Genomic DNA, 53,960 nt, shown 5'->3' on the forward strand with positions numbered 1-53,960 from the left:
GTCGTACCCTTGCCGACTTCGGAGTAGATGCGGACCTGCCCACCTGATTGATGTGCAAAGCCGTAGATCATCGACAGGCCGAGGCCTGTGCCTTCGCCGAGCGGCTTAGTGGTGAAGAACGGCTCAAAGGCTCGCGCGATCACCTCCGGCGTCATACCGACACCCGTATCGGTCACACACAGCGAGAGGTACTGTCCCTCGGGAATGGCCTGCTTAATGGCCGCTCGGTCATCGAGCCACTTATTGGCCGTCTCGATGGTAATACGTCCGCCGTTCGGCATGGCATCGCGAGCGTTGATGCAGAGGTTGAGAAGCGCGTTCTCAAGCTGCGAAGGATCGACGAGAGCGGGCCAGAGGCCGGATGCGCCAACGACCTCGATCGCGATGTTCGGGCCAACAGCGCGCTGGATCAGCTCCTGCATGCCGCTGGCGAGCCGATTCACGTTGGTTGGCTTCGGGTCGAGGGTCTGACGACGGGAGAAAGCGAGCAGGCGGTGCGTCAGCGCGGCAGCGCGCTTCGAGGCGCCCTGGGCTGCCGCCATGTAGCGCTCGACATCGGCGAACCGACCCTGCTGCATCCGGGATTGCATGAGTTCCAGCGAGCCGGAGATTCCAGCGAGCAGGTTGTTGAAGTCGTGGGCCAGGCCGCCGGTGAGTTGGCCTACCGCCTCCATCTTCTGTGATTGGCGCAGGGCCTCCTCGACGCGCTCCCTTTCGGCGCTTTCTGATCGCAGCTGATCGTTCGCGTCGGCAAGATCGCGCAGATGTGCGCGCTGTTCGCTCAGATCGGTTAAGATACCGCAGAGCAAGGGCGTGACGTCATCGCGGTGCAGGCGGCTGAGAGAGAGGTTGACCGGAAGGCTGCCGGAACTCGCGATCAACAGGACCAGTTCACCGCGGACGACGCCTTCAGCGGCCCCTTCAAGGAGGAGCCGAAACGCAGGGATATCTGCGCCTAGTAGGAAGCCTTGGAGTGGTTGCCCAATGACCCGTTCCTGCGAGATGCCGAGCATCTCGGCCAAACGCAGGTTGCAATAGAGGATCGTGCCGTCCGTGCTAAGCGTGAAGGCTCCCTCCTGGATCTGCTCGATCAGGACACGATAGGGACGGTCGGCGTTCTCCAGGGTGTAGATGAGCCGCTCGCCGGCCTCGTCCTCGACAACCACAGCGTCAAAGTCCCCGCGGCGGATGGCTGCGACAGTTTCCTCGGCCTCCTCCAAACGCGCTTCCACGACCTTGAGGCGGTCGCGCATCTCGGCGGCCGTCATCTCCGGTTGTTCAGCGTTCATCGGCGCTTTCACGGGCTGCCGACGAAAGGTCGAGGCCTGAGACTACCTTGGCTTCGTTGGAAAGGTCCCCGATCAGCCGCTTGACCGGCAATGGCTCCAGCTTCAGCAACGTCGGTGCTGCCACTACCTGATACGCCTCGGCAAGGTGCGGCTGCTGGAAGATGTCGATGGTCTCAAGGTCGACCTGCCCGGCAAGCCGCTCGTCGCAGATGCGACGCAAGTTCGCGATCGCCCGCTGCGACCGTGGGGTCATGCCTGCCACGAACAGGCGCAGCACGTAGCGTGGAAGAGAAGGGTGAGCCGTGCCCTCCTCGCTCAAGCGGTCCTGGCTTTCGGACGGAGATCAAGCCCGACCAGGACCTTCTCCGTGTTCGATAAATCGCCGATGATCCGCTTCAGGGGCTCGGGCAGGCGGCGCACCAGGGTGGGAATGGCGAGGATCTGGTCGCCTGCGGCAAGCTGGGGGTTTTTCATCAGGTCGATGACCTCGATGTCGTAGCGGCCCGGCAGGTGCTCCTCGCAAATGCGTTTTAGGTTGGCCAGGGCCGCCATCGATTTCGGGGTCTGCCCTGCCACGTAGAGGCGCATGTGATAGGGGCCGGGATCGATCTCCTCGCCGGTGGTCGGATCCTCGGTCATTCGGCGGCACTCCGTCGTGCCGCGATGGTACGGCGTCCCACACCCAGCAGCGTTTCGCGGGTAGTATCTTCGTCGCGGAGAACACCCTCTTCCTCCTCGGCCACCTCCAAGCTGGCGCGTAGTTCCGCGATTTGGCGCTCGATTGTCTGCCGCTGCCGAACAACTTCACGCTTTCGCCGCTCCGCCTCCTGTTGCCGCCGAAGCATGGCCGCCTGCTCTTCTGCCTCCTGAACGACGCGCGCGGTCCCCGTCAGCACACCCGCAGATCCCACGTAGGCATCCACGAGCTTGACCCCGGCGGCCGACATCTGGAACTCGCGGACTTGGTTGGAGTGGCTCATCCCGCGCGCCTTAATGACGTAGAGGGTGCGCGTTCGCTCGCCATTGGCTTCGACATCGACGAGCTTGATCCACGCGTCCATCAACGAGGAGAGACCGAGATCTCCGACTTGGTCGAAGGCACCATCCGTGCGCAGGCTGGTGAACACCGCCGTGATGCCGCGGCTCTTTAGCATGTCGACCATACGCAGGAGCGTCGCCTGGAGCTCGACGGCGGGTCCACGCAAGGCCGAGATTGGATCGATGACGACGATGCTTGGCCTGAACCGCTCGATGTCGCGGTGCATGCGCGCCAAATGCGTTTCTAACCCGAACAGCGTTGGTCTCGCAGCCTCGAACCGCAGCAGGCCGCTCTCGACATGTCGGTTTAGGTCAACACCAACGGAGAGAGCGTTCCGGCAAATCTGCGCGCCGCTTTCCTCGAAAACGAAGGACATGCAGCGTTCGCCGCGCGTACAGGCCGCATCGACGAAATGCGCGCTGATCGTGGTCTTTCCCGTTCCGGCTACCCCTGAGATGAGGATGCTGGAGCCGCTGAAGAAACCGCCCGACCCGAGCATCGCGTCGAGCCCGTCGATGCCGCTCGAAACGATATCATCAGAGACGCCATAGTCGAGTTCGGCTGAAGTGACGGGCAGGACGCTGATGCCATCCTGGTCGATCAGGAAAGGGTACTCGTTGGTTCCATGTGCCGAGCCCCGGTACTTCACCACCCGCAATCGGCGCGTCGTGACCTGATCTTCTACCCGGTTGTCGAGCAGGATGACGCAGTCGGAGACGTACTCTTCCAGGCCCTGGCGGGTGAGAGGGCCGTCGCCGCGCTCGCCCGTGATGACGGCAGTCAGACCACGGTCGCGCAGCCAACCGAATAGTCGGCGCAGTTCGGCGCGCAGGATGCTCGCGTCGGAGAGGCCAGCAAACAACGTCTCGATAGTGTCGAGCACGACGCGCTTGGCGCCAATGGTGTCGACGGCATAGCCGAGGCGGATGAACAGGCCTTCGAGGTCGTACTCGCCGGTCTCCTCGATCTCGCTACGCTCGACCCGAACATGGTCGATAGCGATCTTGCCGTCCGCCACCAGCGCATCGAGATCGTAGCCGAGGGAGGCGACGTTGGCGGCGAGATCCTCTGCGCGCTCTTCAAAGCTCATGAACACGCCGGGCTCATCGAACTGGGTTGCGCCGTTCACCAGGAAGGTAACGGCGAACAAGGTCTTGCCGCAGCCTGCCGCTCCACACACAAGCGACGGACGACCAACAGGCAGACCGCCAAAAGTGACGTCATCGAAGCCGGAAATTCCGGTTCGCGCCTTCGGTAAGCTATGGCCGGTGGGGAGGTCAGGCGTCACGCATGGTATCCTTGGCGCTCTGTCGAGATTGCAGGGGCCTGCTGGGGATCATCAGCGCGATGCGGTCACGCAGCGCCGTTTCGATAAAGTTTGTCAGGGAGCGGTTGTCGCGACGTGCGCACTCGCGAGCTGCATCTAGCAGTTCGGGTTCGATCCGAAGGGCGAGCGGTTTTTTCAAAATCGATCCTTCGGAGCGACACTCATCCGGCCGTGGTATCGCAAGCAACAATACGAAGATAGCAGCGGGCGAAGGTAATTTCCGGTGGGGGGATCACCGACCGTTTGATGTCCACTACGTTCATCAAGCTGCTTATCAATAGACCGACTGGAAGCTACCCATACGGGACATTCGTCCTAACCATACAGCTGTCGGACAACCGCTCGTATTCCCGACATTTAATGCCTTCCGCTTTCGACCCAACCCAGACGCTGGACCTCCGTCATCGCTTCTCCGAAGCGGACGTTCGTCGGCCGTCCGGCAACTTCAGCTTGGGGTGGAATGCGGACGTTCGTCGATGGCCCACCGAACGTCCGCATTACGACTGAAGCGGACGTGACGCGACGCAGCGTCCGAATGAATGTAAGATACCCGACCGTCAGACAGTGTTTAACATGAGGTAACGACTAGCGCTTGATGATACAATAATCTGTCATTCTGAATAAATGACAGTATTTTATCGAAAGCGGGGCTGATGAAGCTTTACTTCGACTTCGACGATGGTCGTACCCAATTCAGGGATGAGGAAGGCATCGACCTTCCCAACGTACAGGCTGCACGGACAGAGGTTCTTAAGACGCTTGCAGAGATCGCCAAAGACGCTCTGCCGAAAAGTGATCAACAAGCGATTACTGCTTCAGTCCGCAATGCCTCCGGGGACATCGTCTACAGCGCGAAAGTCAAGGTTTCAGGCGAATGGCATGAAGCCAGTCTTCCGTGATGCGGTAGGGCATGCTGTCGTGATTTCCAATTTGTTATCTCGTGAAAAATCACGCTTTGATATTCGGTACAACCTACTAGATTATCACTGCTTAGGTCGACATATTGCTAGGAGGGCCTGGCCCAGGAGGGCACATGCTCAATCCGTTCATCCAGAAGCTTGGACGCCGTTTCGTCCTCTCTGGGTCCGAAGAGAAGGCTCTCACAGATGCAAGTGCGCGCCTTCGCGGTATCTCATCCCGTACCGAACTCATCTCGGAAGGAGACGTGCCCGATCACGTCCACCTTATCCAAAAGGGCTTCGCCTGCCGCTACAAGGTTCTTCCAGGCGGTGGACGGTCGATTGTCGCCTTCCTCATCCCGGGAGACTTCTGCGACCTGAACGTGTCGATCCTCGGCGAGATGGATCACAGCATCGGAACGATCAGCTCCTGCGACGTGGTGCGTATCCCGCGTTCAGTGATGAATGACCTCAGCGGGAAACATCCGGGCCTGAACCGTGCCTTGCAGTGGGCTGGCCTCGTCGATGAAGCAATCTTGCGGGAATGGCTGGTGTGCATGGGCCGTCGTTCGGCCGACGAGCAGGTCGCACACCTGTTCTGCGAGTTCCTGATCCGCCTCCAGGTGGTCGGGCTTGCGACGGAGGACAGCTACCCCTTCCCCCTCACTCAAGCTGATCTCGGGGATGCAACAGGTATCTCGAACGTACACGTCAACCGCGTCCTCCAGGAGTTGCGACGTTTGAAGCTGGTGGTGTTCAAGGAGCGGCATGTCACCCTACCTGACGTTGCCGCGATCAAAGCCTATGCGGGTTTCAATCCGAACTACCTTCACCTTCATCCCAAGGCTCCGCCGTATCCCGCTATGTAAGGTATCAGACGTTCCCTCAGCGAGGTGGTGCTACTCCCATTTGTTAAGTTTATAGTTGAGAACAGCGCCTACGATAGAGCGCATCGCGGCCATACCCTCGGCCTTCCGCGCTTGGGAGACAGATTGTGCTCCCGCCTTCGATGCGTGGAGAGCCCTGTGCCTCGCTACTTCTTCGACATCCATGACGGCCAAATGCTTCGCGACGACGAGGGCATGGACCTCGCCGGTCCTGAAGAGGCTGCTCGTCAAGCAAAGTCGGTCCTGCCTCAGATCGCAGCGCACGAGGTGCCCAAGGACGGCGAACACCAAGCCTTCTCGGTTCTGGTGACGGACGAGGATGGCCATCCCATCTACTCGGCCGCTGTGACCTATACGGGCACGTGGCTGATCCGGTGATTGGGCCTCCATCTGCTGAGCCGGATGGGGCACCGTGCTACCGAGCCGTGATGCTCAACGCTGGCGGAGGCGGGGTTCTGAACACGCCGATTTCAGCCTCGGACGACAGCGAAGCTACGGACAAGGCACGAGCCCTTGTTGATCGGCATGCCGTCGACCTCTGGGATGGCATGCGGTTCATCGAGCGGTTCGAACCGCTTCATCCCCTTTCGTAACCTAAGGCAACCGAGGACGCGGCAGGATCACGATTTAAAGTCCGCTTTGCGTCAACTCCGGCCATTCCAGCTTGCCGGCCCGAAGGTCCGAGTAGGGTCGGGAGCAGACGGTACCAAACGTCACATTTGGACCACTTGCGTCAGGCGACCGGCGGCTTGCCGTTCTTCGTGAGCACGTCGTTGATGGCTTCTGTCATCACGTCCTGAAGGGTTCGCTCGCCATCCAGGGCGATGTGCTTGAGCGCCTTCCATGCTTCCGGACGGGCCCGTACGAGGATGCCGCGTCGGCCGTCCGGCTGCCGGTTGCGCTTGATGGCGTCGGTCGTCACGGCCTCGGCGGCGGATGCGTCTTCCATCTTCTCTAACGGTGCGGCTGCGGCCGGATCCTGGGCCTTCTGGGAGAGGCGGGATCCCAGGTTCGCGAAACTCGGCTTCTTGGTCACCGCTTCTTCCCTTCCTTGATGCCGAGGGCTCGGCGGGTTTCCTGCCATAACTCGCCAACCTCCGTGGCCGCCGCGCTACCGGGCTCGAACTCTCCGACCGCCTGACCGCTGGCCAAGGCATGGGCGAACGCGGCACGGGTGGTGATCTGCCCAGCCCACGGCGTCGCCTTCATTCCGAACAGGGCCTCGCGGGCCTCGTTCACGACATGCGCCGAGGCGGTACCACGTCGGGGAGGGGCCGAGTTGATGACGGGGAGAACCGGCTTGTTGATCGCCCGGGCCATTTCCAGGGTGGCGGCCACGGCCGCGATATCGAATACGGCGGGACGGAACGGGATCACGACCAGGTCGGCAACCCGCATGGCTGCAGCGATGTCGGCGGTGTTGTGCGGCGGCGTGTCGATCAGGACCCAGCCGACGCCATCGCGGCGGGCGGCCTCGACTGTATCGGCCAGTTCGCGGGCTTCGCACTTCACGAGAACGGGCGTTTCGGCCTGGCGCAGCTCGTGCCAGAGGGCGAGGCTTCCTTGCGGATCGCAGTCGATCAGGACGGCGGGCGCATTGGGCGCATCCGCGTAGACAGACAGGTGAGCCGCGAGCGTGCTCTTACCGCTGCCGCCCTTCCGGCTGGTGAAGGCGATCACTCTCACTTGGGCGCCACTTCCGAGCAGTTAGATTTTTTGGTGAATTCGACAGAGTAAATGTAACAATGTTGCATTGTTCCGGTCCAACCGTTCACCGCTATGACGACCCACCCACTGGATGACGGGAGAGTGGTGACGCTTTGCCTTCCTACGAAGGCGATGGCCAAAGCGATCACGGCGCCAGCGCCAACGATTGATAGCGCAATCTCACGCAACGTCCGTGCTCCTCTAGTCCGCTGCACTCCTAGCGCCTAACGGTGAAAGCGGCATTACCCGCTTGCGCGCTGTGATCCTAGTACGCTGCCGACATAGTGGTGCATGTCCCTTTCGGCCTTTCGCACTACGTTGCTAGCAGCCTATCACCGTACCGCGCTATTGCTTTGCCAAGCCAGTGCGCTTAACTTTCGATAAATATCCTTCTCGAAAGTTTCAGCAGTAAGAGAGAGCTATGGCGAACGGTGTTGACGATAGCGACGGCCTTCCCTTCCTCCCGCGTGAATGGCTGCGCCATGCAGATGCGATCGCCCGCCAGTCGTACAGCCTGGCATCCGTAGCGGACGTCCCGCCCGAGCGTCGTGGCTTGCTCCTAGAGCGTGTCCGCGAAATCATGGAAGGGCAGAACGTCGTTCCTCCTGAGAACTGGCAGGCCGCCCTCGCTCAGCAGTGCGGCTGGGACCAGGGCAATGCCTGAGTTGCCGCCGCCGGCTATCCGCTTGACGGACGGGACCGGAGGTCAGCGGCTTCCGGTCAAGCCGGCATTCGGCTCGCCCTGCAACGGCTGCGGCTATTGCTGCGCCGAGGAGCCCTGCGCCATCGCTCGGGAGCACATCCCTGACCACCCGGAGGAGGGGCCCTGCCTTGCCCTCGAACACGAAGGGGGCCGGTTCGTCTGCGGCATGATCCGGCGGCCCGGTCATTACATGCGGCTCCCGAACGACTGGGCGGACGGACATCTGGGCGGCCTGTTCGCGCAAGCCCTCGGGGCAGGCCGCGGCTGTGACGCTGGCGATCCCGGGCCCTGCCCATCCCTCCAGACCGACGCGTGAAGCCGACCATGCCCAAGGACATCAAGGATGCGATGCCCCCGTTCATGCGGACCGGCATCGAACAGTGGGTCCGCGATAACCCCGACCAGGCCCGCGCGCGCCTGCTCAAGGTCCGCATGGAAATGCTGGCGATGCTAGGAGCGGGCGTCCCCGCCTCGGCCATCAACACAGTCATGGACGCCGAGGCGGACAAATGGGGGGCCGTACGCCTCCCGCATCTGGATTGATCCCTGTGGCCGACATCATCTCCCGGCCGGAGGTCCTACCCTCCGAGTTTGCCCCGATCGTCCAAGCCTACCAGCGGGCGAGCAAGGCCGCCTCGACCGTGAAGGCCTACCGGAAGGACTGGGCGCTGTTCGGTGCCTGGTGCCAGCGGCACGGGTTCCGACCTCAGCCCGCCACACCCGAAGCCGTCGCGGCGTTCCTGGTCTCAGAAGCGGACGCGGGTCGGGCCGCCTCGACCATCGGCCGGCGCTGCGCCGCGATCCGGTACGCACACAAGCTCGCAGGCGAGCCGGACCCGACCAACAACGAGGGTGTGCACGCGACCATCAAAGGCATCCGACGCACCATCGGCACGGCCCCGAACCAGAAAGCGGCCGCAACCGCCGAGGTGCTGGCCGCGATGCTGATGCGGACCCCTGACACCCTGACGGGCAAGCGCGACCGAGCCTTGCTGGCGCTGGGCTTTGCGGGGGCCTTCCGGCGCTCCGAGCTTGTCGCCCTCGACGTGGCGGATCTGCGCGAGGATCGCGACGGGCTGCGCATCATGGTCCGACGCTCAAAGACCGATCAGGAGGGGAGGGGCTTCGAGAAGGCGATACCGCATGGCCGCTTCATCCGGCCGGTGGCCCTGGTCCGTGAATGGCTCGATGCCGCCGGGATCACGGAAGGCCCGGTGTTCCGGCCGGTGTCGCGCTCGGGGCGAGTTCGCGAAGCGGCGAAGTCCGCCCTTCCACCTCGCCTCACGACCCAGGCCGTTGCGGACATCATCAAGGGCTATGCGAAGGCCGCCGGCCTCGATGCCTCAACCTTCGGCGCTCACTCCCTCCGAGCCGGGTACATCACGACGGCCGCCGAGCGGGGCGCGGATCTCGCGCGCATCATGGACCAAAGTGGGCATCGGGACCCGAAGACGGTGGTCGGGTACATCCGCCGGGCGAACGCTTTCAAGGATCACTCGGGGAGCGGCTTTCTATAAGCGGCAGTCCAAACGAAAACGGCCGGGATTTCATCCGGCCGCTTCCTTCAAAATCCAATCTACGGTTACTCTAGGCTGCGCGCACAGTGTCGAGGAAGCGTGAGACCTCGGTGCTCAGATGTTCAGACTGTCGGGACAGCTCACCGGCGGCGCCAAGCACTTGGCTGGCCGCAGCGCCTGTGTCCTCAGCGGCCCGGGCGACCCCCGTGATGTTGCTGGTGACCTCGCCTGTACCAGTTGCGGCCTGCGCGACGTTGCGCACGATCTCTTGCGTTGCCGCCCCCTGTTCCTCGACCGCCGCAGCGATCGACGTTGCCACGCCGCTAATCTGCTGGATGCGCATCGTGATGCCACCGATGGCCTGGACCGCCTGCCCCGTCGCCCCCTGGATCTGGGTGATCTGCTGTCCGATCTCAGCGGTTGCTCTAGCCGTCTGATTGGCCAACTCCTTCACCTCAGCGGCTACCACGGCGAAGCCTCTGCCGGCCTCGCCGGCACGCGCCGCCTCAATGGTAGCGTTCAGCGCCAGCAGATTAGTCTGGCCGGCGATCGTCGAGATCATCGTCACCACGTCCCCGATCTTCGCGACAGCACCGCTCAGCTCCTGCACCAGGGAGGCGGTATGATCGGCCTCAGCCACGGCACTCTGCGCCAGAGTGGCGGAGCCGTTGACCTGACGACCGATCTCTTGAACGGACGAACCGAGCTCTTCGGCAGCGGCGGCAACGGTGTTGACGTTCAAGGAAGCCTCCTCGGCTGCAGCAGCGACGGTCGTAGACTGCGAGGCGGTCTCCGTCGCTGTTGCGGTCATGGTCTGGGCGGTGGCCTGCAACTCGGTGGCGGACGACGACACCATCCCGATAATGCCGCCAACCGCCGCCTCGAAGCTGTCAGCCATCTGGCGCATGCCGGTCTTGCGCTGTTCCTCAACAGCAAGCCGCGCCTGCGCCGTTTCCGCCTCGAGCTGACGCGTGCGGATGAGATTGTCTTTGAAGACCTGGACGGTACCGGCCATGGAGCCGATTTCGTCGTTGCGATCCACCCCAGGCACGATGATCGTCGCATCGCCCTCGGCGAGCCGCGCCATGGCATCCGTCATCGTCTGAATGGGACGGGACACACGCAGCCAGCTGAATGCCATGGCACCAAGAGCAGCCACTACAGCAAGAACAACGGCAATATAGGCAGCAAATGTTGCACTATCAGCATTGGCGCCAACGGCTTCGGCTTCTTGATGCGCAGCGCGTTCATTCAATGCCACATCCTGCGCAAGTAAGCTTCGGATATCGTTGTAAAGATTGACGTTTTCTGGTCGACTGATGAGGCTGAGGGCATCGGCCCGCTTGTCGGCAGCGGCCAGGCGTGCAGCTTCGCCTGAAACCATCTCAAAGCGGCTCCACTCGGCGCTAAAGCCCTCATAGAGTTTGCGCTCTTCCACCGTCGCGATCTTGGGCTCATAGGCCTTACGAGCCACAGCCACCTGCTCTTGCGCCGCTCGTAGCTGCGCCTCGTTCTCGGCCAGCTGAGCTGGGGTTGTCGACAAAGCCAAAAGCCGTAGTTGTTTGATCCGCACCTCTGAGGCGGCTGCCTTGATGTCATTGATCGCGACGACTGACGGCAGCCAGTTGGTAGTCACTTCCGTGATGCCATGGCGGACGGATGAAAGCTTGATGATGGACAGACCACCCTGTGCGGCGCTGATCAGCGCGAGGGCACCGAAAGCACTGGCAAGTGCGGTCTTGATCGAGAGGTTAGTGTGCATGGGGGCCTCGACGAAACGCCCTGACGTCGCCTCATGCCTGAGACAATAATTAGATCAGGAGCTTGAACGAGATTTGAGGGCGAATTTGTTTTTATCCGGTTACGCAGCGAAATAATCAGCAGCATATTTTTCGCGAATACGATTGAAACTTAACCTTTGATGTCCTTCAGGTATCGCGGCACACGGATATCGGACGGGCCGTGCGTTGAAATTGAAGGGTTCGGCAGTTGATTTCGTAGAACCGGAGCGAAGCACATGGGCGGGATGGGTAGCGGTCTGACGGGTGGGCGACCAACGGTCGAAAGCTGCCTGCGCTTGCCCCTGTCGAAGCTGATGAGCGTCAGGCAAGGAGCGTTTGGTTGGTCCGGTGACCTGGTGCATGGGGGCGCCTTCCCGCACGTCGCAAAGCGGGTCCGGTTCGACATCGACCTGCGCGAGGACGGGCTATCGGGTGACGTGGTGCTGACCCATGACGCCCCCGTACCTGAGGGAGTTGCAGAACACTCCTACCGCGTCGGTATCGAGGCCGTGGCGATGCCGCTAGGCGGCGTCCGGTGGTGGTGGTCCTGCCCGTGGTCGGGGGCGCTGTGCGCTGACCTATTCCTGCCGCAGGGTGGCGCCCGGTTCGCCTCACGGAAGGCGCATCGCCTCGCCTATGCCGTCCAGAGGATGACGCCACGCGATCGGCAGATTACCCGGCTGCGTCGACAGCGGGTGCGCCTCGGGGGCTCGGTCAACGTCCTAGCGCCCATGCCGGACAAGCCGAAGTGGATGCGCTGGCGGACCTATGACCGGAAGTTGGCCGCGATGGGGAGCGTTCGGGCTGCGGTGAGGCAGGCGGCCGATCGCGAGGCTGTAGCGGTCTTCGGACTGTAGGGTCTCGGGCCGCGCCTGTTGGTAAATGTTGGTATCAGGAGCCGGGGAGCCTGCTAACGAATGCTAACATCTAGGCGCCAGCTGGCTCGTTCAGCCAGAGGCCTGCGAACGACAGAGTGGCCGAGTAGACGGTCGCGCCGGTCTCGTCGCGCACGAATATCGCAAGGGCTTGAGTGTCGGCCTTCCGGGTCGGGATGGTATGCCGGGCGATCTCCGGCAATGTCCGCATCGCCTCCTGCCGGATGCCATTAGCGTCCGCGCACTCGCACCCCTCAGGGTCTCGAAAGAACTCGTCGCCGTTGTGGATGTCGAAGAAGTAGCGCGCCATTACGCCGTCCCGCTGCTTGCAACCAACCCCCATCCCGGAAATGTCACCGCTGAGCTGTGAGTTCTGTAGGGCACCCGACAGAGCAGCGAGGCTCGGGACATCCGGTCTCGGATATTCACGTGGCATTTTCTCCCTCAAGCGGGGCAATGGGTGGAGTTTTCGGAGGCCGTAAAAGAGGCCGCGCTCGCTGATAGAACAGCGCAGAAACAGCAGGCGGCCTTCTGATAATACAGAGCGGAAACAGTTAGCCGGGGCCTATTTCAAATGGCGGATAATGGGCGCTGACGGCGGGCTCGGCGTGGGTCTCTCTTGCGCGTTCAACCAGGCAAGAACCGCGGCGGTCTATGCGCTCCTCGGGCTGAGTTTCGGGAGCAATGCGCGCGGGCGCACGCGAGGCGCCTTGTTCAGATTTGTTCAGGTCGGGGGCCATTTCGCGAGCAGTACGCGCGAGCGCGCGAGGCTGGGCCTGTTGTGGATTGTTATAGTTGGGAGCCAACCCGGCCGGGGAGTTAGCCCGCGATCCGGTAGGCCAGGCAGGGGTTTGGCTCACGTTTTCTAACGAGTAGAAAACGTGTGGCGAGCGACCCTGCGGCTCCCCGTATCTACGGGGCGAATACGGGGCCGGCCAAAACTTTGCGATTAGATCGTTCAAAAATGCCGACGTGGGACCTCAAGCTAGGCCCTCGACAGGCTCGGCCGGGCTGCTGTCAGGAGGTAAGTCTTTTGCAACTTGGACGCGGGCAAAGTCCTCGGCAAGCACTCGGATTTGTTCAAGGGCCAGTCGTTTGATCTCATCACTTGAGCGACCATCGATGGGGACCACTACGGACCCTGTAAGCCGCCCAGCGCTCGTCAAGAACGTGAAGTTGAACCTGCCTGAGCGGCTGCGCTGAACGATGTAATGCGGGTTTTCCATATCCTGCCTTCGCCATGCGCCATGTCGGGGGGCTACGGCAGGGCAGTCGCTACGGTTTCAGTCTATCTACAAATTGTACGGTAACTTACATTCTATCTTCTGGAAGCGTGGCAACCCGTAAGTATAAATGGTGTAATCGCTTTTTCAGATGAGTAGGATGCTACTCGCCTCCGGCTTCGTCGCGCTGATCTCGTGATAGTGATCGTAGTAGCGGCGCCGATGCGTTGGTCCCCTTACACCGCCCCCTCTCTCTCGCCCCTCAACGGACTGCAGACCAAGGTACGCGAGGGACCTCCCAATCTGTCGGTCGACAAGCGTATTCTGCCGTTGGACGAGCCTCACGAGCAGCGCGTTAACACCTTGTTAACCATAGGGCCTCACGCGGGCTCTCTGGTGTGAGGAGCGCAATGATCGAATTAGCAGAAGATGGTCTTGGCGCTCTGGAGAGGATCATCGCGAAGGCGGAGGCGCGCAGGGTCGATACGATGATCCAGATCGCCTTCCTCGAAGCTGACGATCTAAATTCGACAGAAGCGCACGCCGATTTGGTTGCCATTGAGAAGCTGCTGAAATCGATGCGCAAGCAGCGCCGCCTTCTAGCTGCAAGCGTTCATCGCGATGAGGCCCTGCAAGATGCTGGCTGCCTCAAGGTTGCAGCTTAGATTGATCGCCGAAGCACTCAAAAGATCTCAGTGGCCGAATATGACAGCGGCGCAGGGCTGAGAGCCACCGCGCCGCCAGTTGTGGTCGCGAAGCGGGGGGCAAAACAACGACCGTCGCTACGATGCGTGCAGATACGCGATGTGGATGTGCGGTTCGGCACAGTTCAGTGGATAGGCTCGCCGCGTAGGCGGGCCGTCTCTGCTTCCCACTCCTCGATGGTCAACGGTGGAGATCGGATGACGACACAGCCCCACTGCAGCTTGGCTCGGCCGTCAGCGACCCACTGGCGCCAATTGAGCTTGGCATCGACGGCTTCCTCGTCCGTAAGGCTGCGAAAGGCGACCAGGCCCTTCGGTGCTCCAACATGCCGCTTCGCCTCAATGCGCTCAATGCGCTTCAGAAGGGCGGCCATGGTCGTTGTTGTCATGGGCGGCGGTTCCTCGGTTCAGGATCGACAATGCGCCAGGAGATCAGAGGCCAGCCGGGCTTGTAGGTGCCCTCGGCCTCAAGGGCGGTAAGCTGCTGGGCTTCGTCCTCGTCGTTCTCGGTGATGATGACCGTCGCGTGAGGGGTGGGCGCCTGGTGGCTCGTTGTGCGCTCCACCTTTCGCAGTCGGGCATCGAGGGATGCAAAGGTCGTCATCGGCTAGCCTGCTGTTCGATCCGCAATAGGCGCTCGTTGAGGTCGGTCGCCTGGATGGCTTGAATGTGGGTCGCGACCAGCTTGGACAGGTCGGCGGCCTCGCCCGGGGTGATCTCGCCATCCGCGACGGCCTGCAGAACGGCGTCGGTCGCGAGCGAGAGGTCGGCCGCGGTCTTGATGGGCGGCAAGGCGAAGGTGATGGGGCGATCCTTCCGGGGAGGGGCCAGCCGGTCCATGCACATGCGGATGGCTTGCGTGTCGCCGTCTAGGGCAAGCTCGATGACCTTGCGTGTGATCGCTTCGGCCTCGCCGTCGAGAATGGCGTCGAGAGCTTGCATCGCCTTGCTGCGGGCGCCCTTCGGCCGTCCTGCAGGATTGCCGCTCTGGCCGGGCTGAAAGCCGGGTTTCGTGTCCGTCATCGTCCGGCCCTATACCTCGCCCGCATCGAGCGGCGCGTTGTTTTGAACAGTGTGAAAACAATGGCTTTCCGATGAAGGTGTTGTAAGCATCAGCCCTCTGGCACTCTCCGCGAAGGCAGACAGAGCTTCGGCCGCGACCTTCTTGCGGAAGGTGCCAGCATCCTTCCCGGTCTCGATGGTCAGGGCGGTGATCTGGGCCGCGTTAATGGCTGCCTTGATGCCAGCGTTGTAGGCGCGGCGCTCAGCCAGGTTCATGTCTCGGATCATCGGGGCTTCTCCGTCTTTGCCCCGGTGTCCCTACGTTTGGCGAAGCGCTTCTCAATCATTTCGGCGCACAAGGCCTTGAAGCCGTCCAGTGTGTCGTTGCCGCCCTCGGGGCCGTGACATCTGCCGTTCGCGGCTGCAGCACGGTGAAGACGCTGCCATGTGCGCGGGCTGAGGGCTCGCCCTGTAGAGTGATGGGGCGCGGATCCTCGTCGTCGCCACAGATGCGAAAGGCGATAACTGGGTCCTCGTCGTAGAAAGCCTCTTCGTCATCGCTCGATGGGAAATAGCACCGCACCAGCGTAAACCCGGGCTGAGCGGGAATGATGACGCCGCACACGCTCTCGAAGGTCCCGGGGTCGACCCGCAGGGTTTGTTCTTTGCCGTCTGAGAACGTCACGGTTGATGTGCTTGGCCGGCCGGCTGGAGCATCGTGCGGCTGCACTCTGATGATGTGGTCCGTGTTGAGGATGCCGGCGATCGTGGTGAGGAGCATGGGGCAGCCTTTCAGGCGGAGACAGACAGACGGGCGAAGCTAGCGAAGATCTGGCGTCGATCCATGGGCGCGAGGCGGTTCAAGGCGACACTGGCCGGTTCCAAGGCTGCCGGATCGGTCTCGGCTTGGGCCAAGAGCCGGCAGGCATCCGCAGCGCGCGGGCCAGCGTAGACTTTCGCCAAAGCTCGTAGACTGCGGAGCCGGGCGCGCTGCTCAGCAGGCTCGATGTTGGGGGCAAATGGCCCCCAACGGTCTGCCGCCGCGATCATCGGCCAAAATCCCAGATAGGCACGCCTTGCGGCTGATGCGGGGCCTTGCGGTGCGTCAGGTGGCCGAACTGGATCTCGCTGGCCGTGACCAAGCGGACGGCCCCGCCAAGCCCTAGAACAAGGGCGCCGCAGTAGTCGGGGCGCGTTGTCCCGATCTCCGGGTGAACGCCGAAAAGCTCGTGCGTCTGCCAGCCGAGGCCTTCCGCCTGCGCGCCGAAGGCCTCGAGGAACCTTGAAGCGTTGGCTAGGACGCGGGGCCATTCGTCTCCGCGGTAGTCGGGGCGGGCCTGTCGCAAGCTTGGGTATAGGGCGCAGAAAGGCCTCTACCTCCCCATTTTCATGCTTTGTTCGCCTGTGGAAGTCCGAAGCAGACGGCAAGCATCCAGTTCTGCTCGCGCACGGTCCACGCGCCGGTAAAGCCGAAGCCCTTGCGCAGCCACAGCATGGCCTCGAAGCCCTGGATCGTGCGTCGCGCCGTATTGAACGAGCGGAAGCCGCCTACGCGCGGCATAGGTTGTTTCACCCGGAAGTGGTCGCTCTCGATGCCCTGCTGCAGGTGCTTCGTGACGTAGTGGGTTGGGGTAGAGGCCAGGAGGCCGTCGGTCCTCACGGCCACGATGGCAGGCGGATAGGTGCTGGCGCCGTCCGTGCCGATCCGGTCAGGCGCGAGTAGCGGCTGATCCGCCAGCATTTTGCGGAAGAAGCGCTTCGCGGCGTCGAGGTCGCGGTTGGCGGTCAGCAGGAAGTCGACAGGATTGCCGTGCTTGTCGATGGCTCGGTACAGGTAGCGCCACTCACCGCGGACCTTGATGTAGGTCTCATCGATCCGGACCGATCCGCAATGCGGCTTGCGGAACTGGCGTAGCCGCTTCTCGATCAGCGGCGCGTAGGCGAGCACCCAGCGGTTCAGGGTGCTGTGATCCACCTCCAAGCCGCGCTCCAGGAACAGCTCCTCGATATCACGATAGCTCAGCGGATAGCGCAGGTACCAAGAGACCGCCTGTACGATGAGCGCAGCCTCGTAGTGCCGACCCTTGAAGTCGGTCTTCGAGCGCTGCTTGAGCTTGGCGGCGATGGCGGACAGGATCATGGGGCGGCCTCCAGAACGGAAGGCGCCATGCAGGCCGTATGGTCAACGCGGGGTAAACGCCGGCGCTATCGCGTTTGCGACAGGCCCCTTTACCGTCGCGCGATTCCGACAGTGCGATGTGGCTCATGTCCGCGGTGGGCGAAGCCCCGTGCCGGTGCCGAACTCCAAACGGTATGTGAACCACATCGCCCAGATGGATCTCCGTCACCAGACCATCCGCTTGCCGGACGAAGCCCGCCTCAGCCGTAATGATCAGGTTCTGGCCAAGCGGGTAGGTATGCTAAACCACTCGAGCCTCGAACTCGAAGGTGACGAGACCGCCCGACAACCGCAAGGGCGGCCTTTCTTTGACGAGCGAATCGATTCGGATGACCCTAACAAAGTTCTCGGCCGCTCCTTTTGTGTAAGCTTCGGCACCGCTACGCTGGGTGGTTAGCGTTTCCTGTGTAGGAATGGCTGTGCACGGCCAGCCTACGCTACTTGCAAAGGTGGCGCCGAGAGCGAGAGAGGCGGCTCAGAGGGAATGAGCATTTAGATTTTCTTGCGTTTTACTTAGGCGGCGTCCGGCATCCGGTTCAGGAGCTTGTCGAGGGTGACCGGGTAGTCGCGCACTCGCACGCCGGTGGCGTTGTAGACGGCGTTCGCCACCGCGGCGCCGACCCCGCAGATTCCGAGCTCGCCCACTCCCTTCGCCTTCATCGGCGAGGACATCGGATCAACCTCGTCGAGGAAGAACACCTCCTGGTGCGGGATGTCGGCGTGGACCGGCACCTCGTATCCCGCGAGATCGTGGTTGACGAAGTAGCCGCGCTTGGTATCGACCGCGAGCTCCTCCATCAGGGCCGCGCCGACGCCCATGGTCATGCCGCCGATGACCTGGCTGCGGGCGGACTTCGGGTTGAGGATGCGTCCGCTGGCGCACACCGCGAGCATGCGGCGGACCCGGATTTCGGCCGTGGCCACGTCGACGCCGACCTCGACGAAGTGGCCGCCGAAGGTCGATTGCTGATGGGTCTTGTCGAGGTCGCCGAACTCGATGGCGTCCTCAGCCACGATGTCTCCGCCGGTAGCTGCCTGGGCGAGCGGAACGGTGCGATTGCCCGAGCGGACCTGCCCGTCCTCGAACATGGCATCGGCCGAGTTGAAGCCGAGCTTGCCGGCCACGGCCTCACGTAACTTCATACAGGCGGCGTAGACACCCGACGTCGACGAGTTGGCGCCGAACTGTCCGCCCGAGCCCGAGGAGACCGGGAAATCGGAGTCCCCGAGGCGCACGATGACCTTGTCGAGGGTGACCCCCATCATCTCGGCCGCCGTCTGGCCGATGATGGTGTAGCTGCCGTTGCCGATGTCGGTCATGTCAGTCTCGACGATCACCATGCCCTTGCCGTCGAGGCGGACGCGGGCGGCCGACTTCAGGACCATGTTGTTGCGGAAGGCCGAGGCCATCCCCATCCCGACGAGCCAGCGGCCGTCGCGGACCTGGCCGGGCTTGCCCCGTTTGTCCCAGCCGAAGCGCTCGGCGCCCTGGCGCAGGCATGCGACGAGGCTGCGCTGGGAGAAGGCACGCTCCGGCTTCTCCGGATCGACCTGTGTGTCGTTGATCTCGCGGAACCGCACAGGGTCTATACCGAGCTTCTCCGCCATCTCGTCCATGGCGACCTCAAGCGCCATCAGCCCAGGGGCCTCGCCCGGGGCCCGCATGGCGTTGCCTTCGGGCAGGTCGAGCACGGCGAGGCGCAGGGCAGTCATCCGGTTCGGGGCGGCATAGAGCAGACGGGTCTGCAAGACCGCCGCCTCGGGACCGCCCTCGGGCAGGTCGCCCGACCAGCTCTCGTGGCCGATGGCGGTGATCTTACCGTCCGGGGTCGCGCCGATGCGGATGCGCTGGAGCGTGGCGGGCCGGTGCGTGGTGTTGTTGAACATCTGCGGACGGGTCAGCGCGACCTTCACCGCCCGACCGGCCGCACGGGCGCCCAGCGCCGCGAGGAGCGCCTCGGACCGCAGGAAGAGCTTGCCGCCGAAGCCGCCGCCGATGAACGGCGAGACCAGCCGGACCTTCTCCTGCGGGACGTCCAGGGTCAGCGCGAGGTCACGCGTGCCCCAGGCGATCATCTGGTTCGAGGTCCAGACGGTGACCTTGTCCCCGTCCCAGGACGCGACGGAGGCATGGGGCTCCATCATCGCGTGGGCGTGGTCCGGCGTCTCGTAGCTCTCGTCGAGCTTGACCGGCGCCGAGGCAAACGCGCCGGCGAAGTCGCCGACGGAGGAGGAGGATGGACTACCCTGGACGTCGCCCGGGTCCTTCGCTCCGTCCTTCACCAAGGCGAGGTCGAAGACACCCTTCGTGGTGGTGTACTTGACCTTGACCAGCGCCGCGGCGGCGCGTGCCTGCTCGAAGGTCTCGGCGACCACCACGGCGACCGCCTGGTGGTAGTGCTCGATCTCGGGGCCGCCGAGGAGTTTTGCGGTGTTGAGCTTGCCCTTGCCGAGCTTGCCCGCGTTCTCGGCGGTCACGATGGCGACGACGCCCGGCGCCGCCTTGGCGGTGCCCAGGTCCATCAAGGCGATCCGGCCCTTGGCGATGGTCGCGCCAACGACGACGCCGTAGGCGAGCTTGGCCTGCGGGTCGTGCCAGTCGTTGGCATAGGGGGCGGTGCCGGTGGTCTTGAACGGGCCGTCGATCCGGTCGGTGGCCTTCCCCACGATCTTGAGCTGGTCGATGGGGTTGGTGCCTGCGGGGGTGTCGAACTTCATGGATCAGGCCCTCGCCTCGGTCAGGACGGCACCGAGCGTGCGCTCGGCGAGCTTCAGCTTGTAGGCGTTGTCCTCGGTGGGCTTGGCCCCCGCGAAGACCTTGTCGGTCACCGCCTTGGCGCCCCGCGGCAGGTCGGCCTCGGCGGCTTCGACGCGCCAGGGACGGGGCGCCACACCGCCGAACGCGACATGGCCGGTCCCGTCCTTGCCGATCACGGCAGCGACCGAGACCAGGGCATAGGCGTACGAGGCACGGTCGCGGACCTTGCGGTAGATGTGCGTCCCGGCGATGGGCTTCGGCAGCGTCACCGCGGTGATGAGCTCGCCGGCCCTCAGGATGGTGTCGAGTTCCGGCTTGTCGGCGGGCAGGCGATGGAAGTCTGCCACGGGGATCTTGCGCGTTGCGCCCTTGGCGTCGACGGTCTCAACGCTGGCGTCGAGCACGCGCATGGCCACCGCCATGTCGCCCGGATAGGTCGCGATGCAGGCTTCGCTCGCACCGATGACGGCGAGCTGCCGGCTGACCCCGTCGATGGCCGAGCAACCGGACCCCGGCTGGCGTTTGTTGCAGGCCTGGGCGGTGTCGTAGAAGTACGGGCACCGGGTCCGCTGCAGCAGGTTGCCGGCGGTGGTCGCCTTGTTGCGGAGCTGTCCCGAAGCGCCTGCGAGCAGCGCCCGCGAGAGAACGCCGTAATCCTTCCGGACCCTGGCATCAGCGGCCAGATCCGTGTTCCGCACCAGGGCCCCGATCCGAAGGCCGCCCTCCGGCGTCGGCTCAACCTTGTCCAGGCCGAGGCCATTGACGTCGACGAGGTGGGTCGGGGTCTCGATCTGCAGCTTCATCAGGTCGAGCAGGTTGGTGCCGCCGGCGATGAACTTGGCGTTCGGGGTGCGGGCGACGGCGGCGGCGGCCTCGGCGGGCGTGCCCGGGCGCTCGTAGGTGAAGGATTTCATGCCTGCTTCCCCGCGACCTCGGTGATCGCCTCGACGATGTTGGAGTAGGCACCGCAGCGGCAGATGTTGCCGCTCATGCGCTCGCGGATCTCGGCGTCGGTGACCTCGTAGGTCCCGTTGAGGTCGGCGCTGACGTGGCTCGGGATGCCGGACTTGATCTCGGCGATGACCGCGACGCTGGAGCAGATCTGGCCCGGGGTGCAGAAGCCGCACTGGTAGCCGTCGTGCTTCACGAAGGCGGCCTGCATCGGATGGAGGTCGCCCGGCTTGCCGAGCCCCTCGATGGTCATGACGCTGGCGTCCTGGTGCATGACCGCGAGGGTCAGGCAGGAATTGATGCGTCGACCGTCGACGATCATGGTGCAGGCGCCGCACTGACCGTGGTCGCAGCCCTTCTTGGCGCCTGTTAGGTGCAGGTGTTCTCGCACCGCGTCGAGCAGGCTGGTCCGGGTGTCCAGTTCGAGCTCGCGGCGCTCGCCGTTCACGGTGAAACCGACCTTGGCCAGGACCGGCTTTTCGGTTCCCGCGGGCGCGGCGCCCGCCGCCGAGGGGACGGCGGCCAGGGCCGCCGTGGCTGATGCAGCCACCATCAAATCTCTCCGGTTCAGGTCGTAGTCTCCAGGTCGTCCCATCGTGGTCTCCGAGCCTGCTGAATGGGTGGCGATGGCGCGACGGCCGTACATCGAACGCGGAGCGCACGAGGGAACTCGGACACCTTGGATAAGGTCCAAGGTACTACGTCACGTCTTGTTGATTGGTGGACCCCCGGTGGCATAGGGTCATGCGCGAGGCTTACGATTTGCTACTTGGCGACTCCATCCAATCCTTCTCGAGGCAGCGAAGAGCCTATCGGTGGCGTGACCCTGACCCAGCAAACTGGCTCTTCGCCAAGTTTGGTGGATTGGGTTGGTGGGGGGGGGGATGCCGGAAGGTAGCTGCTGGCTGAACCGGGCGGGGATTCTCAGATCAGGGTATGACCCTTCTGTGTCACATCCCCGGTCGTCTTCTCCACGTCACGCGTGAGGAGAGCACTGCCCTTCGCATTTCCGCTCAAGCGAAGTGCGATCATGCCCGTTGCCCACGCTGTCGTACGGTCAGCCGGTCGGTGCATAGTCGCTATCACCGGCGTCCCGCCGACCTGCCGACGAGCGGTCAGGAGGTGCGTCTGACCCTGACGATCCGACGTTTTTACTGCCACGACCCTGCTTGCGCACGCCGAACCTTTGCCGAGCGTCTGCCGGGCCTCCTCGACCGCTACGCTCAGAGAACCTGCCGGCTGGCCGATGCCCAGGTTCGGACCGCGCTGGCGCTCGGTGCCACACCCGCTGCCCGGCTGCTGCCGCACCTGGCGATGCCCACCAGTGCCACGACGCTGCTGCGGGGTATCCGCAAATGTCCGCTGCCGACCGGATCCAAACCGATCATCGTCGGTGTCGACGACTGGGCTCTGCGCAAGGGCCGAACCTATGGCACCATCCTCGTCGACCTCGAACGCCGCCGTCCCATCGATCTGCTGCCGGATCGTTCGGCCTCGACGCTGGCGGCCCGGCTCCGGCGCGACCCACAGATCCAGGTCGTGGCACGGGACCGCTCGACCGAATATGCGCGTGGGACCGCCATGGGTGCGCCCGGTGCCGTTCAGGTCGCGGATCGGTGGCATCTCCTGCTCAATACCCGACAGATGGTCGAGCGCTGGCTCGCCCGCGTCCATCCGCGTCTGAAGCTGTTGCCGGCCGTGCCCCCGGCATCGCCATCGATTCGGCGCGTCACGCCCTACCCGCGCGCACCGTCCGAGATGCTCGCGCGGGCCGCGGCCCGCGGTCGATGGGAAGCGGCCTATGACGACGTGCGTCGCCGCCATGCGGAAGGACACTCGCTTCGGCGCATCAATCGCGAGACGGGCTTGGCCCGCGCCACGGTGCGCAAGTACGCCTTCGCCGCGAGCTTTCCCCGGAACGGCATGCGCGAGCCGAAGCCGAGCATGCTCGATCCTTATCTCGGGCATCTGCATGGCCGCCTCGATGAGGGCTGCGAGAACGCTGCGCAGCTTTGGCGCGAACTTCAGGGTATCGGCTTTGCCGGCACCTCGAAGCAGGTGCATCGCTGGTTGTCCGAGCGGCGCGCAGGCCCGGCTGGAACGACTATCCGGTTGTCGCCAGCACCGACCGACACCCGTGTTGTGACCTCCACCGCATCACCCCTGGCCTCATCCAAGCAGCTGTCCTGGTATCTCCTGCGGGAGCCCGAAGACCTCGGCCCTGAGGCGGCCGCGGTCGTCTCGCGCGTCCTGCAGGATCCCACCCCATCATCTTGAGCTTGAGGTGACGGAAAGCGCTGTCATGGAAGATGCCGGCCATGCTCTGGAGCAACTTCAACGGCTCTCAGCCGCCGGCATTCGTCTTGCCATCGACGATTTTGGGACGGGCTACAGCTCGCTCTCGTATCTCCAAGCGCTTCCGTTCGATGTGGTCAAGATCGACCGATCCTTTATCGCGCGCTGCGTGGAGGATACCCGGCAACGTAGCCTTGTGGCGACGATGATCACGCTGTCTCATGATCTCGGTTACCGCGTTGTAGCCGAAGGCATCGAGACGCGGGAAACAGCCGACTTGATCCTCGGCATGGGCTGTGACGAGAGCCAGGGCTACCTCTTCGGACGTCCCATGACGGCCGAGGCGTTCAAATCTTGGTATCAGTCGAATCGCGGTTGGTCAGAGAATATTGCAGCCTAGAGCGGTTTCCACCTATTCCGGATCGTAACCGGCGGCAGCGAAGTAGTTTGCGCACTCGGTTGGGGTGAAGGCGTCGAGCAGATTGCCGACGACAGTCCAGAGCCGATCGACCGTGCGCTCGGCCGCTTTGCGCAGCAGCGCCTTGAGCTTGGCGAAGGCCATCTCGATCGGATTGAAGTCGGGCGAGTACGGCGGCAGGAAGCGAAGCCGTGCGCCGCTGGCCTCGACGGCGGCCTGGATTGCTGCGCCCTTGTGGGCGGGGAGGTTGTCGAGGATGACGGTGTCGCCGGGCCTGAGGGTTGGGGCGAGCACCTGCTCGACATAGGCCAGGAACCAGTCTCGCGTCATCGGCCCGTCGAGCACCATGGGCGCGCTCATCCCCGACATGCGCAAGCCCGCAACGAACGTCGTCGTCAGCCAGTGGCCATGCGGGATGCCCGAGCGTAGGCGCTGACCGCGAGCACAGCGACCGCGCAGGCGCGCCATACGGGTGGAAAGGCCGGTCTCATCGATGAAGATCAGGCGCTCGGGATCGAGGTCAGGCTGCGCGGCAAACCACGCCTCACGGGATGCGGCCACGTCGGGGCGATCCTGTTCGGTCGCATGCGCCGACTTTTTTTCCATGTCACCGCCCGGCGGGCGAAGAAACGCCACAGCGTACCCAATCCGACCGAGACGCTGCGCTCGGTACGCAGGCGCTCCTGCATCTCGGCAAGCGTGATGTCGTCTTTCTCATCGATGAGGGCGAAGAGGAAGGCTTCGTGCTCGTCGAGCTTGGAGCCAGGTGGACGGCCCTGACGCTGAGCCCGCGTCTCCCCTGTCCTCGTGGCGTGCGCAGCCCAGCGGATCACCGTGGCGATACCGACCCGATAGCGCAGGGCCGCGGCCCGGCGGGACAGACCTGCGCCCACTGCGTCCAGGACGCGAATGCGCAGATCGTGACTGTAGGCACGGGCCATGGCGATCTCCCTGACGAACCTTCAGGGATCAACGCTCACCTCGCCGCAACGACTCAGGGATCGTGGAAAACGCTCTAGTGGACCAAACTTGACGCTTGGTAGCGTCTGCCACCGACCCGCTTTGCAGAAGGCAGGAACATCGGCTTGCAAGCGGATCTGTGAGGCGGTGACCTACGACCGTGATGGATGGAGAGCAGCCATTCACATCATCGCGCTTATGGAATGTCATCTCGCGGTTGGGCTTCTGCGTAACAAAGCATTTGTTTCCGGCGCTCCTCGCGCTGGATGATTTCCTGTCCAACTTGCCATAATAGGCAGCGCGTCATTGCAAGCATCGCGGGTGTGCCCATCTCAACGACTGCTTCGTGGGCTTTCAGGCATGCGTCAGCCATGGCCTCGAAACGCTGATCCTCGTCCATCACAAACGCGCCTCAACCGATGATTGGGCAGAGATATACACGAGGTCGTGAGCTTGCCGAATGTTAAATTTGGCACACCTCTCGGTTTGATTTCAGAACAAAATTCTCTTATGTCGGGTAAACAACAAATTGGTTGCCTGGAATAGATCTATGCTCGTAGGCGATGAAGCTGAGGGGACGGGCGATCGCTCCGCACTCCTACTGGCAAGGATCGCCGAGGCACTTGGTTGTTCAGTCTCGGCGTTTACGGCTTCCTCTAGCCATACCCCAGACGAAACAACCGAGCTTCTAAGGCTCTGGCTCATGCTTGAGCATGAGCAAGATCGAGCGAAAGTGCTGGCCTTCCTTCGGAACGCAGTTTCCGTCGAGCCTCCCAGAAAAGCGGCCGAGTAGCGGTACCGGCATCATGGTCGCAGGTATGCTCGGCTATTAGCGTTTAGCGTTGGCGGCTTGATGCCTTCAGCAGACGGGGCTCCATCATCGGATTAGCCACGTGCCGGTGTAGGTCACAGCGGCCGAATAGACGGGATGACCATCCTCGTCCGTCACCAGCACTGAAAAAGCCTGGTGCTCGCCGTCCTTAGGTACCTCATACGCAGCGATCTCAGGTAGAACCGTCTTTGCATGACGGGCAGCCTCCTCGGGGCCAGCGAGGTCGATGCCCTCGTCGTCGCGAAGTGTTTGCCCGTCATGGATGTCGAAGAAGTAGCGAGGCATAGGGCTCTCCACGCGCAGCAGGCGGGAGCACACGGGGTCTCACAGGCGCGGAAGGCCGAGGGTATGGCCGCGATGCGCTACATCATAGGCGTCAGGTCGTCCAAAAATACTAACAAATGGAAGTGGCTTACCGAACCTGAGAGAATGTCTGATACCTCACATAGCGGGGTATGGAGGAGCCTTAGGATACAGGTGAAGGTAGTTTGGATTGAACCCCGCATAGGCTTTGATAGCGGCGACGTCAGGTAGGGTTACTTGCCGCTCCTTGAACACCACCAGCCCCAGACGTCGCAATTCCTGCAATACACGATTGACGTGTACGTTTGAGATACCTGTTGCATCCCCGAGATCAGCTTGAGTGAGGGGGAACGGGTAGCTGTCATCCGTCGCAAGCCCCACCGCCTGAAGGCGAAGCAGGAACTCGCAGAACAGATGTGCGACCTGCTCATCGGCTGAACGACGGCCCATGCACACTAGCCATTCCCGGAGGATCGCCTCGTCGACAAGGCTGGCCCACTGAAGAGCGCGGTTTAGAGCCGGGTGTTTTCCAGTAAGGTCGTTCATTACAGCCCGCGGGATACGCACCACTTCACAGGGGCTAATAGTTCCGATGCAGTGATCCATGTAGCCCAGGATCGACACGTTCAAGTCGCAAAAATCGCCCGGGATGAGGAAGGCGACAATCGACCGCCCACCGCCTGGAAGCACCTTGTAGCGGCAAGCGAACCCTCTCTGGATCAGGTGGACGTGATCAGGCACGTCTCCTTCCGAAATGAGCTCGGTCCGGGATGAGATACAGCGAAGGCGCGCACTTGCTTCTGTAAGAGCCTTCTCGTCAGACCCAGAGAGGACGAAACGGCGACCGAGCTTTTGGATAAACGGATTGAGCATGAGCCCTCCCGGGCCATGCCCTTCGACCAATATGTCGACCCAAGTAATTGTAATAAAAAAGGGTTTCAAAAAATCGAAATCTCTATGGCTTTGTGTTGTTCCGTACAGAGCCGTACGAAAATCAGCGCCGGCGATAAACGGGGAACTTCACGTACGGGATGGTTCGTGCTGCCCGCCGGAAATTGTGACCTTTGCGCTGTAGACGACATCCCCGGAGGCGTCACGAACCGTGGCCTGGAACGCCTGTTGATCGCTTTTTGGCAAAGCGTCTTTAGCGATTTCTCCGAGGGTCTTCAGAACCTCCGTCCGTGCGGTTTCTACGTCGGGAAGGTCGATGCCTTCCTCATCCCTGAGCTGGGTACGGCCATCATCAAATTCGAAATAAAGCTTCAACAGCCATGCTTTCGATGAAGTTGAGTTTGTCTAACGATAATTGCATCGTATTAACCCGTACTGCGCTTGTCATTACCCGTTGTTAATCAATCTTTTTTCGGTCGGGTATCTTACATTCACCTGATCGCGGCAGGTCAGATCACGTCCGTTTCAGTCGTAATGTGGACGTTCGGTGCGGGTACCGAACGTTCGATTTTTCCTACTAGAGCGGTTTCCACCTATTCCGGATCGTAACCGGCGGCAGCGAAGTAGTTTGCGCACTCGGTTGGGGTGAAGGCGTCGAGCAGATTGCCGACGACAGTCCAGAGCCGATCGACCGTGCGCTCGGCCGCTTTGCGCAGCAGCGCCTTGAGCTTGGCGAAGGCCATCTCGATCGGATTGAAGTCGGGCGAGTACGGCGGCAGGAAGCGAAGCCGTGCGCCGCTGGCCTCGACGGCGGCCTGGATTGCTGCGCCCTTGTGGGCGGGGAGGTTGTCGAGGATGACGGTGTCGCCGGGCCTGAGGGTTGGGGCGAGCACCTGCTCGACATAGGCCAGGAACCAGTCTCGCGTCATCGGCCCGTCGAGCACCATGGGCGCGCTCATCCCCGACATGCGCAAGCCCGCAACGAACGTCGTCGTCAGCCAGTGGCCATGCGGGATGCCCGAGCGTAGGCGCTGACCGCGAGCACAGCGACCGCGCAGGCGCGCCATACGGGTGGAAAGGCCGGTCTCATCGATGAAGATCAGGCGCTCGGGATCGAGGTCAGGCTGCGCGGCAAACCACGCCTCACGGGATGCGGCCACGTCGGGGCGATCCTGTTCGGTCGCATGCGCCGACTTTTTTTCCATGTCACCGCCCGGCGGGCGAAGAAACGCCACAGCGTACCCAATCCGACCGAGACGCTGCGCTCGGTACGCAGGCGCTCCTGCATCTCGGCAAGCGTGATGTCGTCTTTCTCATCGATGAGGGCGAAGAGGAAGGCTTCGTGCTCGTCGAGCTTGGAGCCAGGTGGACGGCCCTGACGCTGAGCCCGCGTCTCCCCTGTCCTCGTGGCGTGCGCAGCCCAGCGGATCACCGTGGCGATACCGACCCGATAGCGCAGGGCCGCGGCCCGGCGGGACAGACCTGCGCCCACTGCGTCCAGGACGCGAATGCGCAGATCGTGACTGTAGGCACGGGCCATGGCGATCTCCCTGACGAACCTTCAGGGATCAACGCTCACCTCGCCGCAACGACTCAGGGATCGTGGAAAACGCTCTAGCGGGCGTCTCCCACCGCGAGGCCCATCCCTACGGCGTATCGGTTGGTTTCGAGGGGTTGTGCGAGCGCCCGCATGGTCGGCGCCCCACCCTGGAAGGACTGGCGAGGGGCCGTCGCAAGCTTGGGTATAGGGCGCAGAAAGGCCTCTACCTCCCCATTTTCAGGCTTTGTTCGCCTGTAGAAGTCCAAAGCAGACGGCAAGCATCCGGTTCTGCTTGCGCACGATCCATGCGCCGGCAAAGCCGAAGCCCTTGCGCAGCCACAGCAGGGCCTCGGAGCCCTGGATCGTGCGCCGCGCCGTGTTGAACGAGCGGAAGCCGCCCATGTAGCGCGGCAATCTGGATGATTGGTCGCATTGCCTCGCCTGAAATGCTCCCGGCTGTTGGGTCGTTGCCTCATCTGATTTGCTCCCGACACTGGTTCGGCGGTGGGGGCGGCGATGAGGCGGGTAAGCATGGCGACGCTCGATGAACTGCTTGTGGCCTTGGCGGCTCGATATCGAGGTAGCGGACGCGAGGAGAAGACCCGTATCCTGGACGAGTTCGCATCCGTGACAGGGCACCACCGCAAGCACGCGATGCGGCTGCTTCGGGCCGGTCCATCGGGACAGGCCCCAGCCTCCCGACCAGAGCGGCGGGTCTACGACGCGGCGGTGGGCGAGGCGCTGATCGGGGCGTGTCGCAAACGCAATCGGACCTGCGTTTACCCGACGTTGACCATACGGCCTGCATGGCGCCTTCCGTTCTGGAGGCCGCCCCAATGATCCTGTCCGCCATCGCTGCGAAGCTCAAACAGCGCGCCAAGGGCGACTTCAAGGGCCGGCACTACGAGGCGTCGCTCATCGTCCAGGCCGTCTCCTGGTACCTGCGTTACCCGCTCAGCTACCGCGATATCGAGGAATTGTTCCTGGAGCGCGGGCTGGAGGTCGATCACTCCACTCTGAACCGCTGGATGCTCGCCTACGCGCCGCTAATCGAGAAGCGGCTGCGCCAGTTCCGCAAGCTGCATTGCGGCTCGGTGCGCATCGACGAAACGTACATCCGGGTGCGCGGCGAGTGGCGCTACCTCTATCGGGCCATCGACAAGCACGGCAATCCTGTCGATTTCCTGCTGACTGTCAGCCGCGACCTCAACGCGGCCAAGCGCTTTTTCCGTAAGATGCTGGACGATCAGCCCCTTCTCGCTCCTGACCGGATCGGGACGGATGGCGCCAGCACCTACCCGCCGGCTATCGCTGAGAGCCGCAAGGAGGGCCTTTTGCCCCGCGTGCCCGCCCACTATGTCACCAAGCACCTACAGCAGGGCATCGAGAGCGACCACTTCCGAGTCAAGAAGAACATGCCCCGGATCGGCGGCTTCCGCTCGTTCAACACGGCGCGGCGCACCATCCAGGGTTTCGAAGCCATGCTGTGGCTGCGGAAGGGCTTCGGCTTTGCCGGTGCATGGACTGTCCGCGAGCAGAACCGGTTGCTCGGGGTCACCTTCGGACTTCGGGCGGTTAACAAAACCTGAAAACGCGCGAGATCCAGCCTCTGATGCAGCCTACGGCACGGCTTGCGACAAGCCCCTATCGGCCAGCCGCGACCGCGAGATGAACGCCTGCGGCCTTCTGAACCGTGCTCAACACGCTGAACAGGTTGCTGGCGGTCGGATTGCCGGTGGGGCTGAGCATGCGCATTAGGCTCTTTGACGAGGAGCCCGTCTCCTCGGCCAAGCGCTCGAAGCCGATGGTCGCGTTGATGTAGTCGCGCAGGACCGCCTTGCCGGTGTCGAGGTCGCCGGCTAGAAACTGGTCGACCGCCTCGGTCAGCAGGGCATCCCGAAACGTCGGGTCGCGCTCAGCGCGCGCCTTCACGGTGTCCTTGAAGCTGCGGGTCAGGGCCATCACCCTTCCTCCTTTTTCCGTCGTTTGTACTCCGCCCAGTGCGCCTGCGCCTCGACGATGTCGTCCTGCTGCCGGCGCTTGGTGCCGCCACACAAGAGGATGATCAGCGTGTCCCCGTCCTGCCCAAAATACACCCGGTAGCCGGGCCCCCAGTCGATCCGGTACTCTTGGACCCCTCCCCCGACGCCTTTGGCGTTGGAGAGGTTTCCCCGTTCCATCCGGGTCAGTGCCACTGCCACCTTGGCGGCGGCCTGGGCGTCCAGATCATCGAACCAGCTGGCAAACGGGCTGCCGCCGGGGCCGTCCAGGAACTCCCTAATCTCCATCTAACATAGTACCATATACGTTACCATTCAAGCCCGCTCTAACAGGCTGCTGGTCCCGAGGTACACCCGAGAGGCTTTAAGAGTCCCCGCCCCTGCCCGCGGTTGCGGCAGATTTCTGATATAGGATCGAGAAAAGAGGAAATCCGCTTTTACGATTTTATGGTGCATGGCCGCTGTCAGGATCGCCCGGTGTGCGCGCTCATAGAGTGGTAGAGACAGGTAGCCTCGGCTCATCACCGGGCGATGCCGAGCGGAGCCAGGCCCCATGAGTACAGCCGCCAGCATTCCAGTGGGACCCTGCTTTGCGGTCTGCGCGCGATGGTGATCCCCGCTCTGCGCGCCGCCCGGAGGGCGGTGCTTTCGCATCCGCGCGGCGTAAATACGATTTTGTGAGTCTGCGCCTTTCCAGAAATGTGGCCTGTGCAGCACACCATTCGTGCAAGCCGTTAACCAACCCTTGGCAAGGTCGTGCTTGTGTGAAATCGTAATCCTACAGAAGCGGCTTTGCGGAAAATCGTAAAACCGGAAATGCGCAAATCCAGAAAGGCAGCTGCATGATCATCGGGGTGCTTAACCAGAAAGGCGGGGTCGGCAAAACGACCATCGCCACCAACCTCGCTGCCGTCTGCGCCAAGGCTGGCAGCCGGGTGCTGCTGGTCGACGCCGACCCGCAGGGCAGCTCAATGGCCTGGTCGTCCGCCCGGGAAGCCGATCCGATGTTCCCGGTGATCAGCATGGCCAAGCCGACCCTGCACAAGGACCTGCCGGAGCTGGCCGCCGACTACGATGTGGTGATCATCGACGGCGCGCCGCGGGTGAACGACCTTGGGCGCGCTGCGATCCTCGCGAGCGACGTGGTGCTGATCCCGGTCCAGCCGTCACCCTACGACGTCTGGGCCTCGGCCGACACCGTGCAGCTGATCCGCGAAGCCCAGCAGTTTAAGGAAAACATCAAAGCTGTTTTTGTGATTAATCGCAAAATCGTAAATACGGCAATTGGGCGCGATGTCGCTAATGCGCTGGAACAGTTCGATTTTCCGGTGCTGCCAAGTGCTCTCTGCCAGCGGGTGATTTACGCTGAGAGCGCGGCACAGGGGAAGGCGGTGATCGAGACCGACGCCAAGAGCGAAGCCGCAATCGAGATGGCCCAGCTCGCCAACGAATTGCAGCTGACTAAGGCCGGCAGCAAAACTAAAAAAGAAAGGAAGGCCGCATGAGCAAGGGTGGCAAGTCGGTATCGTTCAAGGTGCCAACCTCGAAGCTGGCGACTGGTGCGGACGCCTGGATCGCCAACCGTGGCGCCGAGCCTGCGAGCGACCGGGAAGGGGGCACCGTGACCGCCCTCAAGCCTGTTGAGGCTGTGCCGGCTGAGGCACCGAAGGAGAAGATGTCCCGGTTCACCATCGACGTGCCCGAAAGCCTGCACCGCCGCGTGAAAATGCAGTGCGCTGCCCGCGGTCAGAAGATGGCCGACGTGATGCGCGACCTGCTCGAACGCGAGTTTCCGGCGTCGTAATTGCGCTGATGCAGAAATCCGCCTTTACGATTTTCCGGAAAAGCTGACGTGAGCAAGCCTGTCCGCCTCGACCTGATGCCCCTCGACCAGTTCGGGGCGTTGGGGCTGCACGCCAAAAACGATTACCTGCAGGAGCTCGCTGACACGTTCTGCGCCCGGACCGGCCGTGAGACGCTGGAGCTCAGCAAAGACGCCCTGAGCCGTCTCCGCCGCTTCTACAGCCGGCGCAGCCTGGCGGACCTCAAGGTCTCGCCAGAGCCGACCAACGCGCTGGAGCAGGCCCTCAAGGATCTCGGTGAGGCCGTCAAACTCAACGAGCGGCGGCCCGACATCGTCGGTGCCCTGACCGCCGAGCTGCCGGCGCCCGTGTTGCGGGAGGCCCCTGAGAATGACTCCCAGCTCTCGTTCTTCGTGCCCAGCATCTACGACGCGCCGCTCAAGGACGACGTCAACCTGATGGATGTGGCGCCGTTCTCGCTGGGCAAAGCCAAGCGGGGAGGGGAGATACGCTACGAGCTGAAGGATTGCATCATCACCATCGACGGCAGCGCTTCAGCGGGCCTTGCGACGGTGTTCGACTACGACATCTTCCTGCACATGGTCACCAGCCTCGCCGAGGAGGCGCGGCGCTACCGCCTCAATCAGGACAAGGGCCTGCGCACTGATGCGCCAGCCCGGGTCTACCGTCCCAGCTCCTCGCATATCCTGAAGTTCTGCCGGCGCAGCTCCGGCGGCAAGCAGTACAAGGACCTTGAAGCCGCGCTCGACCGGCTGCAGGGCACCCGCATCAAAATCCTCAACTTGACCGGCGGCAGCCGTCGCGAGGTCGTGGCGATGCCGCTCATTCAGACGTTCAAGGTGATCAGCAAAACCACCACGGGCAACATCGACCAGGTTGAAATCGGCATCCCCGACTGGGTCTACAACGGGGTGGTGCGCGAGAAGGGCAACCCGCAAATCCTGACCCTCAACCCGGAGTATTTCCTGATCACCCAGGGGATCGGCCGCTTCATCTACCGGCTGGCCCGCCGTGCAGCCGGCAAGAGCGGGATCGCCCGCTACGGCCTAAAGGAGCTGCACAAGCGCAGCGGCTCCCTGCAGGGGCTGCCGCAGTTCGCCTTCCAGGTGCGCCAGTTCGTCAGCAGTACCCGCGTGTTCCCGTTCCCGGACTACGACCTGGAGATCGTTCAGGGGAAACGCGAGGACATTCTGGTCATGCGCGAACGGAAGCCCGACGCGGCTGATGTTCCTTTAGGCAGTGGCGCCGGCGCCACCGAACTTCCACTGACCTAAAGGCGTTTTTGTCACCTATTTTTGTCAAAACCGTACTTCGCCAATGGCTATGGTTGGAGAATGTATGCCCTCGCCAGCTTGTGGAAAACTTTTGTCAAAACCGTACTTCGCCAATCAAAAACCGTACATCACCAATGACATCCCGTACATCACCAATGACAAACCGTACATCACCAATCCGGGGGCCGTACATCACCAATCTTTTTAACCGCTAAGGCGCTTTAAAAGATCAGGAATTTTCGTCGGCAGTCGCAGCACAAAATTCCTAAAACTATTTAAAACCTAGAAAACTATCTAAAACACTGCACCAGTGGATAACTCGCCGCTTGTGCTCTCAACCATTCCAGCGCAGCTGAGTTGCTCGAATCGTTTTTGACAAATCCAACTCCGGTGAGGACCGATAAGAACTCGCCCCTTATCACTACGTGAAAACCCAGTCCCCCACCGGATACGGAAGCGGCAGTAGGTGGCTAGCTCAGACTGGGTCCGCCTAACGGCGGACATGAAGAGTCTCTGCGAGGGTATAAATAGCAGAACCAACCTGAACGGCCTCAAGAAGCGTTTTGGGCGGCAGAACTGACAGCATAAGGTCAGAGCCCTAGAAACAGCCCACAGCCCTCCTGAGAGGCTTTGTTACCGCGCAAAGCGCAGTGGGGGATGATGCGATCGCTCTGCGACGGCGAAAACGCAAGCAGGGGAGGTGCCGTATCGGGCGATGAATTCCCGCTGCGGCTGGCCGAAGGAGAATTTTGGGGCTGCTGTTCCGCAGTCATCGTCTGCCGCCAGCCCGCTGGCAGCCATGAGCCTGACGGCCGAACTGCCTGAGTCCCGCCGTGTCGGCTGCGTGAACAACGGACCCAAACCTGGGGCTGGGTTTCCAGTACTGAATGCTCCCGGAAAGTCGTATTTCTGCAAATGTGGGTTTGCGATTATCTGGTTTGTAGCTTCTTCAGCGTGCGCAGGTCTTCCTGCCCGTCGAAGTACCGATCTAGAGCCGTCCTGAACGCAGGCTCGACTGGTTCGGCGCGCCCAAACAAGGTCATACTCGAGCGGGATTTCATTTCATCGGGGGAGCCGAACACCTGGTGCGCGGTCCGCCCGGTGACCGTGTTGACTGCCCTTAGGTAGCGACTAGGTGTTTGATCCCGCAGTGTGGTGATACGGTTAGTCACCATGCTGCGAGGGATGCGCTATGGGCCAGGTTCTCCATGGAAGCGCCACCACGACGGAGGCAGTCCGTCGCGCGATCCAGTTACGTGAAGAGAGCGTAAGGGCGCTGGCCCGGCGCTACGGCGTCAGCCCGACGACGGTGCAGAAGTGGCGCAAGCGGGCGACGACGGCAGATTCCCGGAAGGGTCCCAAAGAGCCGCGCTCCAGCGTCCTCACGGTCGAGGAGGAGGCGATCATCGTCGCCTTTCGGCGTCACAGTCTGCTCCCGCTTGACGACTGCCTCTACGGTTTGCAGCCGACGATCCCGCACCTGACCCGGTCCTCGCTGCATCGCTGTCTGGAACGGCATGGCATCAGCCGACTGCCCGAGATCGACGGCGACAGACCCAAGAAGCAGCGCTTCGCAAGCTATGCCATCGGCTACGTCCACATCGACATCGCCGAGGTCAGCACGGCTGAAGGCAAGCTCAGGCTGTTCGTGGCCATCGACCGAACCAGTAAATTCGCTTTCGTGCGGCTGGTGGAGAGCGCCGGCAAGATGGAGGCGGCGCAGTTCCTTCGCGATTTCATCGAAGCGGTGCCCTACCGCATCCATACTGTCCTGACAGACAATGGCATTCAGTTCACGTCACGCCAGCGGGATATCTACGACAGCCAGCACATCTTCGATCGTGTCTGCGACGAACATGGCATCGAGCATCGTCTGACCAAGGTGAACCATCCTTGGACCAATGGGCAGGTCGAGCGAATGAACCGCACGATCAAGGACGCGACGGTCAAGCGCTATCATTACGACAGCCATGACCAGCTCCGAACGCACCTGCATCTGTTCATCGATGCCTACAACCATGCCCGCAGGCTCAAGACCCTGCGCGGTCTGACACCCACCGAGTTCATCCTCAACGCCTGGACGAAAGAGCCCGATCGCTTCAGGATCGACCCGTCACACCTCATCCCGGGACCATACACCTAGCAGCGTCTCCCCGTTGCGCAAGAACTCCCACGCGAAAGGCCTTCGCCGCTGAGAGTCGAGGAATTGGATGGAGTCGTGTCCGGCGGGCGCGGCCGAGGTCGACGGCTGTCAGCACCGTTCGAGATAGGCCGGCGCCGCCACGGTAAGGACGCGCATGCGCAGGAGCAGCCGTGAGGACAAGCTAGACGGCGGTTGCCGGCCGAAACGGATCGCCACGTCCATATCCTCGGCGACGAGATCGCCCGCGTCCGACTGCTGGACGATGGTGGTCGTCAGGTCGGAGAAGCGCGCGACGAACTCAAGCAGCCGCAGTGCTAACACATGGCGCGAGAAGATCGGGTTGACGCTCGCCCGTAGCGTGTTCAAGGAACGCAGCATCTTCAGGGAAATCTGACCTCTGCTCCCGATCTGACTGCATCGAACCATCCGCTCTCCACTCCGAGCCGAAGTTGCCGGACGGCTGACGAACGGCCGCTTTTGGGGAGCGCCGACAGCGGTCCCAACGGCTGGGTTGGGTCGGATGCGGAAAGACCGCTTCCAGTTGGATGGTCATGGTCCGCTCCTCACCCTGCATAGACATTTGCCATGTACGGCGTTCCGACGCCGCCGACTGCCTTTCGGTCCGCCCTTATGGCCCGCATTCACGGGAAGAACACCAAGCCGTAACTCGTCGCCCGGCGTCTGGCCCATACTCTAAAATACCGCTTCCAGCTTCATTCCAGACTCGGTTGCTAGTGAAGAAATCAACAGGATTCCCACAAGCTCGAGCACACCGACAGCACCGTCATGAAGTCAGCCGCATACGGTTCGACCAACGCGAGCGCATGCCAGTCCATAGTAGAAAATTTGCGTCATCAATCGGCCTCGTTGGGCGGGGTTGGGTTGCGCGCGAATAAATGTGAGGTTGGTTACTTCTCAATTTTAAGATCATTGAGGGATGTTAGGTTGTTATCTTGGTTTAATCTATATTTTTCAAATGTTGATTTAATTTCTTGGATGAGGTTTATCCCTTTATATGAAAGTCTTACATATTGTTCCTTTCTTTGCCCTGGTATGTTGACCCTTTCTACCAAGTTTAAGCCGTTCTTTGATGGGGTTCCCTCCCCTAATATTTCAATGTGCCGAATGAGAGTAGAATACGGTACCCGAAGCTGCTTTCCAAGCTCAGTGAGATTTATTCGAGATGGAGTAGAAAGATCTTGGGATCCTGCAATATAAAGTAGCGTCTGAACAGTAGATACGCTCATGCGCGGATGTATGTTATTTAACACGTCGATAGCGGCGTGCAAAAACTGCAGTCCTACTCGGTTTATTTCGTTAAAATCTTTGTAGTAGTAGTAGTAAAACATATTTTATCCGATCGACTGCGGGCTACGATCGTGTTTGAGAGGGGCAGCTACGCTCCGCTCAGCACGTTGACTCCCTACCTTTTCCGTGTGAAACGCAAAGCGGATAAAACGCAAAAGGGAACCAAATCTCTTTGCGTTTAAAACGTGGGGTGAATTCATGCGTATCAGGCGCGTCATTGATGGCAAGTCGTATGACACCGAGAAGGCCAGTGAGATCGCGGTCGTCGTTGATCAACTGGGTCACTCATCCGACTTCCATGCGGAGCGGACTGCCCTGTATCGGACCGAGAAGGGCACTTGGTTTCTCGCTGGTAAAGGCGGAGCCAGCTCGCGCTGGAAACGGGATATAGGTGACAGAAGCTTCTGCCCAGGGTCTGGGATTGAACTGATCAATGCACATGAGGCCCAGCGGTTACTGGAGAAGGTGAATGGGCCCGTCGAAAAATATTTCGAAATCGAAGAGGGTTAGCGGCCTCCAGTACTTGGCAATTTTCAAAACCCGTCGTGTCGGTTAAAGGGAATCGAGCTTCGACCGATTGAGTGACACGTCACGGCTCGGTTCTGCGTACCACGACTTGCTCCTAATGAGTCGAACTGATTCGGTTGATGCAGCCAGTAAGGCAGAGGTCGTGGCGAAGCCGTTCCTTCGAAGAGAAACTCATTCGTTGTTGGAGTGACCTTGAAGCGGCTTCACTCCTTTACGTCTGACCAGCGATGTTGACACTCGCTCTACCTAAGTCAGAGATGCATATTCCGGCGGGATCTAGGGATGGATCTTGAGCCGGAAAAGGAGATCGCCGCGAGAAAGACCTAAGCCCGAAACGCCAACGGCCCCACCTCTGCAAGGGTGAGGCCGTCGAAATCGATGAAGTCTCGGAATCGCTGAATACTCCCCAGACATCATAACACCGGCCAGGTGTCAATCGGGATCGATTCCCGAAACGATGGCGCTTTGCCTTTTGAAGGGGACAGCTCCTGCTGCTCCCCCTGCTTTAACGCGGCCCGAGCAGGGATCGGGACGATGTTTCACGCCGCCATGCAGGCCGCGATCGAGGGCGCGCGAACCCTCGCGCAGATGGACGATGTCTCCTGCCAGATCTGGCAGGGGCACGGCTTAGGCGCCTTGGGCGATCAGGAGGCCCAGATCCTCGCCGAACGGCTCCACGAGCGCCGTAGCGCGATCCGGGGGGGCGTTCGGCCGATCGGCATCCCGGCAGGCCGTGTGAGCCTGTTCCCGCCGCGCAGAAGCGTCAGGAGCCCTGATAAGGCCGCCTCACGAGACAGGCGTCGGCTCCTGGCCTGTTCGGGCCCACTGCTCCCGCAGCTCGCCGCACGCTTCACAGAGGGGCAACGGGCCGTACTGCGCATCGTTGGGGACGAGGTCGCGGCCAAGGGCGTATGCGGCCTCTGCATCGACGCCATCGCCGCTCGGGCGGGAGTCTGCCGGCGCCTGGCGCAGGCGGCATTGCGCCTCGCGGCGGGCGATGGGCTGCTGACGATCGAAGAGCGCCGCCACGAAGGCCGCAAGAACTCGCCCAACCTGGTGCGCGTCATCAGCTGCGAATGGCAGGCGTGGATCCGCCGGGGTGGGACTCAGAAGCGAAGCTGGTTCGCCCTGGCTGCTGAGGGCCCCTCCCAGTCGAAGGCATTAGGGTGCAAAGCGTTTCGCCCCACGGATAAGGGGATAACTTTGGGGACGAATGCATCAATGGAACCGGCCAAGAAGCTGTCGGAACGGCAGAGCCTTGCCAATCGGTAACGCGATCTCCGACACTCATCAGACAGGCAGAACCTGTGCGACCATGCAGCAGGTGCATCCGGATGGGCGATCAAACGAACGCGCTCATGACCCCGGCGACAGCCAACTGAAGCACTTTCCACTCGATAGTTTGTCATGGACACGCCAATCAGAGGCATGGATACCGAACTTGGATCTCTTGCGTGTCCAATCGCCGTCTGATTTCTCGACGTGATCGGAAGGATCGCGTGATCGCGCCTGGTTCCTGGTTAACCACGCTTGGTCAAGACACGCGGGGATCACCGAAAAAGCGCAACAAAGGCCTTTCCAGGATCCCCGCATTGCACCAGGTTGAACTCAGTCAGCCTATGCACGTGGCGTCCGCTTTAGAGAGCGGCCGCTACCGGTGTTAGAGCACCGAGCAGCGGCCTGACCACGATCCGTATCGCTTGGAGATACCAGACCATGGCTACGAGCCCCTTTAGCGGCGTTGCGCCGTTCGCGAAACTGTCCCCGCAGCAGAAGTTCGTCGCTGCCGTCGATCCGGACCGGTCGCCCCTCCAGACCTGAAGCTCGAGAGCCTCACGCCCCCTGACGCGGATCGCGCTGCGCGTGATCACATCGTTGGGTGAGCGCGTGATCGCGTGGCCGCCGCATCGCGTGATGCGGTGAGCCTGCAGGACCCTCGACCACCTTCGTTGACGCCTCCCGGGCTGTCCGATGTCCGCGCCCTCGCGCACTCGGCCCCGCCGCATGACGCCCCGCATCCATCGCGGCCGTGTGCGTTTGCGCGTCTTTTTCCTGGAGACGACCGCTTGTCCTTCTTTCTCACCAACCCGTCCGCCGTTCACGCCACCTGCCTCGTCGAGCACGTCGACGGTGATCCGCTCGGCGTGCGCATGGCCACGAGCCCGGGCTCGTCCGCCGTCGTGCTCGCTGCCCCCTGGTCGCGCCGCGACGCCCTCGTGGCTGGGGCCGGGAGCTTGCAGATCGCCGCCTACATCCTTGCCGGCTCCATCGACCTCGAGGGTACCAGCTGGGCGGTCTACAACGGCGAGACAATCAACCTCGGCCAGCGCCTCGGATGTCACGCCCGCGATCCGGCCAAGAGCTTCGTGACGTCCGTCTTCATCCTGACCAGCCGCGACCCGCTCTTCGGCAAGGACCATGTCGCGGGCTTGCAGTGGCTGATCGATGCCCGGATCGAGAGCACGGGTCGGGCGCACATCCTCCGGGGTGCGCGTCCGAGCCGGCCCGACCTCGATGCCGCGACCTGGATCGGGCTCGAGCGGCTGCTCGACGACGCCCGCCGCGGCCTGGTGGCCCTCGGCTGTCGTCTGCTCGAGCCGATCCGGCCGGACCATACCGAGGCCCGGACTGAACTCGGACGCACCGCTTCATCCGCAGCCCGAGATGCCGTAACCGGACCGGACCGGGAGGCGACCGCTTCGACCACGTTCGTCGAGCGGATGACGGGCTTGCGCGAGGGCGCGACCCTGGCCGGGCCGATCGAGCCCCGCCGGCTCTACCTCGTGCACCGCGATGTCTGGGCTCACGCCGTGGCCATCGATGGCAATGTCACGATCCGGGCCGGCTCCGAGATCCGCCGCAGCGGTTACGCCACCATGCCGCCCGGTATCCAGCTCGATCGCGAACGCCTGTTTGCCTCGGACATCGTGATCAGGATCCCCGGCACCGACCGCTGGCGACTGACCCACGACATCAACCTGCCCTCGCTCTCCTCGGCGGCCAAGTTCGTGACGGGTAGCCACGTCCATGCGGCGAGCTGGAAGCCGATGGCCTGACCTGAGATCCGGCTGCGGCTTGAACCCGACCGCAGCCAGTCTTCCGCTGCCTACCCCCTTTCCCCCCTTCCGCATCGCTGCGCCACCTGCGCCGATGCCCTCTTGAGGCATGCCTTCATGAACGACGCGTCCGATCCCACCGCCAACCCGCCGGCGTCGATGCCCGCTTCCCCTCTGTCCGAAGCGCCCCTGACCTGGTGGAGAACGCTCCCGCCCGAGACCCTCGACGTGTTCGCACAGCAGCGTCTGCGCGCCACCCTGCTTGCTGTCCCGGCCCTACAGCTCCCCGGCTGGAAGGCGGCGATCCAGGCCGATCCAGCCGCAGCGATCGGCGTCGCGCTCACGGTCCTTGCGGAAGGCGTCGCCCGCCCCTGCAGCCTCGACCTGGCGCTCTCCGCCGTCTTGCTCTGCGCCACTCTCGGGGATCCGGCCTGCCGCGCTCTTCTCGTGCATGCGCTCGGCCGCCGCGCCCGGCGCCGGGCCGATCTCGACGTGCTGCGTCTCGCCCATGCTTGGCGCCACAGCGGGCATCAGGGCTCCTTGTCCATCACCGCGCCGGGCCGTTGAGGAGGACCAACCCATGGGATTTTCTTCGACTGCACCCGCACCGCTCATCGACGCCAAAGCGGCCCGGGGTCTGATCCTCGCCGCCTTCCCGCGGCGCCTGCGCCTCTGCCTCGACACGGCCTTGCGGATCCCGGCCGCCCGTGAGGGGATCGTTGCCGAGATTTCGGCCCTCGTGCCCGAGGCGATCGATCTGGCCGCGGCCTGGAATACGGCCGCCGCCGCTGCGGGAGCCGATCCCTGGTGCGATCCGGCGCTCGTTGCTTCCCGGGAGACGCTGATGCGGTTTCTCGACCACCACGCTGCCGCGTGTGATGTGCCGGCCGCACGGGCGCTTGCCGATCTCGTTGTGCTGCTGTCCTGTGGCGGTGACGATGCGGCCGCAGCTGCACGCATCGCGCTGCCCCTCTGGCTCGAGGCCGAGGCCCTACAGGGGCTCGTCCTCCACCTGCCCGCTCTAGCCGCGGCCCAGACCTCCCTCGGCCTCGGACGCCCTGCTGATCGCGACGACGAGGAGGTCGATGTCGACGGCCGGGACGCGGAAGCCACCCTCCTTGAGGGATGGACCGATGCGCTCGAAGCTGCCTATGCGACCGCGAACGCCGCTGCCTCATCTATCGTTGCTGCTGCTGCCGTTCTCAGTCGCGGCGGATCCGCCGAATTTTTGACCTGCACCTTGCTGGTTCGCGCTCTGATCCTGTTCGGGGAGCGTCTGACCCAGCCCGTTGCAGACCAAGCCGGCGAGCGGGAGCGCTGGCGTCGGCGCAAGGCCGAGGCGGCCTTGGCTAAGGCCGTGGCTAAACATCGTGAGACGTCGCGGGCCTTGAGCGCCTCGCCTCAACTCTCCCCCGCTTCGGCGCAAGCCACTTCGATCCCAGTCGGACAGGTGCTTGTAATCGCCGAAGTCCGAGAGACTGGGACCGATCGCGCTCGCAGCGTGACCAAAGGCTACGAGGCAATCATCGGCAAGCCGGTTTCGCTCGCGCCCGTGCCGGACTTACGAGAGTTGCGCGCAGCTCTGCGGTTCGAGTTCCCGTACGCGACCGATCTGATCGATCGCCTCCTCGTCGATCTGACGAACCGGAGACATGTCGGGCTCAGCCCCACGGTCATTCTCGGAAGGCCAGGGGTCGGCAAGAGCCGGCTGATTTCGCGGATAGCCCATCATCTCGGCGTCGGGCTCTGGCGGGTCGACGCGACCCACGATAGTGGGGCGGCGATCGGCGGTCTGGACCGCCGTTGGTCGTCCACCGAACCGGCCCACCCCGTGATGGCGATCGCACGGTACGGTGTGGCCAACCCGCTCATGCTCGTCGACGAGATCGAGAAGGCCTCGACGCGCCGCGACTACGGGCGGCTCTGGGACAGCCTTCTGCCGATGCTCGAACCGGAGACCGCGAGGGCCTATCCGGATCCGGCGTTTCAGGCGTCGGTGGACATCAGCCACGTGAGTTGGCTTTTCACGGCCAACGACATTGCCCCCCTGCCGAGCCCTCTGCTGGACCGTTTGCGGGTGATCGAGATGCCGGCCCCGACTGCGAATGACCTTGAGGCTCTGTTATCCCCCGTCCTGGCCGGGATCGCGGCGAACCGCGGGCTGGACCTACGCTTCTTACCAGCGCTCGACGCCGATGAGATTGATGCGATACGTCGGGCTTGGCCGGGCGGCTCGATCCGCCGCCTCACCAGGCTCGTCGAGACGGTGGTCGCCGCACGTGAGGTCTCGATCCGACGGCACTGATCAATCTTGCATTCGCCTGCGGTTGGCCTTTTGAAGAGTCGATGGTGGGGAGGAACGAATATCCCCGTCTCGTCTCAGCTGGCCAGGGCGCGCATCTCGGGCGCGCCCTCTCTGAGGGCGTAGCCGCGTCCCCAGACGGTCTCGATGTAGTTCTTGCCGCCGGACGCGTTGGCGAGCTTTTTGCGCAGCTTGCAGATGAAGACGTCGATGATCTTCAGCTCGGGCTCGTCCATGCCACCGTAGAGATGATTGAGGATCATCTCCTTGGTCAACGTTGTGCCCTTGCGGAGGGCAAGAAGCTCCAGCAGCCCGTACTCCTTACCCGTGAGATGGACGCGGTGACCGGCGATGAGGGTAGTCTTCTCATCAAGGTTCACAACGAGGTCGCCGGTGGTGATCACCGACTCGGCATGACCCTTCGAGCGGCGGACGATCGCGTGGATGCGGGCGACGAGTTCGTCCTTGTGGAAGGGCTTGGTGAGGTAGTCGTCGGCGCCGAAGCCGAGGCCCTTCACCTTGTCCTCGATGCCGGCCATGCCGGACAGGATGAGGATGGGCGTCTTGATCTTCGAGGCACGCAAGGACCGCAGCACCTCGTAGCCTGAGATGTCGGGCAGGGTCAGGTCGAGCAAGATGATGTCGTAATCATACAGCTTCCCGAGATCGATCCCCTCCTCACCGAGGTCGGTGGTGTAGGTGTTGAAGCTCTCGGACTTGAGCATCAGCTCGATGCTCGCGGAGACGGAGGCATCGTCCTCAATCAGCAGCACGCGCATGGGCCAGGATCCTCCAAAGGTGGAGCCATCCTGAAGAAACATCGGCAACAAACCGTTAAGGTTCAACGGCCGCCACTTAGCCGGCAACGACCGTTGTCGGAGGGTGACGCGCTAACCCACGGTCACGCTTGCATCATTCGCTTTGAGCAGCTTGGGAGGAGCACTGGAACGCCTGCGACCGAGCCGCAACATGGTTAACGAGGCGTTTCGGTTCGTGGATTGTTCCCGTTGTGGAAAACCCGCGAAGCGGTCAGTTTGCCCCTTGAAGCGGGGCACATCATGCAAATTCAAGCCGGGGAGCGGCTGCGTCTCACGCTGTGGGGCGCAGGGTGCCGCGCTATGGTCAGCCTCAATACCTACGGTGTCACGCAGCCCGCCCTCGTGGGAGTGGACCCGGCCGAAGATGGCTTCACCTACGATGTGACGTCCTGGCTGCACGATGGATGTAACACCCTGACTGTCGTGCTGATTGGCGATCCGGGTGAAACGCTGTTCCGGATGATGGTGGCGCAGGACGGGCGACCCGATTGGACCCTGAATGAGGCCGACTTCCTACCTCTGGGCACCCCCTGGCGGCTCTGGACGATGGCGATCGAACGTGAGGCTCCAAAAGCTAGCGTTCTGGCATGCGAGCAGGCGCCTGAGACCTTTCAGATCATCGTAGGAGGTCAGCCGCCTGGTCCTCTAGGTTTGGGTAAGTCCTTACGCACTGACCAGAGCATGGCGCCGCCCTCGTTCATCAGCATCGCAACACCGGACCAGCCTGTCAGGGCAACTTCTGTCTGACGTATGGCTTGCGCGATAGCCCGTGCGCCATTCACCGCCTCAATCCAGGCGTGAATGGTTTCAACGGGTGATATGCCGTCCTTCAAGCGACGCAGAACCCGGAGTTGATAGTGCGGCATGAACTGGCTTGCCCGAAGTCAGACGTGAGAGTGCACAAAACTCCCGTATCTGCAATGACATAGAAAAATCCACCACCAAATCGAGACTTCAGTTTGCAATCAGGAATGCCGGGGCTTCTGCCACCCTAAGCTGCGTCTGATACGACAGCTGTTTGGGTCTACTACGCGGACGCTAGAAGTAGCGTTGCAAGGCTACCAGCTGATGTGAAGCTTCACTAGGCTGCGTTTCCAGGCGCTTCAGATAGGCTCCTCGCGAGCGAGTCTGAGCTAAACGATAACCTCGGTGCAAAGTCGGTTTCCGATCGCTTCAGCAGCCTTGAAGCTGGCGTGCAATGCTCCGGCTTCATCCTGATATTCAGGCCGCGAACGAACAATCAAAACGCGATTTGTGCCTCGGTAAATAGCCCAAGCCCAGGGCCTCGGTTTACTACCGACGGCCTCTGCTCGAACCCTTAAGGGCTGGCTTCGATCGAAGAATGTACCACGTTTGCCTGATCCTCTGCCGACAAGGGCTACGGCCTCAAGCCGCGCTCAGGCGCTTGGTGTTGGCCGCCACATGCTCCCGGTAGCGCGCAATCACGGTCTCGGGTGAGTCGCTTATCATTAGCGTACCCGTCGCTTCGATCGCTGCATCGATCTTCTCAGCCACCATGAACTGCATCTCGTCCCGGCTCTCTCAGCCGCCCCAAGCCAAGCGCATCAGCCGCAGCTCAATGACCTTCTGAGCCTCGAAGACCTTTGAAAGGCCGTTGGTTTTGCGAAAAGCCGCGATGCGGGCGCCGATGGCTTGATCGACATCGGTTGTCTACCTGGGGTTCATGTTTGGAGCCTTGATGCATGATCGGGAAGATCAGGCGGAATTCAACGGACGCTGCCTTGGCATAGGATGCGGCAGGGGACGAGCATCACTCGCCGGCGGCATCGGCAGCTGAGCTGCCGCGGCGTCTGATCACCGCGCGACATCGGCAATTGGTCACATATCCATACAAGCCAATAGGAAGACTATCACACGGTTATGTAATCGTATGGCTAAATGGATGTAGAACTGCCTGATCACACGACACTCTCGTCATACATCTATGTGATCATATGACGATGTCATTATATGGTTGTATGCCACACCTGGCAGGGGGTTTTTCGTTCTGCTAGAGTTCCAGGCGTCACCGGACCGGGCGCTGGAAGCGGTCCCGATCTCGCGGATGGTGACCTATGCAGATCCTGACCCTCGCCTCTCAAAAGGGTGGGAGTGGCAAGAGTACGCTCGCCGCATCCCTGGCGGTCGCTGCATATGAGGCCGGCGAACGGGTTGTCGTCGTCGACCTCGATCCGCAGAGATCGCTCACGAGTTGGGGCGCGCTGCGGAGCGCGGGCGGCATCGTGTTTCGGACCGTCGCTCCCACCGATTTCAACCAATGGGTCGTACGGACCCGCCGGATCCCGGAGGTGAGCCTCTGCATCGTCGATACACCAGGTACGTTCGGACCGGGGGTGGACGTCGCGCTCGGCCATGCCGATTGCGCCCTGGTGCCGGTTCGCGCCTCGGTGCTCGACCTATGGGCCGGCGTACCGACCGCGCGACGGATCGGTGGCATGGGCAGGCCGTTCGCCTTTGTCGTGAACGGCGCGAGCCCGGTTTCCTACGCGCGAACCAACGACGCGATCGCGACGCTCGGAGAAAATGGCCTCGTGGGACCGGTGGTTTCGGAGCGGGTGGCGCACCGGGATGCGATCGCAAGCGGCCTGGGCGTGACGGAGCTCGATCCTAATGGGAAGGCGGCGAGCGAGATCCGCGAGCTTTGGGCCTGGACGAAACAACGCATGTCGACGGAGGCAATCGATGGCTAATCCCCCACGCGTTCCGCTTCGGGCGGCGTTCGACGCGATACCATCACATCATCAGACGCCTGCGCAGGGACATGACCCCCTGGCTGCGCCATTACGCGACGAGGATGTTCCCGACGCCAGCTCTGCGCCGAGTGAAGCTGGCCGAACGACTTCTGTATCCCGCCATCACGTTCGGGGATCTGAGGGCTTACCTCAACAAACACTTCCGCGGCACGTTCAGCGCTCGTTGTATGCCAGCGCGGAGACGTTCGATCTCATCCGCGAGATTGCCCATGACAAGAGAATGCCTGCTCAGGAGCTGTATCGCGAGGGCTTGCTGTTAATGCTGCAGAAACGTGGGTATTACCTCGATAAGGCGGTCGAAGATATATAGTTATATGATTGGTTTATTGTTCACCTACATCATAATGTGAGAGGCGTGGTGGAGATGATGGCGGACTGGCGCAGTCAGGTGTCGCAGGATACCGAGGTGACGAAGGGCGGGCTCCGCATTGCTTGGCTCTTGTGCGAGCACCCGTCCTTCGCACAAGACGGCTGCCTGCTCGATTATGCTGCGATCAGTGGAGCAACGGGCATGCATGCGCATAGCGTCGCGAACGCGATTGCGATCCTTCGGGGACTGGGCCATGTGGCCTGTCGTGGGGTCACGATCGACGGCAGGCGCCTGCGTTGGATACGTCCGGCCTACCTGAGAAGGGGAAGGGACGTTGTGCCGTCCGACCCGAATGCCCTCGCGCCTCCGATCGTTCAACCGGTATCCAATCCACCTGCTCCGGCTCCGATCGCTCCTAAACTGACGAGCCTGGAACAGAACACGGGCCCGGACTCGGGACCCTCGCGTGATGCAGTGACACCCTTCGTGGAACGGTCCGATCCAGGACCGGTTTCCGGCTCCGTGTCCATGCATGCGTCCCGCGAGGCCATACGCTACCCCGACGATCCGATTTCGATGCCCTGGCAATGGGACATCGAAGATGCCTGGGAGCGCGATCTGAGGCAGTGGAAGTTACCACTGCGGTGTCAGCAACTGACCTGTGATCGGCCGACAGCCTTCCTTTGTCTGGAAACGCAACAATGCTTCTGTCGACGGCACCAAAAGCGTGCGCGCATACCCGTGACCTTATCGATCACAGAACTCTCGGAGCTATAGACTGTCTGTCGTTTTGCCGGTCTGGAGGGGGCTACCAGTCAGACTGACTCGACGATGGCTCGGTGGAACTAGATATCCGATTATTTGTATCTCTAAACTGCCGATAACCGGACCGGGACTGCCTTGTATGATGGTGTGATACCATTTCCGGTTGATTAGTTCGGCATGATTTGCTGTGGCCACCAGTGGAAGAGGGTGTTGGCCCTGAGGGTATCTGGATCGGCTTCGAGGTCTTGGCAGCGTTTCTCGATGCGATCTTGGATTTCAGCCAGCCGGTCGAAGTGCCGGTTGACGATGGGTTCGTCGACGAGGCGCCAGAGGTGTTCGGCGGGCTGGAGTTCTGGCGTGTAGGGCGGCAGGTAGACGAGCCGCAGACCGTCCGGCACGCGCAGTCCGGGTTCGGTGTGCCAGCCGGCTCCGTCGAGCAGCAGGATGACGGTGCGTCGCTCGCCCGCTCCGGCTTCGCGGGCGAACAGCGCCAGCAGGCCCTCGAAGAGCGGCTTGGAGACGCCGTTGCCGACGTACCAATGGCTCTCGCCGGTGGCGGGCGCCACGAAGGCGGTGACGTAGAGCCATTCGTAGCGGTGATGGCCAAGCGCGGTCGGCCTCTGCCCGCGTGGAGCCCAGACCCGGCGGATGATCGGCTTCAGCCCGATGCGGTGCTCGTCCGTGCAGAAGAGCGTGACCGGTCGGCCGGGATGGCGGGCTTCTTCCTCGGCGAGGGTCGCGGCGAGTTTTTTTTAAAGGCGGCCTGCTCGTTGGGGCTGGCCGCCGCCGGGTTCTTGGGACGTGGCGCCTGGATCGACCAGCCGAGCGCCCGCAGCGCATCCCAGGCGCGTTGCGGGTAGACCGAGGCGAGGCCGAGTTCCCGGGCCATGAAGGCGGCGATCTTGGTCGTATTCCACGCCCCGCCATCGGGCGGCGGCGTCTCCAGGCGCGTGCGCAAGCGATCCAGAAGCTCAGGCGTCAGAAGCCGGGCGGGCGCGCCGTTGCGGCGCCGGCGGTCGCCCAGCACGTCGGGACCGAACTGGTTGTAGCGGCGGGCCAGTTGCTCCAGCCAGCGCGACACGAAGCCGGTCACGGCGGCGACCTCCGCCACAGTCTGCCCCTGGGCCAGAAGCCAGATCGCCTGATAGTGCCGCGCCGCGCAGGCGTCCTCGCTCGTGCGAGCCCGCCGGCCCAGTTCCTCCACGCTCAGATGTTCGGCGATGTGAGCTATGTCCGCCTCCGCAAGACTATGCGGAGGCTAAACCCATGACTGACCATTGGGAATCCGTAATTACCCAGGCCCATAATGGCGGGGTTTAAGCGCCGACGGTCTTGAGGATGGTGCCGAAGGGCGTGGCACCGGTCAGGCGTGCGGTATCGACGACGGTGCGGATGTCGGCCTCGCCCTCGGCGGCCCACATTGCGCGATAGCCGTTGGTCACCTTCCGCTGGATCACGGACGGGCGCAGTAGCCGTTCCGAGCCGTTGTTGGTCGGCTCGACCGCGCCGGGATGGGCGAGGAACACCAGGAGCTGATCGCGAGCCCGGCCGATCTTAGCCTGGAGGGCTCGGGTCAGGTCGCAGTCGCTCGGTGTGGCGAGGATGGGGCTGAGCTGTCGATCCAGGCTCCGACGCTTGGCGGCCAGCGTCGAGGTGGCCAAGTCGGTGACGCGCTCGGCCAGGGCGAACACGGCGTGCAGCCAGAGCTGCAGCCGCCAGGGCACGGGGTCGTCGCTCACTTCGACGACATAGGCGACGTCCCGGGCGAGATGGGCGAGGCAGGTCTGGTGTGCAGCCGCGTGGCCCTGCTGTGCGGTGTAGCGATCCGAGATCCACACCGCGGGCCGGTGGCCGTCCATCATCTCCCGCACCACGACGGCGCCCCGCGTCGGCGAAGCCTGGTGGACGACCGCCTCGGCCGAATGGAAGACCCAATGGTAAGCGTTGCTGCCCTCGATGCGCACGCCGGTCTCGTCCGATGCGACCACCGCGGCCCGGCGCAGGGCGGACACGGCGGCCTCGCGACCGGAGCGGAAGCGCCTTTGCGCGCGCTGAAGCAGGTTCATCAGACCGCCCTGGCTGAGGGTGAGACCGAACAGGTCCGACAAGGCCGCCTGCAGCCGCTCGTAGGACAGCGCCTGGAAGGTCTTCAGATACGTCGCCACCGCATGCAGCCGCGGGCCGAACGGCGTGCCGCGCGCCGCCTCCGGCACCGGCGCGACCACCCGCGCCTCGCAGGTCGGGCAGTGCACGGCCAACCGTCGATGCTGCGTCACGACCGGCGCCACCTCCGGCAACTCGATCCGCTCGGACACGCTCACGAGTTCGGCGGGAAGATCGCCGTGCAGGGCGCCGCCGCAGCATGAACAGCGGTCGGGACGATGCTCGATAACCGCGCCGGGATCCTCGCTGATCGCCCGGCTATGCCCCTCGTGTCCCGGCTTCGCTCCGCCGGGTTTGGATTGCTCGCGTCGCTCTTTGCGGTCGGTCGCTGGCGGCTTCGAGGAGGTGCGCGAGGTCTTGTCCGGACGCTGCAGCCGCAGCACCAGCTCGATCAGCTCCTCGCGGCTCAACCGCTCAAGATCGCTGCGCCCCATCCCATGAAGGAATCAGCGAAATCCGACCCGCGCAAGGGCCTGGGTAATTGCGGGAATCCAGCCCGAATCAATCAGCCGGAAACAGTATGACTGTTTTCTTATGTGATAGTACGATCACATAGCTGCACGGCAGATGCGGCGTCGGCAACATATGGATTTATCAAACGACGCGTGGGATCCATCGCAGCGATGCCTCAAGGTCATCTACTAACGTCGGATCGTCGTCCAGGCGGCTCTGCGCGGTCAGCCGATCGTCCCGACGTAGGTGGCTTACTCCATCGTAGATGGCGTTAAAGCCGATGGCTGCACGCCAGGGTTCTCGCGCCAGGACGGTGAGAGCGTCTTCGAAGAGCGCGATCTGGCTCTCGGCATGGCGTTCATCCGTTTGAGACTCCTCGTCCTCGATCCGCATGTGACGCCTGTAGTCTGCAGCCTCGCGTGCGATGAGATTGCGGAGGCTCTCTACCTCTGCCTCGGCGCGGGCCTCCTTCTCGTATGCGTCTTTGAGGGCTGCCTGGGCCGCGACGAGCTCGAGATCAGGTTGCTTCTTCGAACCGAACCACCGCGCGAGGATGCCGGGCGAAGCCTGGTGCGCTTCGAGGGTCTGCACGAGAGCCGCAGCCTTGGCCCGTTCGATTCGGGCGTCGCGACGCTTGGCCCTGGCCTCCCTCTCTTCATGCCGGCGATCAAGGGGAGGGGGGCTGCGCCGTCGGGCCTGTTCGAGGGCTCCCTGTTCATGGGCGATGCCCTGCGTGAGCCGCGCCCGCCACTGTGCGAGCGGGGACGAGGCATCCGAGCGCGGAGGCTGCGACCTCGCCACATCCGCCATCCCGTCGACGATCCAGACAACCGGTGCTGGGAGCAGCTCGCCGTTCCGATCACCCTCGCGCTGCGCGGCCTCGACCGGGGCGAGCCGGGGATCGGCCGTCTCAAACACCCTCGTTATCAGGCTCTGCATGCGGGCGGCCACCGCTGCGCGGGGGTGAGCGACCAGCCGGTCGAGGGCGCCGACGAGGACGTCGCCCTGCCGCACGACCCAGGCCCCGGCGACTTGGTCTCCAGGTGTGCACGAGAGGCCCGCCTCGGAAAGAGCAGCCTCGAACCCCGCCCCATCCAGTGCGTAAGCCAACATCACCCTGGCACGCACCAGGGGCGCGGCGATCCCGAGTCGTTCCAGCCAGGCCCGGATCCGGCTGGTCAAGCCGGAGCGCGGAAGCTCGCCCTGCGCGAGGGCGGCCGCCTCGACTCGCTCCGCCACCACGTCCCAGCCGTCCCGGCGCAGACGCGCCGCGATCGCGGCGCTGCGCCGGGACGGGGTCAGGGGCTCGCCGAAGTCGCACTCCAGCCTTGCCCGCACCGCTTCCAACTCCGCATACGAATGGGACAGTTCGAGCGCTCGCAAGCCTGGGCCGACATGGGCGATCACGAGGTGGAAATGCTCAGTGCCAGCCTCGCCACGCGCCCGTGGCTTGTTCTGGTGAGCGACGAGGACGTAGCCGTGGCGCTCGGCGCCGAGCGCCGCCAGGATCCGGTTGACGGCCTCGTCGCGCTGGACGGCCGTCCAGGGCCGGCCGGGACTGATCGTCAAGTGCTGGAGGGCGATCGTGGCGCAGCTGCCGTCCCGGATGCGCTCGAAATCCGCGAACGCCCCGGCCATGTCGCCGGCGGGGCTCCCGGCGATGCGGACGACGTCGACCACCTGACCGGAGTCGGTTTTCTCGAGATGGGCGACCAGGGCGGCGGTATTACGACGCGTGCGGCCGCGGGGCCGAATGGTCGCGATCACCGGGGTTCCTCCCAAGTCCGGACCACGGCGGCATGCATCTGCGCGATCCTGCCCGCCACTGCCGCGAGGGCCGCAGGGTCGAACTGGCCGGCCGGTGCGGCTGCCAGCAGCCGAACCTCGTCGGCCAGGTGGCCGATCTCGAGGGTCCAGCGGGCCAGGAGGCGGGCGCGGACGGCTCGGCTGTCTACGGTCGCAGCATCTGCGCCGTTCGGCCGAATGGCGGCCAGGACCGCCTCCCGCGCGAAGCGGCTCGGTCCAAGGCCGAGGGCCGCCGCGACGCGATCGAGGCGTTGGCGCTCTGCCAGCGTCAGTCGCAGGGAGGTCCCGGAGGTGGCAGGAGTGGTGCTGGAGCGCGGCATCGAACGACGGTCCCGAGGGAGGGCCGGGACGTCGCGTATGACGAGCCCATTGCTGGCTCACTCCCGCGCAATCCCGATTTCGGGAGGTTGGCAAGGAGCTCTGAAAATCCCAAGGGGGCCCGCGAGACCGCCAAACGAGGGGGCTGTCTGCGAGCCAAGGACGGGCTCATCCGCGCGGGGGCAAGCCGATGAAGGTCGAGACCGAGATTCGACCGACCGGACCCAGGACGTTGAAGGGTTCGTACGAAAGGCTCGGTATCGGGTTATGAGGGCGGCGTGATCCATCCCGAGGGTCGGGATGGATCACCAAGATGAGGATACATCCTAGCCGCGTCATCCAGGCTACGGACTCGACCCTGACGCCGGTCGCGTTCAACTCGCGAGCCAGGGATCGATCACGTCGATCCCGCATCCAACGAAATCCCGGACGTTGCGGGTAGCCAACTGCGCGCCCCGCGAGCGCGTGATCGCTGCGATCTGGGCGTCGATCTGCGCAATGGGCTGACCCGCCAGCCGGCGGTTGGCAGCGATTTCGGGGTAGACCAGCGCGGCGTCGCTATCGAAGCTCAGGATGCGACCGGCCATCTCGATCTCGAAGATGGGTCTGGCCGCTGTCATTAGATCCTCCCGCCGGCGCCCTTCCGGTAGGAGGCGCAATCCGTAGAAGATCTCCGCCTGCGTCAGCGTGGTGGTGAACAGGCCCGCCATGGGTTGGCGCACCAGCCAAGCCAACACCCGGGGATGGGGCTCGGCTCGCATCAGCTCGGACAGAATGTTGGTGTCGAGAACGATCACGCCTCAAAGCCCGGCGGTTCGCGGCTAGGCTCGCGCGGGACCTCCGGCAAATCGACCCCACCGAGGGCTGCAAAGCGCACGTGGATGGCCTGGCCGAGATCGCGTGGCCGCACGGGCTCGGTCGACAGAGCAGCGCGGAGGATAGCCCTCGCCTCGTCTTCCATCGACCGACCATGCAGGGCGGCGCGGATGCGCAGGCGCGTTTTGATCGCATCGTCGATATTGCGGATCGTCATCACGGCCATACGCCTACCCATCAGTCAATGACTGCAAAGTAGTGTTTGACTTCAAGCTCGGCAAGAATCAGGATTCGGTTCCAAGTTGTTCTCGCAGGCGTGAGGGAGAAGCGCGTGTCGCCCAGCAAGCGTCAGCTGGCTGCCTCGATCCTAGCGTGCCCGCATATCGCAGACCGTGAGGCGATCGCTGGTTTCCTGGCCGACGCCGCAACGCAGATTGGCATCAACCCATTCCCGAAAACCAGTATCGGAGCGCAGCTCCAGATTTGGATCGGGCATACCTTCGAGTTTCGATCGAATCGGACAGAGATTCTTGGCCTGTCATGTCTGCTGAATACGCTTCGAGGACTGCCGGGTGACCAGTCTCTTGCCCAGGAAATACTGCAGGCTGGTCCGTATCGAGCCTATGTCTACCACCGTGGAGACGGCTGCCAGATCATCGGATCGGTCCTTCACGCCAAGCCAGGCATCGCGCTTCCCGTCATGCGGATGCGCTCACCCCGCCGACGCCGAAGAGGTGCATCCGCGGCGCAACTCGATCTGTTCGTTATGCCCATGCCGCCCGAGGGACGCGTATCGGCGCATGAACACCATGCATCGTCCTAGATCCGTCGAAGGATCAGGTACGTCTCAGCGCATCTCGTAGGGACCGGCGAATAGATCGCCGGCCGCTTTCCGGCGAAACAGCGTCCGCCACCGACGCCGGCGATGCTCGGGCCGATCATGGTTCATGTGGCAGCGTTGACAGAAGGCCGCGAGGTTCGTGTTGGCGTTGTTGCTGGTGTCATGATCGCGGTGAGCGGCCGCCAGCACGACCCTTGTTGTACGGATGACACCGAGTTCTTCGATGGTGGGTAGGGCTTGAAGCCGGCGCCCAAGCCCATCGCGCCATACGCCGAGGCCGGCATCCCACCAACGTCCGTCACCTAGATGATAGATGGTCTGCCCATGTGGCCGACCGCAGCCTTCGCATGTCCCTCCCGCTCGACGGAAGCGGATGGAGGCT

General features: G+C 62.9%; 61 protein-coding genes and 3 pseudogenes (2 of these 64 cut by a window edge). 24 read left to right on the top strand and 40 right to left on the bottom strand.

Features of this window, described 5'->3' with window-relative positions; translation table 11 throughout:
* The 5 genes in view from ACV7NL_RS23850 to ACV7NL_RS23870 are tightly spaced (each overlapping or abutting the next) and all read right to left on the bottom strand, a layout consistent with a single transcriptional unit that may run on beyond the window.
* Positions 1 to 1,289 carry the 5' portion of an ATP-binding protein gene (locus ACV7NL_RS23850; RefSeq protein ID WP_463357254.1) on the bottom strand. The gene continues 478 nt to the left of window position 1, outside the view, so only the first 1,289 of its 1,767 coding nucleotides appear in the window; its start codon is at positions 1,287 to 1,289; the stop codon falls past the left edge of the window.
* Positions 1,279 to 1,608, bottom strand: a complete 330-nt coding sequence (locus ACV7NL_RS23855; RefSeq protein ID WP_463357255.1) for a circadian clock KaiB family protein — start codon at positions 1,606 to 1,608, stop codon at positions 1,279 to 1,281. The genes ACV7NL_RS23850 and ACV7NL_RS23855 overlap by 11 nt, the downstream gene beginning before the upstream one ends.
* Entirely contained in the window at positions 1,605 to 1,928 is a 324-nt protein-coding gene (locus tag ACV7NL_RS23860; protein WP_463357256.1) for a circadian clock KaiB family protein, read from the bottom strand. The genes ACV7NL_RS23855 and ACV7NL_RS23860 overlap by 4 nt, the downstream gene beginning before the upstream one ends.
* On the bottom strand, positions 1,925 to 3,616 hold the full coding sequence (kaiC, locus tag ACV7NL_RS23865) for a circadian clock protein KaiC (RefSeq protein ID WP_463357257.1): 1,692 nt from the start codon (positions 3,614 to 3,616) through the stop codon (positions 1,925 to 1,927). The genes ACV7NL_RS23860 and kaiC overlap by 4 nt, the downstream gene beginning before the upstream one ends.
* Positions 3,606 to 3,794, bottom strand: coding sequence for a YlcI/YnfO family protein (locus tag ACV7NL_RS23870; protein ID WP_463357258.1), 189 nt, complete (start codon positions 3,792 to 3,794; stop codon positions 3,606 to 3,608). The genes kaiC and ACV7NL_RS23870 overlap by 11 nt, the downstream gene beginning before the upstream one ends.
* 514 nt (positions 3,795 to 4,308) lie before the next feature.
* On the opposite strand from ACV7NL_RS23870, the gene ACV7NL_RS23875 reads away from it, so the two are divergent.
* The 3 genes from ACV7NL_RS23875 (at position 4,309) to ACV7NL_RS23885 (ending at position 5,819) form a co-directional block, all read left to right on the top strand.
* A complete protein-coding gene (locus ACV7NL_RS23875; RefSeq protein ID WP_463357259.1) occupies positions 4,309 to 4,554 on the top strand; it encodes a DUF6894 family protein in 246 nt (81 codons plus the stop codon).
* A gap of 134 nt (positions 4,555 to 4,688) precedes the next feature.
* A complete protein-coding gene (locus ACV7NL_RS23880) occupies positions 4,689 to 5,423 on the top strand; it encodes a Crp/Fnr family transcriptional regulator (protein ID WP_463357260.1) in 735 nt (244 codons plus the stop codon).
* Between the two features lie 156 nt (positions 5,424 to 5,579).
* On the top strand, positions 5,580 to 5,819 hold the full coding sequence (locus ACV7NL_RS23885; RefSeq protein WP_463357261.1) for a DUF6894 family protein: 240 nt from the start codon (positions 5,580 to 5,582) through the stop codon (positions 5,817 to 5,819).
* 355 nt (positions 5,820 to 6,174) lie between these two features.
* Here the strand turns inward: ACV7NL_RS23885 and ACV7NL_RS23890 are convergent, their stop codons facing one another.
* Both ACV7NL_RS23890 and ACV7NL_RS23895 read right to left on the bottom strand, forming a co-directional pair.
* On the bottom strand, positions 6,175 to 6,477 hold the full coding sequence (locus ACV7NL_RS23890) for a ribbon-helix-helix domain-containing protein (protein WP_463357262.1): 303 nt from the start codon (positions 6,475 to 6,477) through the stop codon (positions 6,175 to 6,177).
* Positions 6,474 to 7,121: an AAA family ATPase gene (locus tag ACV7NL_RS23895; RefSeq protein ID WP_463357263.1), complete on the bottom strand. Its 648-nt coding sequence runs from the start codon at positions 7,119 to 7,121 to the stop codon at positions 6,474 to 6,476. The genes ACV7NL_RS23890 and ACV7NL_RS23895 overlap by 4 nt, the downstream gene beginning before the upstream one ends.
* A 448-nt stretch (positions 7,122 to 7,569) precedes the next feature.
* Here ACV7NL_RS23895 and ACV7NL_RS23900 point away from each other — a divergent pair, with 448 nt between their 5' ends.
* The 3 genes from ACV7NL_RS23900 (at position 7,570) to ACV7NL_RS23910 (ending at position 9,368) form a co-directional block, all read left to right on the top strand.
* Positions 7,570 to 7,812: a hypothetical protein gene (locus ACV7NL_RS23900; RefSeq protein WP_463357264.1), complete on the top strand. Its 243-nt coding sequence runs from the start codon at positions 7,570 to 7,572 to the stop codon at positions 7,810 to 7,812.
* A 363-nt stretch (positions 7,813 to 8,175) separates the two neighbouring features.
* A complete protein-coding gene (locus ACV7NL_RS23905; RefSeq protein ID WP_463357265.1) occupies positions 8,176 to 8,394 on the top strand; it encodes a hypothetical protein in 219 nt (72 codons plus the stop codon).
* A 5-nt stretch (positions 8,395 to 8,399) separates the two neighbouring features.
* Positions 8,400 to 9,368 carry a site-specific integrase gene (locus ACV7NL_RS23910; RefSeq protein ID WP_463357266.1) on the top strand — a complete coding sequence of 323 codons (969 nt, stop codon included), beginning with the start codon at positions 8,400 to 8,402 and terminating at the stop codon, positions 9,366 to 9,368.
* Positions 9,369 to 9,438: 70 nt separating this feature from the next.
* Here the strand turns inward: ACV7NL_RS23910 and ACV7NL_RS23915 are convergent, their stop codons facing one another.
* Complete coding sequence (locus ACV7NL_RS23915; protein WP_463357267.1) at positions 9,439 to 11,130, bottom strand: methyl-accepting chemotaxis protein; 1,692 nt, start codon at positions 11,128 to 11,130, stop codon at positions 9,439 to 9,441.
* 333 nt (positions 11,131 to 11,463) lie between these two features.
* On the opposite strand from ACV7NL_RS23915, the gene ACV7NL_RS23920 reads away from it, so the two are divergent.
* Positions 11,464 to 12,006 (top strand): hypothetical protein, encoded by a 543-nt coding sequence (locus ACV7NL_RS23920; protein ID WP_463357268.1) that lies wholly within the window; start codon positions 11,464 to 11,466, stop codon positions 12,004 to 12,006.
* A 70-nt stretch (positions 12,007 to 12,076) separates the two neighbouring features.
* On the opposite strand, the gene ACV7NL_RS23925 is transcribed toward ACV7NL_RS23920, so the two are convergent.
* Positions 12,077 to 12,334, bottom strand: coding sequence for a DUF6894 family protein (locus ACV7NL_RS23925; RefSeq protein WP_463357269.1), 258 nt, complete (start codon positions 12,332 to 12,334; stop codon positions 12,077 to 12,079).
* Positions 12,335 to 13,657: 1,323 nt separating this feature from the next.
* Between ACV7NL_RS23925 and ACV7NL_RS23930 the strand changes: the two genes are divergently transcribed.
* Positions 13,658 to 13,912 carry a hypothetical protein gene (locus ACV7NL_RS23930; protein ID WP_463357270.1) on the top strand — a complete coding sequence of 85 codons (255 nt, stop codon included), beginning with the start codon at positions 13,658 to 13,660 and terminating at the stop codon, positions 13,910 to 13,912.
* Positions 13,913 to 14,076: 164 nt separating this feature from the next.
* On the opposite strand, the gene ACV7NL_RS23935 is transcribed toward ACV7NL_RS23930, so the two are convergent.
* From ACV7NL_RS23935 to ACV7NL_RS23960, 6 genes are all read right to left on the bottom strand, one after another.
* The gene (locus ACV7NL_RS23935) at positions 14,077 to 14,340 is read right to left on the bottom strand and encodes a hypothetical protein (RefSeq protein ID WP_463357271.1); all 264 of its coding nucleotides are present in this window, start codon (positions 14,338 to 14,340) and stop codon (positions 14,077 to 14,079) included.
* The gene (locus ACV7NL_RS23940; RefSeq protein ID WP_463357272.1) at positions 14,337 to 14,555 is read right to left on the bottom strand and encodes a hypothetical protein; all 219 of its coding nucleotides are present in this window, start codon (positions 14,553 to 14,555) and stop codon (positions 14,337 to 14,339) included. Before ACV7NL_RS23940 ends, ACV7NL_RS23935 begins: the two co-directional genes overlap by 4 nt.
* On the bottom strand, positions 14,552 to 14,974 hold the full coding sequence (locus tag ACV7NL_RS23945; protein WP_463357273.1) for a DUF5681 domain-containing protein: 423 nt from the start codon (positions 14,972 to 14,974) through the stop codon (positions 14,552 to 14,554). Before ACV7NL_RS23945 ends, ACV7NL_RS23940 begins: the two co-directional genes overlap by 4 nt.
* Before the next feature lie 9 nt (positions 14,975 to 14,983).
* Positions 14,984 to 15,229 (bottom strand): hypothetical protein, encoded by a 246-nt coding sequence (locus ACV7NL_RS23950; protein ID WP_463357274.1) that lies wholly within the window; start codon positions 15,227 to 15,229, stop codon positions 14,984 to 14,986.
* Positions 15,230 to 15,296: 67 nt separating this feature from the next.
* Entirely contained in the window at positions 15,297 to 15,734 is a 438-nt protein-coding gene (locus ACV7NL_RS23955; protein ID WP_463357275.1) for a hypothetical protein, read from the bottom strand.
* Between the two features lie 606 nt (positions 15,735 to 16,340).
* Complete coding sequence (locus ACV7NL_RS23960; RefSeq protein WP_463357276.1) at positions 16,341 to 17,093, bottom strand: IS6 family transposase; 753 nt, start codon at positions 17,091 to 17,093, stop codon at positions 16,341 to 16,343.
* 148 nt (positions 17,094 to 17,241) lie between these two features.
* Between ACV7NL_RS23960 and ACV7NL_RS23965 the strand changes: the two genes are divergently transcribed.
* Positions 17,242 to 17,529: a hypothetical protein gene (locus ACV7NL_RS23965; RefSeq protein WP_463357277.1), complete on the top strand. Its 288-nt coding sequence runs from the start codon at positions 17,242 to 17,244 to the stop codon at positions 17,527 to 17,529.
* A gap of 116 nt (positions 17,530 to 17,645) precedes the next feature.
* Here ACV7NL_RS23965 and paoC read toward each other — a convergent pair whose 3' ends face one another.
* Genes paoC through paoA form a run of 3 tightly spaced genes read right to left on the bottom strand, consistent with a single transcriptional unit; the run spans position 17,646 to position 21,394 of the window.
* The gene (paoC, locus tag ACV7NL_RS23970; protein WP_463357278.1) at positions 17,646 to 19,850 is read right to left on the bottom strand and encodes an aldehyde oxidoreductase molybdenum-binding subunit PaoC; all 2,205 of its coding nucleotides are present in this window, start codon (positions 19,848 to 19,850) and stop codon (positions 17,646 to 17,648) included.
* Positions 19,851 to 19,853: 3 nt separating this feature from the next.
* Positions 19,854 to 20,804 (bottom strand): FAD binding domain-containing protein, encoded by a 951-nt coding sequence (locus ACV7NL_RS23975; protein WP_056433001.1) that lies wholly within the window; start codon positions 20,802 to 20,804, stop codon positions 19,854 to 19,856.
* Positions 20,801 to 21,394 (bottom strand): aldehyde dehydrogenase iron-sulfur subunit PaoA, encoded by a 594-nt coding sequence (gene paoA / locus ACV7NL_RS23980; RefSeq protein WP_056433003.1) that lies wholly within the window; start codon positions 21,392 to 21,394, stop codon positions 20,801 to 20,803. Before paoA ends, ACV7NL_RS23975 begins: the two co-directional genes overlap by 4 nt.
* A gap of 383 nt (positions 21,395 to 21,777) precedes the next feature.
* Here paoA and ACV7NL_RS23985 point away from each other — a divergent pair.
* Positions 21,778 to 23,100 (top strand): annotated as a pseudogene (locus ACV7NL_RS23985) (ISL3 family transposase); the annotation flags it as partial.
* A gap of 43 nt (positions 23,101 to 23,143) precedes the next feature.
* Positions 23,144 to 23,536 (top strand): EAL domain-containing protein, encoded by a 393-nt coding sequence (locus tag ACV7NL_RS23990; RefSeq protein ID WP_463357279.1) that lies wholly within the window; start codon positions 23,144 to 23,146, stop codon positions 23,534 to 23,536.
* Positions 23,537 to 23,548: 12 nt separating this feature from the next.
* Here ACV7NL_RS23990 and ACV7NL_RS23995 read toward each other — a convergent pair.
* The 7 genes and pseudogenes from ACV7NL_RS23995 to ACV7NL_RS24025 all read right to left on the bottom strand — a co-directional run.
* A protein-coding gene (locus tag ACV7NL_RS23995) for an IS630 family transposase (RefSeq protein WP_156633997.1) occupies positions 23,549 to 24,495 on the bottom strand; the annotation gives its coding sequence in 2 pieces (ribosomal slippage) (positions 23,549 to 24,156 and positions 24,156 to 24,495; 948 coding nt in all).
* Between the two features lie 215 nt (positions 24,496 to 24,710).
* Complete coding sequence (locus tag ACV7NL_RS24000) at positions 24,711 to 24,914, bottom strand: hypothetical protein (protein WP_463357280.1); 204 nt, start codon at positions 24,912 to 24,914, stop codon at positions 24,711 to 24,713.
* Positions 24,915 to 25,391: 477 nt separating this feature from the next.
* Positions 25,392 to 25,631 carry a DUF6894 family protein gene (locus ACV7NL_RS24005; protein ID WP_463357281.1) on the bottom strand — a complete coding sequence of 80 codons (240 nt, stop codon included), beginning with the start codon at positions 25,629 to 25,631 and terminating at the stop codon, positions 25,392 to 25,394.
* Between the two features lie 156 nt (positions 25,632 to 25,787).
* Positions 25,788 to 26,522, bottom strand: coding sequence for a Crp/Fnr family transcriptional regulator (locus tag ACV7NL_RS24010; RefSeq protein ID WP_463357282.1), 735 nt, complete (start codon positions 26,520 to 26,522; stop codon positions 25,788 to 25,790).
* A gap of 147 nt (positions 26,523 to 26,669) precedes the next feature.
* Positions 26,670 to 26,915 (bottom strand): DUF6894 family protein, encoded by a 246-nt coding sequence (locus tag ACV7NL_RS24015; RefSeq protein ID WP_463357283.1) that lies wholly within the window; start codon positions 26,913 to 26,915, stop codon positions 26,670 to 26,672.
* 218 nt (positions 26,916 to 27,133) lie between these two features.
* Positions 27,134 to 28,080, bottom strand: a protein-coding gene (locus tag ACV7NL_RS24020) for an IS630 family transposase (RefSeq protein ID WP_156633997.1) whose coding sequence is annotated in 2 segments (ribosomal slippage) — positions 27,134 to 27,741 and positions 27,741 to 28,080 — 948 coding nt in all. Because the reading frame shifts where the segments join, the coding sequence is not laid out codon by codon here.
* Positions 28,081 to 28,317: 237 nt separating this feature from the next.
* Positions 28,318 to 28,494 (bottom strand): annotated as a pseudogene (locus ACV7NL_RS24025) (IS6 family transposase); the annotation flags it as partial.
* Between the two features lie 422 nt (positions 28,495 to 28,916).
* Between ACV7NL_RS24025 and ACV7NL_RS24030 the strand changes: the two are divergent.
* Positions 28,917 to 29,669, top strand: a complete 753-nt coding sequence (locus ACV7NL_RS24030; RefSeq protein ID WP_463357323.1) for an IS6 family transposase — start codon at positions 28,917 to 28,919, stop codon at positions 29,667 to 29,669.
* Positions 29,670 to 29,724: 55 nt separating this feature from the next.
* On the opposite strand, the gene ACV7NL_RS24035 is transcribed toward ACV7NL_RS24030, so the two are convergent.
* Entirely contained in the window at positions 29,725 to 30,042 is a 318-nt protein-coding gene (locus ACV7NL_RS24035) for a helix-turn-helix domain-containing transcriptional regulator (protein ID WP_463357284.1), read from the bottom strand.
* On the bottom strand, positions 30,042 to 30,368 hold the full coding sequence (locus ACV7NL_RS24040) for a type II toxin-antitoxin system RelE/ParE family toxin (protein ID WP_463357285.1): 327 nt from the start codon (positions 30,366 to 30,368) through the stop codon (positions 30,042 to 30,044). Before ACV7NL_RS24040 ends, ACV7NL_RS24035 begins: the two co-directional genes overlap by 1 nt.
* Before the next feature lie 554 nt (positions 30,369 to 30,922).
* On the opposite strand from ACV7NL_RS24040, the gene parA reads away from it, so the two are divergent.
* Genes parA through ACV7NL_RS24055 form a run of 3 tightly spaced genes read left to right on the top strand, consistent with a single transcriptional unit; the run spans position 30,923 to position 33,177 of the window.
* Positions 30,923 to 31,585: a ParA family partition ATPase gene (gene parA, locus ACV7NL_RS24045; RefSeq protein WP_463357286.1), complete on the top strand. Its 663-nt coding sequence runs from the start codon at positions 30,923 to 30,925 to the stop codon at positions 31,583 to 31,585.
* Positions 31,582 to 31,884 (top strand): hypothetical protein, encoded by a 303-nt coding sequence (locus tag ACV7NL_RS24050; protein ID WP_463357287.1) that lies wholly within the window; start codon positions 31,582 to 31,584, stop codon positions 31,882 to 31,884. The genes parA and ACV7NL_RS24050 overlap by 4 nt, the downstream gene beginning before the upstream one ends.
* 48 nt (positions 31,885 to 31,932) lie before the next feature.
* Entirely contained in the window at positions 31,933 to 33,177 is a 1,245-nt protein-coding gene (locus ACV7NL_RS24055; protein ID WP_463357288.1) for a replication initiator protein A, read from the top strand.
* A gap of 929 nt (positions 33,178 to 34,106) precedes the next feature.
* Here the strand turns inward: ACV7NL_RS24055 and ACV7NL_RS24060 are convergent.
* Positions 34,107 to 34,352, bottom strand: a complete 246-nt coding sequence (locus ACV7NL_RS24060) for a DUF1810 family protein (protein WP_463357289.1) — start codon at positions 34,350 to 34,352, stop codon at positions 34,107 to 34,109.
* A gap of 17 nt (positions 34,353 to 34,369) precedes the next feature.
* Between ACV7NL_RS24060 and ACV7NL_RS24065 the strand changes: the two genes are divergently transcribed.
* Positions 34,370 to 35,320 (top strand): IS481 family transposase, encoded by a 951-nt coding sequence (locus ACV7NL_RS24065; RefSeq protein ID WP_463357290.1) that lies wholly within the window; start codon positions 34,370 to 34,372, stop codon positions 35,318 to 35,320.
* A gap of 108 nt (positions 35,321 to 35,428) precedes the next feature.
* On the opposite strand, the gene ACV7NL_RS24070 is transcribed toward ACV7NL_RS24065, so the two are convergent.
* Both ACV7NL_RS24070 and ACV7NL_RS24075 read right to left on the bottom strand, forming a co-directional pair.
* The gene (locus ACV7NL_RS24070) at positions 35,429 to 35,698 is read right to left on the bottom strand and encodes a LysR substrate-binding domain-containing protein (RefSeq protein ID WP_463357291.1); all 270 of its coding nucleotides are present in this window, start codon (positions 35,696 to 35,698) and stop codon (positions 35,429 to 35,431) included.
* Positions 35,699 to 36,228: 530 nt separating this feature from the next.
* Positions 36,229 to 36,669, bottom strand: coding sequence for a hypothetical protein (locus ACV7NL_RS24075; protein ID WP_463357292.1), 441 nt, complete (start codon positions 36,667 to 36,669; stop codon positions 36,229 to 36,231).
* Positions 36,670 to 36,826: 157 nt separating this feature from the next.
* On the opposite strand from ACV7NL_RS24075, the gene ACV7NL_RS24080 reads away from it, so the two are divergent.
* From ACV7NL_RS24080 to ACV7NL_RS24100, 5 genes are all read left to right on the top strand, one after another.
* Positions 36,827 to 37,138 (top strand): hypothetical protein, encoded by a 312-nt coding sequence (locus ACV7NL_RS24080; protein WP_463357293.1) that lies wholly within the window; start codon positions 36,827 to 36,829, stop codon positions 37,136 to 37,138.
* Between the two features lie 552 nt (positions 37,139 to 37,690).
* The gene (locus ACV7NL_RS24085; protein WP_463357294.1) at positions 37,691 to 38,428 is read left to right on the top strand and encodes a hypothetical protein; all 738 of its coding nucleotides are present in this window, start codon (positions 37,691 to 37,693) and stop codon (positions 38,426 to 38,428) included.
* 794 nt (positions 38,429 to 39,222) lie between these two features.
* Positions 39,223 to 40,212 carry a GIY-YIG nuclease family protein gene (locus ACV7NL_RS24090; RefSeq protein WP_463357295.1) on the top strand — a complete coding sequence of 330 codons (990 nt, stop codon included), beginning with the start codon at positions 39,223 to 39,225 and terminating at the stop codon, positions 40,210 to 40,212.
* Positions 40,213 to 40,329: 117 nt separating this feature from the next.
* Complete coding sequence (locus tag ACV7NL_RS24095) at positions 40,330 to 40,779, top strand: hypothetical protein (protein ID WP_463357296.1); 450 nt, start codon at positions 40,330 to 40,332, stop codon at positions 40,777 to 40,779.
* 121 nt (positions 40,780 to 40,900) lie between these two features.
* Positions 40,901 to 42,517, top strand: coding sequence for an AAA family ATPase (locus ACV7NL_RS24100; protein WP_463357297.1), 1,617 nt, complete (start codon positions 40,901 to 40,903; stop codon positions 42,515 to 42,517).
* A gap of 74 nt (positions 42,518 to 42,591) precedes the next feature.
* Here the strand turns inward: ACV7NL_RS24100 and ctrA are convergent, their stop codons facing one another.
* On the bottom strand, positions 42,592 to 43,293 hold the full coding sequence (gene ctrA, locus ACV7NL_RS24105) for a response regulator transcription factor CtrA (protein WP_463357298.1): 702 nt from the start codon (positions 43,291 to 43,293) through the stop codon (positions 42,592 to 42,594).
* Positions 43,294 to 43,521: 228 nt separating this feature from the next.
* Here ctrA and ACV7NL_RS24110 point away from each other — a divergent pair, with 228 nt between their 5' ends.
* On the top strand, positions 43,522 to 44,079 hold the full coding sequence (locus ACV7NL_RS24110; RefSeq protein ID WP_463357299.1) for a hypothetical protein: 558 nt from the start codon (positions 43,522 to 43,524) through the stop codon (positions 44,077 to 44,079).
* A 639-nt stretch (positions 44,080 to 44,718) separates the two neighbouring features.
* Here the strand turns inward: ACV7NL_RS24110 and ACV7NL_RS24115 are convergent.
* Positions 44,719 to 44,970 (bottom strand): annotated as a pseudogene (locus tag ACV7NL_RS24115) (hypothetical protein).
* Positions 44,971 to 45,407: 437 nt separating this feature from the next.
* On the opposite strand from ACV7NL_RS24115, the gene ACV7NL_RS24120 reads away from it, so the two are divergent.
* Positions 45,408 to 46,043, top strand: coding sequence for a nucleotide-binding protein (locus ACV7NL_RS24120; RefSeq protein WP_463357300.1), 636 nt, complete (start codon positions 45,408 to 45,410; stop codon positions 46,041 to 46,043).
* A 1,305-nt stretch (positions 46,044 to 47,348) separates the two neighbouring features.
* On the opposite strand, the gene ACV7NL_RS24125 is transcribed toward ACV7NL_RS24120, so the two are convergent.
* The 7 genes from ACV7NL_RS24125 to ACV7NL_RS24155 form a co-directional block, all read right to left on the bottom strand.
* Positions 47,349 to 47,849, bottom strand: a complete 501-nt coding sequence (locus ACV7NL_RS24125; protein ID WP_463357324.1) for an IS630 family transposase — start codon at positions 47,847 to 47,849, stop codon at positions 47,349 to 47,351.
* Entirely contained in the window at positions 47,840 to 48,385 is a 546-nt protein-coding gene (locus ACV7NL_RS24130) for a winged helix-turn-helix domain-containing protein (protein ID WP_463357301.1), read from the bottom strand. The genes ACV7NL_RS24125 and ACV7NL_RS24130 overlap by 10 nt, the downstream gene beginning before the upstream one ends.
* A gap of 112 nt (positions 48,386 to 48,497) precedes the next feature.
* Complete coding sequence (gene tnpC, locus ACV7NL_RS24135; RefSeq protein WP_056488440.1) at positions 48,498 to 49,778, bottom strand: IS66 family transposase; 1,281 nt, start codon at positions 49,776 to 49,778, stop codon at positions 48,498 to 48,500.
* A 160-nt stretch (positions 49,779 to 49,938) separates the two neighbouring features.
* On the bottom strand, positions 49,939 to 51,564 hold the full coding sequence (locus tag ACV7NL_RS24140; RefSeq protein WP_463357302.1) for a relaxase/mobilization nuclease domain-containing protein: 1,626 nt from the start codon (positions 51,562 to 51,564) through the stop codon (positions 49,939 to 49,941).
* Positions 51,561 to 51,923: a hypothetical protein gene (locus ACV7NL_RS24145; protein WP_463357303.1), complete on the bottom strand. Its 363-nt coding sequence runs from the start codon at positions 51,921 to 51,923 to the stop codon at positions 51,561 to 51,563. The genes ACV7NL_RS24140 and ACV7NL_RS24145 overlap by 4 nt, the downstream gene beginning before the upstream one ends.
* A gap of 372 nt (positions 51,924 to 52,295) precedes the next feature.
* On the bottom strand, positions 52,296 to 52,718 hold the full coding sequence (locus tag ACV7NL_RS24150; protein WP_463357304.1) for a PIN domain-containing protein: 423 nt from the start codon (positions 52,716 to 52,718) through the stop codon (positions 52,296 to 52,298).
* Positions 52,715 to 52,963 (bottom strand): FitA-like ribbon-helix-helix domain-containing protein, encoded by a 249-nt coding sequence (locus ACV7NL_RS24155; RefSeq protein ID WP_463357305.1) that lies wholly within the window; start codon positions 52,961 to 52,963, stop codon positions 52,715 to 52,717. The genes ACV7NL_RS24150 and ACV7NL_RS24155 overlap by 4 nt, the downstream gene beginning before the upstream one ends.
* Positions 52,964 to 53,068: 105 nt before the next feature.
* Between ACV7NL_RS24155 and ACV7NL_RS24160 the strand changes: the two genes are divergently transcribed.
* A complete protein-coding gene (locus tag ACV7NL_RS24160; protein WP_463357306.1) occupies positions 53,069 to 53,560 on the top strand; it encodes a hypothetical protein in 492 nt (163 codons plus the stop codon).
* 24 nt (positions 53,561 to 53,584) lie between these two features.
* On the opposite strand, the gene ACV7NL_RS24165 is transcribed toward ACV7NL_RS24160, so the two are convergent.
* Positions 53,585 to 53,960 carry the 3' portion of a hypothetical protein gene (locus ACV7NL_RS24165; RefSeq protein ID WP_463357307.1) on the bottom strand. The gene runs 56 nt beyond the window's last position, so only the last 376 of its 432 coding nucleotides appear in the window; its start codon lies off the right edge, out of view; its stop codon occupies positions 53,585 to 53,587.

The organism is Methylobacterium sp. Ger2507, from assembly GCF_055231875.1.

What these genes read in the sequence shown, in the direction of transcription:
- ACV7NL_RS23860 (WP_463357256.1), bottom strand. Translation starts at nt 1,928, where the DNA reads ATGACCGAGGATCCGACCACCGGCGAGGAGATCGATCCCGGCCCCTAT.
- ACV7NL_RS23875 (WP_463357259.1), top strand. Translation starts at nt 4,309, where the DNA reads ATGAAGCTTTACTTCGACTTCGACGATGGTCGTACCCAATTCAGGGAT.
- ACV7NL_RS23880 (WP_463357260.1), top strand. Translation starts at nt 4,689, where the DNA reads ATGCTCAATCCGTTCATCCAGAAGCTTGGACGCCGTTTCGTCCTCTCT.
- ACV7NL_RS23900 (WP_463357264.1), top strand. Translation starts at nt 7,570, where the DNA reads ATGGCGAACGGTGTTGACGATAGCGACGGCCTTCCCTTCCTCCCGCGT.
- ACV7NL_RS23905 (WP_463357265.1), top strand. Translation starts at nt 8,176, where the DNA reads ATGCCCAAGGACATCAAGGATGCGATGCCCCCGTTCATGCGGACCGGC.
- ACV7NL_RS23915 (WP_463357267.1), bottom strand. Translation starts at nt 11,130, where the DNA reads ATGCACACTAACCTCTCGATCAAGACCGCACTTGCCAGTGCTTTCGGT.
- ACV7NL_RS23920 (WP_463357268.1), top strand. Translation starts at nt 11,464, where the DNA reads ATGAGCGTCAGGCAAGGAGCGTTTGGTTGGTCCGGTGACCTGGTGCAT.
- ACV7NL_RS23925 (WP_463357269.1), bottom strand. Translation starts at nt 12,334, where the DNA reads ATGGCGCGCTACTTCTTCGACATCCACAACGGCGACGAGTTCTTTCGA.
- ACV7NL_RS23930 (WP_463357270.1), top strand. Translation starts at nt 13,658, where the DNA reads ATGATCGAATTAGCAGAAGATGGTCTTGGCGCTCTGGAGAGGATCATC.
- ACV7NL_RS23935 (WP_463357271.1), bottom strand. Translation starts at nt 14,340, where the DNA reads ATGACAACAACGACCATGGCCGCCCTTCTGAAGCGCATTGAGCGCATT.
- ACV7NL_RS23940 (WP_463357272.1), bottom strand. Translation starts at nt 14,555, where the DNA reads ATGACGACCTTTGCATCCCTCGATGCCCGACTGCGAAAGGTGGAGCGC.
- ACV7NL_RS23945 (WP_463357273.1), bottom strand. Translation starts at nt 14,974, where the DNA reads ATGACGGACACGAAACCCGGCTTTCAGCCCGGCCAGAGCGGCAATCCT.
- ACV7NL_RS23950 (WP_463357274.1), bottom strand. Translation starts at nt 15,229, where the DNA reads ATGAACCTGGCTGAGCGCCGCGCCTACAACGCTGGCATCAAGGCAGCC.
- ACV7NL_RS23955 (WP_463357275.1), bottom strand. Translation starts at nt 15,734, where the DNA reads ATGCTCCTCACCACGATCGCCGGCATCCTCAACACGGACCACATCATC.
- ACV7NL_RS23960 (WP_463357276.1), bottom strand. Translation starts at nt 17,093, where the DNA reads ATGATCCTGTCCGCCATCGCCGCCAAGCTCAAGCAGCGCTCGAAGACC.
- paoC (WP_463357278.1), bottom strand. Translation starts at nt 19,850, where the DNA reads ATGAAGTTCGACACCCCCGCAGGCACCAACCCCATCGACCAGCTCAAG.
- ACV7NL_RS23975 (WP_056433001.1), bottom strand. Translation starts at nt 20,804, where the DNA reads ATGAAATCCTTCACCTACGAGCGCCCGGGCACGCCCGCCGAGGCCGCC.
- paoA (WP_056433003.1), bottom strand. Translation starts at nt 21,394, where the DNA reads ATGGTGGCTGCATCAGCCACGGCGGCCCTGGCCGCCGTCCCCTCGGCG.
- ACV7NL_RS23990 (WP_463357279.1), top strand. Translation starts at nt 23,144, where the DNA reads ATGGAAGATGCCGGCCATGCTCTGGAGCAACTTCAACGGCTCTCAGCC.
- ACV7NL_RS24000 (WP_463357280.1), bottom strand. Translation starts at nt 24,914, where the DNA reads ATGGACGAGGATCAGCGTTTCGAGGCCATGGCTGACGCATGCCTGAAA.
- ACV7NL_RS24005 (WP_463357281.1), bottom strand. Translation starts at nt 25,631, where the DNA reads ATGCCTCGCTACTTCTTCGACATCCATGACGGGCAAACACTTCGCGAC.
- ACV7NL_RS24010 (WP_463357282.1), bottom strand. Translation starts at nt 26,522, where the DNA reads ATGCTCAATCCGTTTATCCAAAAGCTCGGTCGCCGTTTCGTCCTCTCT.
- ACV7NL_RS24030 (WP_463357323.1), top strand. Translation starts at nt 28,917, where the DNA reads ATGATCCTGTCCGCCATCGCTGCGAAGCTCAAACAGCGCGCCAAGGGC.
- ACV7NL_RS24035 (WP_463357284.1), bottom strand. Translation starts at nt 30,042, where the DNA reads ATGGCCCTGACCCGCAGCTTCAAGGACACCGTGAAGGCGCGCGCTGAG.
- ACV7NL_RS24040 (WP_463357285.1), bottom strand. Translation starts at nt 30,368, where the DNA reads ATGGAGATTAGGGAGTTCCTGGACGGCCCCGGCGGCAGCCCGTTTGCC.
- parA (WP_463357286.1), top strand. Translation starts at nt 30,923, where the DNA reads ATGATCATCGGGGTGCTTAACCAGAAAGGCGGGGTCGGCAAAACGACC.
- ACV7NL_RS24050 (WP_463357287.1), top strand. Translation starts at nt 31,582, where the DNA reads ATGAGCAAGGGTGGCAAGTCGGTATCGTTCAAGGTGCCAACCTCGAAG.
- ACV7NL_RS24060 (WP_463357289.1), bottom strand. Translation starts at nt 34,352, where the DNA reads ATGGTGACTAACCGTATCACCACACTGCGGGATCAAACACCTAGTCGC.
- ACV7NL_RS24065 (WP_463357290.1), top strand. Translation starts at nt 34,370, where the DNA reads ATGGGCCAGGTTCTCCATGGAAGCGCCACCACGACGGAGGCAGTCCGT.
- ACV7NL_RS24070 (WP_463357291.1), bottom strand. Translation starts at nt 35,698, where the DNA reads ATGCTGCGTTCCTTGAACACGCTACGGGCGAGCGTCAACCCGATCTTC.
- ACV7NL_RS24075 (WP_463357292.1), bottom strand. Translation starts at nt 36,669, where the DNA reads ATGTTTTACTACTACTACTACAAAGATTTTAACGAAATAAACCGAGTA.
- ACV7NL_RS24080 (WP_463357293.1), top strand. Translation starts at nt 36,827, where the DNA reads ATGCGTATCAGGCGCGTCATTGATGGCAAGTCGTATGACACCGAGAAG.
- ACV7NL_RS24085 (WP_463357294.1), top strand. Translation starts at nt 37,691, where the DNA reads ATGTTTCACGCCGCCATGCAGGCCGCGATCGAGGGCGCGCGAACCCTC.
- ACV7NL_RS24095 (WP_463357296.1), top strand. Translation starts at nt 40,330, where the DNA reads ATGAACGACGCGTCCGATCCCACCGCCAACCCGCCGGCGTCGATGCCC.
- ctrA (WP_463357298.1), bottom strand. Translation starts at nt 43,293, where the DNA reads ATGCGCGTGCTGCTGATTGAGGACGATGCCTCCGTCTCCGCGAGCATC.
- ACV7NL_RS24120 (WP_463357300.1), top strand. Translation starts at nt 45,408, where the DNA reads ATGCAGATCCTGACCCTCGCCTCTCAAAAGGGTGGGAGTGGCAAGAGT.
- tnpC (WP_056488440.1), bottom strand. Translation starts at nt 49,778, where the DNA reads ATGGGGCGCAGCGATCTTGAGCGGTTGAGCCGCGAGGAGCTGATCGAG.
- ACV7NL_RS24145 (WP_463357303.1), bottom strand. Translation starts at nt 51,923, where the DNA reads ATGCCGCGCTCCAGCACCACTCCTGCCACCTCCGGGACCTCCCTGCGA.
- ACV7NL_RS24155 (WP_463357305.1), bottom strand. Translation starts at nt 52,963, where the DNA reads ATGGCCGTGATGACGATCCGCAATATCGACGATGCGATCAAAACGCGC.